At 46.6% G+C, this 57,671-nt stretch carries 61 protein-coding genes, 6 tRNA genes and 1 pseudogene (2 of these 68 only partly in view); 12 read left to right on the plus strand and 56 right to left on the minus strand.

Features of this window, described 5'->3' with window-relative positions:
* A protein-coding gene (locus tag NYE54_RS27700) for a helix-turn-helix domain-containing protein (protein ID WP_339267696.1) crosses the window boundary here: on the plus strand, positions 1-1,815 show its 3' portion. Its footprint begins 510 nt before the window's first position; 1,815 of the gene's 2,325 nt are visible here — the last part of the coding sequence; its start codon lies beyond the left edge, outside the window; the stop codon is at positions 1,813-1,815.
* Positions 1,816-2,076: 261 nt separating this feature from the next.
* Here the strand turns inward: NYE54_RS27700 and NYE54_RS27705 are convergent, their stop codons facing one another.
* The 4 genes from NYE54_RS27705 to NYE54_RS27720 form a co-directional block, all read right to left on the minus strand.
* Positions 2,077-2,262 (minus strand): hypothetical protein, encoded by a 186-nt coding sequence (locus tag NYE54_RS27705; protein WP_076324645.1) that lies wholly within the window; start codon positions 2,260-2,262, stop codon positions 2,077-2,079.
* Between the two features lie 269 nt (positions 2,263-2,531).
* Entirely contained in the window at positions 2,532-4,286 is a 1,755-nt protein-coding gene (locus tag NYE54_RS27710; protein WP_339267697.1) for a DUF6382 domain-containing protein, read from the minus strand.
* 707 nt (positions 4,287-4,993) lie between these two features.
* Positions 4,994-5,143: a hypothetical protein gene (locus tag NYE54_RS27715; RefSeq protein ID WP_339267699.1), complete on the minus strand. Its 150-nt coding sequence runs from the start codon at positions 5,141-5,143 to the stop codon at positions 4,994-4,996.
* Positions 5,144-5,252: 109 nt separating this feature from the next.
* Entirely contained in the window at positions 5,253-6,002 is a 750-nt protein-coding gene (locus NYE54_RS27720; RefSeq protein ID WP_339267701.1) for a hypothetical protein, read from the minus strand.
* A gap of 213 nt (positions 6,003-6,215) precedes the next feature.
* Here NYE54_RS27720 and NYE54_RS27725 point away from each other — a divergent pair, with 213 nt between their 5' ends.
* Positions 6,216-6,401: a helix-turn-helix transcriptional regulator gene (locus NYE54_RS27725; RefSeq protein WP_339273683.1), complete on the plus strand. Its 186-nt coding sequence runs from the start codon at positions 6,216-6,218 to the stop codon at positions 6,399-6,401.
* 92 nt (positions 6,402-6,493) lie between these two features.
* Here NYE54_RS27725 and NYE54_RS27730 read toward each other — a convergent pair whose 3' ends face one another.
* From NYE54_RS27730 to NYE54_RS27835, 22 genes are all read right to left on the minus strand, one after another.
* A complete protein-coding gene (locus tag NYE54_RS27730; protein WP_339267703.1) occupies positions 6,494-7,204 on the minus strand; it encodes a hypothetical protein in 711 nt (236 codons plus the stop codon).
* A gap of 44 nt (positions 7,205-7,248) precedes the next feature.
* Complete coding sequence (locus tag NYE54_RS27735) at positions 7,249-7,851, minus strand: hypothetical protein (protein ID WP_339267704.1); 603 nt, start codon at positions 7,849-7,851, stop codon at positions 7,249-7,251.
* Positions 7,852-7,899: 48 nt separating this feature from the next.
* Positions 7,900-8,406, minus strand: coding sequence for an HNH endonuclease signature motif containing protein (locus NYE54_RS27740; RefSeq protein WP_339267706.1), 507 nt, complete (start codon positions 8,404-8,406; stop codon positions 7,900-7,902).
* A 40-nt stretch (positions 8,407-8,446) separates the two neighbouring features.
* Positions 8,447-8,686, minus strand: a complete 240-nt coding sequence (locus tag NYE54_RS27745; protein WP_339267708.1) for a hypothetical protein — start codon at positions 8,684-8,686, stop codon at positions 8,447-8,449.
* Between the two features lie 346 nt (positions 8,687-9,032).
* Positions 9,033-9,611, minus strand: coding sequence for a DUF2971 domain-containing protein (locus NYE54_RS27750; protein WP_339267710.1), 579 nt, complete (start codon positions 9,609-9,611; stop codon positions 9,033-9,035).
* Between the two features lie 133 nt (positions 9,612-9,744).
* Positions 9,745-10,191, minus strand: coding sequence for a DUF2513 domain-containing protein (locus NYE54_RS27755; RefSeq protein ID WP_339267712.1), 447 nt, complete (start codon positions 10,189-10,191; stop codon positions 9,745-9,747).
* A gap of 496 nt (positions 10,192-10,687) precedes the next feature.
* The gene (locus tag NYE54_RS27760; RefSeq protein ID WP_339267714.1) at positions 10,688-11,161 is read right to left on the minus strand and encodes a hypothetical protein; all 474 of its coding nucleotides are present in this window, start codon (positions 11,159-11,161) and stop codon (positions 10,688-10,690) included.
* Between the two features lie 110 nt (positions 11,162-11,271).
* Complete coding sequence (locus tag NYE54_RS27765) at positions 11,272-11,994, minus strand: hypothetical protein (RefSeq protein ID WP_339267716.1); 723 nt, start codon at positions 11,992-11,994, stop codon at positions 11,272-11,274.
* Between the two features lie 32 nt (positions 11,995-12,026).
* Entirely contained in the window at positions 12,027-12,593 is a 567-nt protein-coding gene (locus NYE54_RS27770; protein ID WP_339267718.1) for a hypothetical protein, read from the minus strand.
* Between the two features lie 65 nt (positions 12,594-12,658).
* Positions 12,659-13,147: a hypothetical protein gene (locus NYE54_RS27775; RefSeq protein ID WP_339267720.1), complete on the minus strand. Its 489-nt coding sequence runs from the start codon at positions 13,145-13,147 to the stop codon at positions 12,659-12,661.
* 222 nt (positions 13,148-13,369) lie between these two features.
* Positions 13,370-13,960, minus strand: a complete 591-nt coding sequence (locus NYE54_RS27780) for a helix-turn-helix transcriptional regulator (protein ID WP_339267722.1) — start codon at positions 13,958-13,960, stop codon at positions 13,370-13,372.
* 230 nt (positions 13,961-14,190) lie between these two features.
* Positions 14,191-14,376, minus strand: a complete 186-nt coding sequence (locus NYE54_RS27785; RefSeq protein WP_076324645.1) for a hypothetical protein — start codon at positions 14,374-14,376, stop codon at positions 14,191-14,193.
* Between the two features lie 263 nt (positions 14,377-14,639).
* Entirely contained in the window at positions 14,640-16,502 is a 1,863-nt protein-coding gene (locus tag NYE54_RS27790; RefSeq protein WP_339267724.1) for a DUF6382 domain-containing protein, read from the minus strand.
* A 13-nt stretch (positions 16,503-16,515) separates the two neighbouring features.
* On the minus strand, positions 16,516-17,028 hold the full coding sequence (locus tag NYE54_RS27795) for an A24 family peptidase (protein ID WP_339267726.1): 513 nt from the start codon (positions 17,026-17,028) through the stop codon (positions 16,516-16,518).
* A 185-nt stretch (positions 17,029-17,213) separates the two neighbouring features.
* The gene (locus NYE54_RS27800) at positions 17,214-18,200 is read right to left on the minus strand and encodes a TadE family protein (protein ID WP_339267728.1); all 987 of its coding nucleotides are present in this window, start codon (positions 18,198-18,200) and stop codon (positions 17,214-17,216) included.
* A 17-nt stretch (positions 18,201-18,217) separates the two neighbouring features.
* Positions 18,218-20,449: a hypothetical protein gene (locus tag NYE54_RS27805; protein WP_339267730.1), complete on the minus strand. Its 2,232-nt coding sequence runs from the start codon at positions 20,447-20,449 to the stop codon at positions 18,218-18,220.
* Positions 20,450-20,451: 2 nt separating this feature from the next.
* Positions 20,452-21,126: a TadE family protein gene (locus NYE54_RS27810; protein WP_339267732.1), complete on the minus strand. Its 675-nt coding sequence runs from the start codon at positions 21,124-21,126 to the stop codon at positions 20,452-20,454.
* On the minus strand, positions 21,119-21,310 hold the full coding sequence (locus NYE54_RS27815) for a Flp1 family type IVb pilin (protein ID WP_076324651.1): 192 nt from the start codon (positions 21,308-21,310) through the stop codon (positions 21,119-21,121). Before NYE54_RS27815 ends, NYE54_RS27810 begins: the two co-directional genes overlap by 8 nt.
* 20 nt (positions 21,311-21,330) lie before the next feature.
* Positions 21,331-22,203 carry a type II secretion system F family protein gene (locus tag NYE54_RS27820; protein ID WP_076324652.1) on the minus strand — a complete coding sequence of 291 codons (873 nt, stop codon included), beginning with the start codon at positions 22,201-22,203 and terminating at the stop codon, positions 21,331-21,333.
* Between the two features lie 15 nt (positions 22,204-22,218).
* Positions 22,219-23,076, minus strand: a complete 858-nt coding sequence (locus tag NYE54_RS27825) for a type II secretion system F family protein (protein ID WP_339267735.1) — start codon at positions 23,074-23,076, stop codon at positions 22,219-22,221.
* Positions 23,073-24,323: an ATPase, T2SS/T4P/T4SS family gene (locus NYE54_RS27830; RefSeq protein ID WP_339267737.1), complete on the minus strand. Its 1,251-nt coding sequence runs from the start codon at positions 24,321-24,323 to the stop codon at positions 23,073-23,075. Before NYE54_RS27830 ends, NYE54_RS27825 begins: the two co-directional genes overlap by 4 nt.
* On the minus strand, positions 24,323-25,477 hold the full coding sequence (locus tag NYE54_RS27835; protein WP_339267739.1) for a hypothetical protein: 1,155 nt from the start codon (positions 25,475-25,477) through the stop codon (positions 24,323-24,325). The genes NYE54_RS27830 and NYE54_RS27835 overlap by 1 nt, the downstream gene beginning before the upstream one ends.
* A gap of 310 nt (positions 25,478-25,787) precedes the next feature.
* Here NYE54_RS27835 and NYE54_RS27840 point away from each other — a divergent pair, with 310 nt between their 5' ends.
* The 3 genes from NYE54_RS27840 to NYE54_RS27850 all read left to right on the plus strand — a co-directional run bounded on the left by NYE54_RS27840 (position 25,788) and on the right by NYE54_RS27850 (position 28,669).
* A complete protein-coding gene (locus NYE54_RS27840; RefSeq protein WP_339267740.1) occupies positions 25,788-26,654 on the plus strand; it encodes a thermonuclease family protein in 867 nt (288 codons plus the stop codon).
* Between the two features lie 78 nt (positions 26,655-26,732).
* The gene (locus NYE54_RS27845; protein ID WP_339267742.1) at positions 26,733-28,151 is read left to right on the plus strand and encodes a PepSY domain-containing protein; all 1,419 of its coding nucleotides are present in this window, start codon (positions 26,733-26,735) and stop codon (positions 28,149-28,151) included.
* 41 nt (positions 28,152-28,192) lie between these two features.
* A complete protein-coding gene (locus NYE54_RS27850; protein WP_339267744.1) occupies positions 28,193-28,669 on the plus strand; it encodes a FixH family protein in 477 nt (158 codons plus the stop codon).
* A gap of 12 nt (positions 28,670-28,681) precedes the next feature.
* Here the strand turns inward: NYE54_RS27850 and NYE54_RS27855 are convergent, their stop codons facing one another.
* The 6 genes from NYE54_RS27855 to NYE54_RS27880 all read right to left on the minus strand — a co-directional run bounded on the left by NYE54_RS27855 (position 28,682) and on the right by NYE54_RS27880 (position 31,098).
* Positions 28,682-29,107: a thiol-disulfide oxidoreductase DCC family protein gene (locus tag NYE54_RS27855; RefSeq protein WP_339267746.1), complete on the minus strand. Its 426-nt coding sequence runs from the start codon at positions 29,105-29,107 to the stop codon at positions 28,682-28,684.
* Positions 29,108-29,195: 88 nt separating this feature from the next.
* Positions 29,196-29,471, minus strand: a complete 276-nt coding sequence (locus tag NYE54_RS27860) for a hypothetical protein (RefSeq protein WP_076324660.1) — start codon at positions 29,469-29,471, stop codon at positions 29,196-29,198.
* Positions 29,472-29,560: 89 nt separating this feature from the next.
* Positions 29,561-29,803 carry a zinc ribbon domain-containing protein gene (locus NYE54_RS27865; protein ID WP_006212369.1) on the minus strand — a complete coding sequence of 81 codons (243 nt, stop codon included), beginning with the start codon at positions 29,801-29,803 and terminating at the stop codon, positions 29,561-29,563.
* A 139-nt stretch (positions 29,804-29,942) separates the two neighbouring features.
* Entirely contained in the window at positions 29,943-30,362 is a 420-nt protein-coding gene (locus NYE54_RS27870; RefSeq protein WP_076324661.1) for an Ohr family peroxiredoxin, read from the minus strand.
* A gap of 187 nt (positions 30,363-30,549) precedes the next feature.
* Positions 30,550-30,632: transfer RNA gene (locus NYE54_RS27875), tRNA-Leu, on the minus strand.
* A gap of 109 nt (positions 30,633-30,741) precedes the next feature.
* Positions 30,742-31,098, minus strand: a complete 357-nt coding sequence (locus NYE54_RS27880; protein ID WP_076324662.1) for a helix-turn-helix transcriptional regulator — start codon at positions 31,096-31,098, stop codon at positions 30,742-30,744.
* A gap of 176 nt (positions 31,099-31,274) precedes the next feature.
* Here NYE54_RS27880 and NYE54_RS27885 point away from each other — a divergent pair, with 176 nt between their 5' ends.
* Complete coding sequence (locus tag NYE54_RS27885) at positions 31,275-31,919, plus strand: PAS domain-containing protein (protein WP_076324663.1); 645 nt, start codon at positions 31,275-31,277, stop codon at positions 31,917-31,919.
* Positions 31,920-32,015: 96 nt separating this feature from the next.
* Here the strand turns inward: NYE54_RS27885 and NYE54_RS27890 are convergent, their stop codons facing one another.
* The 13 genes and pseudogenes from NYE54_RS27890 to NYE54_RS27950 all read right to left on the minus strand — a co-directional run bounded on the left by NYE54_RS27890 (position 32,016) and on the right by NYE54_RS27950 (position 41,703).
* Positions 32,016-33,659, minus strand: a complete 1,644-nt coding sequence (locus NYE54_RS27890; RefSeq protein ID WP_339267749.1) for an alpha/beta hydrolase-fold protein — start codon at positions 33,657-33,659, stop codon at positions 32,016-32,018.
* Between the two features lie 22 nt (positions 33,660-33,681).
* Positions 33,682-34,701, minus strand: a complete 1,020-nt coding sequence (locus NYE54_RS27895; protein WP_339267750.1) for an iron ABC transporter permease — start codon at positions 34,699-34,701, stop codon at positions 33,682-33,684.
* Positions 34,694-35,701, minus strand: coding sequence for an iron ABC transporter permease (locus NYE54_RS27900; protein ID WP_339267752.1), 1,008 nt, complete (start codon positions 35,699-35,701; stop codon positions 34,694-34,696). The genes NYE54_RS27895 and NYE54_RS27900 overlap by 8 nt, the downstream gene beginning before the upstream one ends.
* 40 nt (positions 35,702-35,741) lie before the next feature.
* Positions 35,742-36,764, minus strand: coding sequence for an ABC transporter substrate-binding protein (locus tag NYE54_RS27905; RefSeq protein WP_076324667.1), 1,023 nt, complete (start codon positions 36,762-36,764; stop codon positions 35,742-35,744).
* Positions 36,765-36,882: 118 nt separating this feature from the next.
* Positions 36,883-38,550 (minus strand): AraC family transcriptional regulator, encoded by a 1,668-nt coding sequence (locus tag NYE54_RS27910; protein WP_339267754.1) that lies wholly within the window; start codon positions 38,548-38,550, stop codon positions 36,883-36,885.
* Between the two features lie 262 nt (positions 38,551-38,812).
* Entirely contained in the window at positions 38,813-39,277 is a 465-nt protein-coding gene (locus NYE54_RS27915) for a general stress protein (RefSeq protein WP_076324669.1), read from the minus strand.
* Positions 39,278-39,590: 313 nt separating this feature from the next.
* Positions 39,591-39,673, minus strand: a tRNA-Leu gene (locus NYE54_RS27920).
* Between the two features lie 40 nt (positions 39,674-39,713).
* Positions 39,714-39,789 (minus strand) — tRNA-Lys (locus NYE54_RS27925).
* Between the two features lie 145 nt (positions 39,790-39,934).
* Positions 39,935-40,009, minus strand: a tRNA-Glu gene (locus tag NYE54_RS27930).
* Between the two features lie 116 nt (positions 40,010-40,125).
* A pseudogene (locus NYE54_RS27935) lies at positions 40,126-40,822 on the minus strand (peptidase E).
* A gap of 180 nt (positions 40,823-41,002) precedes the next feature.
* Positions 41,003-41,091 (minus strand) — tRNA-Ser (locus NYE54_RS27940).
* Between the two features lie 3 nt (positions 41,092-41,094).
* A tRNA-Asn gene (locus NYE54_RS27945) sits at positions 41,095-41,170 on the minus strand.
* Positions 41,171-41,196: 26 nt separating this feature from the next.
* On the minus strand, positions 41,197-41,703 hold the full coding sequence (locus NYE54_RS27950; protein WP_339267756.1) for a SprT family protein: 507 nt from the start codon (positions 41,701-41,703) through the stop codon (positions 41,197-41,199).
* Between the two features lie 97 nt (positions 41,704-41,800).
* Here NYE54_RS27950 and NYE54_RS27955 point away from each other — a divergent pair, with 97 nt between their 5' ends.
* Both NYE54_RS27955 and cmpA read left to right on the plus strand, forming a co-directional pair.
* Complete coding sequence (locus tag NYE54_RS27955) at positions 41,801-42,151, plus strand: hydrolase/acyltransferase (RefSeq protein ID WP_071222576.1); 351 nt, start codon at positions 41,801-41,803, stop codon at positions 42,149-42,151.
* A gap of 80 nt (positions 42,152-42,231) precedes the next feature.
* Positions 42,232-42,363 carry a cortex morphogenetic protein CmpA gene (cmpA, locus tag NYE54_RS27960; RefSeq protein WP_015737250.1) on the plus strand — a complete coding sequence of 44 codons (132 nt, stop codon included), beginning with the start codon at positions 42,232-42,234 and terminating at the stop codon, positions 42,361-42,363.
* Positions 42,364-42,461: 98 nt separating this feature from the next.
* Here the strand turns inward: cmpA and NYE54_RS27965 are convergent, their stop codons facing one another.
* Positions 42,462-42,932 (minus strand): DinB family protein, encoded by a 471-nt coding sequence (locus NYE54_RS27965; protein WP_339267758.1) that lies wholly within the window; start codon positions 42,930-42,932, stop codon positions 42,462-42,464.
* A gap of 146 nt (positions 42,933-43,078) precedes the next feature.
* On the opposite strand from NYE54_RS27965, the gene NYE54_RS27970 reads away from it, so the two are divergent.
* Positions 43,079-43,642, plus strand: a complete 564-nt coding sequence (locus NYE54_RS27970; protein ID WP_339267759.1) for a CGNR zinc finger domain-containing protein — start codon at positions 43,079-43,081, stop codon at positions 43,640-43,642.
* A gap of 66 nt (positions 43,643-43,708) precedes the next feature.
* The gene (locus NYE54_RS27975; RefSeq protein WP_339267761.1) at positions 43,709-44,152 is read left to right on the plus strand and encodes a GNAT family N-acetyltransferase; all 444 of its coding nucleotides are present in this window, start codon (positions 43,709-43,711) and stop codon (positions 44,150-44,152) included.
* A gap of 292 nt (positions 44,153-44,444) precedes the next feature.
* Here NYE54_RS27975 and NYE54_RS27980 read toward each other — a convergent pair whose 3' ends face one another.
* The 10 genes from NYE54_RS27980 to NYE54_RS28025 all read right to left on the minus strand — a co-directional run bounded on the left by NYE54_RS27980 (position 44,445) and on the right by NYE54_RS28025 (position 55,531).
* Positions 44,445-46,658 carry a Tex family protein gene (locus NYE54_RS27980; RefSeq protein WP_339267763.1) on the minus strand — a complete coding sequence of 738 codons (2,214 nt, stop codon included), beginning with the start codon at positions 46,656-46,658 and terminating at the stop codon, positions 44,445-44,447.
* Positions 46,659-47,099: 441 nt separating this feature from the next.
* Positions 47,100-47,450 (minus strand): type II toxin-antitoxin system PemK/MazF family toxin, encoded by a 351-nt coding sequence (locus NYE54_RS27985; RefSeq protein ID WP_006212388.1) that lies wholly within the window; start codon positions 47,448-47,450, stop codon positions 47,100-47,102.
* A 3-nt stretch (positions 47,451-47,453) separates the two neighbouring features.
* Complete coding sequence (locus NYE54_RS27990; RefSeq protein ID WP_028406492.1) at positions 47,454-47,735, minus strand: ribbon-helix-helix protein, CopG family; 282 nt, start codon at positions 47,733-47,735, stop codon at positions 47,454-47,456.
* Between the two features lie 225 nt (positions 47,736-47,960).
* A complete protein-coding gene (gene alr, locus NYE54_RS27995; protein WP_339267766.1) occupies positions 47,961-49,148 on the minus strand; it encodes an alanine racemase in 1,188 nt (395 codons plus the stop codon).
* Positions 49,149-49,419: 271 nt separating this feature from the next.
* Positions 49,420-50,532, minus strand: a complete 1,113-nt coding sequence (locus tag NYE54_RS28000; protein WP_339267768.1) for a DUF4367 domain-containing protein — start codon at positions 50,530-50,532, stop codon at positions 49,420-49,422.
* Between the two features lie 263 nt (positions 50,533-50,795).
* Complete coding sequence (locus NYE54_RS28005) at positions 50,796-52,124, minus strand: MFS transporter (protein WP_339267770.1); 1,329 nt, start codon at positions 52,122-52,124, stop codon at positions 50,796-50,798.
* 65 nt (positions 52,125-52,189) lie between these two features.
* Positions 52,190-52,687, minus strand: coding sequence for a winged helix-turn-helix domain-containing protein (locus NYE54_RS28010; RefSeq protein WP_076324677.1), 498 nt, complete (start codon positions 52,685-52,687; stop codon positions 52,190-52,192).
* 174 nt (positions 52,688-52,861) lie between these two features.
* Complete coding sequence (locus NYE54_RS28015) at positions 52,862-53,422, minus strand: GNAT family N-acetyltransferase (RefSeq protein ID WP_339267772.1); 561 nt, start codon at positions 53,420-53,422, stop codon at positions 52,862-52,864.
* A 41-nt stretch (positions 53,423-53,463) separates the two neighbouring features.
* Complete coding sequence (locus NYE54_RS28020) at positions 53,464-54,792, minus strand: alpha/beta hydrolase-fold protein (protein ID WP_339267774.1); 1,329 nt, start codon at positions 54,790-54,792, stop codon at positions 53,464-53,466.
* 169 nt (positions 54,793-54,961) lie between these two features.
* Entirely contained in the window at positions 54,962-55,531 is a 570-nt protein-coding gene (locus tag NYE54_RS28025) for a GbsR/MarR family transcriptional regulator (RefSeq protein ID WP_339267776.1), read from the minus strand.
* 373 nt (positions 55,532-55,904) lie between these two features.
* On the opposite strand from NYE54_RS28025, the gene NYE54_RS28030 reads away from it, so the two are divergent.
* Complete coding sequence (locus tag NYE54_RS28030; protein WP_076324681.1) at positions 55,905-57,107, plus strand: glycine betaine/L-proline ABC transporter ATP-binding protein; 1,203 nt, start codon at positions 55,905-55,907, stop codon at positions 57,105-57,107.
* Positions 57,100-57,671, plus strand: the 5' portion of a protein-coding gene (locus NYE54_RS28035) for a proline/glycine betaine ABC transporter permease (RefSeq protein WP_076324682.1). The gene runs 262 nt beyond the window's last position; only the first 572 of its 834 coding nucleotides appear in the window; it begins with the start codon at positions 57,100-57,102; the stop codon falls past the right edge of the window. Before NYE54_RS28030 ends, NYE54_RS28035 begins: the two co-directional genes overlap by 8 nt.

Raw genomic sequence — 57,671 nt, forward strand, 5'->3', positions numbered from 1 at the left:
TTTCTGCTGTACCCGGATTTTTCATTTAAGACCTCCGACAACCCGCTTATCTATATCAATGTGGAAGAAAAGTCGATTCTGACGACGATCCGCAAAATCAGCAAAACGGATTCCGCCAACAACGTTTTTGTCATCAACAAAGAGGGCAAAGTGCTCTCCCATACCGATTCAAGTTTATTTCTGAAAGATTGGTCCGAGGAACAGTATGTGCAGCAAATTCTAAATCAGGACAAGGAAGAGAACAGCTTCACAACAAATATTCTAAATAAAAAGCATCTGATCACCTATGTGAAGTCGGAAAAAATGGACTGGTATTTTGTAAGCGTTTCCCCCTACTCCGGACTCATCTCCAACATTGACCGTCTCCGCAACGTTACGCTGCTTGTGACAGCCGGAATTGTACTGACAGGTCTGCTGATCTCTATTTTTCTGACCAAGAGCATTTATAGACCGTTATCGACGCTGTTTGAAAGGATCATGCCGGACACGGATTCTCCAGTCTCCGATTCGCCGTTCATAGATGAATATAAGATGATGACCGAGGTTTTCCATTCGTTGGAGGAACGTGAAAAATCGATGCAATTCGTGATCAACCGCTCTTCCCGAACGATTCGTGAGCATTACTTACTTTCGTTACTCTGGGGTCATCCGCTGGAACATTCTGTTCCGAGCGAATTAATTCGGGATATCGACAAGAAAGTATCGGGGCCTTATTTTTGCGTGCTTGTATTCAAAATCAATGCGCTGGAACCGACAAGAGGGAGGATGGAGACGGAACAGCAGCCGCTGCTGCTCTTCGCTCTAGGCAATATTGCAAAAGAGATGCTGGAGCCTATCGGAGCATGTGATTACCTGTTTATGGGGGGAAATGAAGCCGTCGCAATCCTTCAGTGTACGAACAACCAACAGCCTGAGGAGCTCGAGGCTGCCTTGGGCAATATTCAGAGTTTTCTGAACCGTTACTTCAAGGTGACGGTATCCATTGGCATAGGGGATATAAGTTACGGCAGGAAAAATATTTCTTTCTCCTATACTTCGGCGCAGCAGTATGTTAAATACCGGCTAATCTACGGGAAGGAATCGATCCTGGATGCCGTAACAACACGGCCTCATATGATGACGGCCTTAAGTTATCCCAGCGCCTTCGAGAAGAAGCTAATCGATGCTGTGCAGTCCGGGAAGCCGGAAGCAATCCGGGATGCAATCGGACAATTCGTGGAACAGATCTCTAACGGTTCAATCAATCAGGTCATTACATACAGCACCCAGCTCATGCTATCCTTACTTAAACACTTTGACTATTTGCAACATGTGCCAGATTCCAATTTCAACGAGTATCTGGATGCGGTGACCGAAATTGAATCCGCCGAACATCTGACGGAAATCAAGGAAACTTTCAATCGCTATTGTTTTAATATCTGCACATTAATCGAAGAGAAGAATCTCTGGATGAATGCCCAGAAGCACAATGTTATCATTGAAAAAGTGCAGAATTACATCCAGGAACATTATGCCGAGCCAAACTTATCTCTGGAGCTGGTGTCCAACATTGCCGGCCTGTCGCCAAGCTATTTGGGTAAGCTCTTCAAAAAAGCAACCCGTCAATCGTTCAGTGAATACCTGAATCACACCAGGCTGGAGAAAGCTAGGGATTTGCTTGCTTCCACCCATGAGACTGCAGCCAAAATCAGTGAATCGGTCGGAATGTACAATATCACTTACTTCTCCACTCTATTCAAGAAAAAATACGGCCTAACTCCTTCCGTCTTCCGCGAGCAGGAGGCGATAAGAGGCAATGAAAGGGCTGGAGAATAAACAAATTAGAGCTTTCGGTTTGCGAGAAAAACTGGTGTTGTGGCTAAATTTCCAGCTCCAGCTATGACAGTGACCTCAATGAGTAGAGTGCTGTTCTCAAGGTACAATACAAAAAGAATTCATTTTTACCTATAGATGATTCTACACAAAAAAGCATCGACTACCCGCCATACCAGCATCGCTGGACGAGTTACTCTTGTTGAAGCTTATAAAGTCCCTTCCGGGATTGTCCGTCTGGGCTTCTGGCAGGGGCTATTTACCTTAGCCAGTTAAATTAAATAGATACACCATTATCCCTACAAGCAAAGGTCCTATCACTAAAAACCCGAATATCAGGGCAATAACTTTTAGAGTTCCTGATATTCCTTTTGACGAGTTCAAGGTGTCTAGTTTATTATTGATTTCTTTTAGCTCTTTCAATATTTCTCTATTTAGATCTTCAGACACATCAAAGTCCTCCTTATACACATGAATCAAAAAACACAAGATGTTTTTAATAAATCGTTAACATATACAAAGCTAGTCATGTATAGTAATCGGTACATTTTACCATAATCATCATACCAGATGTTTTTTATGGATCTAGTAAAAATAAAAAACCAAAGGCCCCTTTAAAAATTAGGGTACGCCTTTGGTTTTCTGCAATAATTCGAATTCTCTCTAAACTCATAGAATAATAGCTTCGCAAATCTTACTTCTACTATAATAATCCCGTATTAATATAACCCCCGACGTAGGGTGAAACTCCATCCGGCAATAATAAAGGCATCCCCCTCCATCAGGGGGTATTCTTTATAAGGCACCATGGATTCTCCCTTCAACATCGTACCGTTTCTGGAACCCAGATCCTTCAGGACGTATCCACCGCTTTCGCGCGAAAGCTCCACATGCGCCCGTGAAGTCCCCACACCCTGAGCGACGAATTGGGCTACATCGGGAGACCTGCCGATGATGAAATGGGGCTGATGCAGTTCAATCCGCTGCGGGACGGCTGCATTCGGTTCATTTAACTCAAGATAGTCCCTGGCTGAAAGTTGTCCGGCCGGACGAGCGGCAGTATCCGGACTTAACAGCACGGTAGCTCCCCCACCACCAGAGGACGAAAGCACCTCCGTCCGTTGGGACAGCTTGGCATAATAATCCCCTTCTTCCCCAAAAGAATCTCTTTCCCCGGCGTTAGGCGAACGCGAAAAAGCCTGGTCCCGCAAAGACTGTACGGTAGATCCCGCTGAAGGGTGATCCCGCTCAAGGTTAAATGGTGATTTAGGAACCTGCCATCTCCAATGCTCCTTCCCCTCACCAAGCTCTGCTTCTGCTGCTTTCCCTGAATCTGCTGCCTGATTTCCTGTAAGAAGACCGGATAAGGGATCTGCCTCAAAACGCGGGACGGACTTCCACTTGGCATGCTCCTGCGGACTCAGCTCTGTGGATTCAAACACGGGCAGTGAACCGGACCAATCCTCCGCTCTCCGTGAGAGCAGCCGGAGTTTGCCCGTGTAGCCGAGCCAAGCGATCACGGCAAGCAGAATCGTAATCCCTACCGATAGCCCCAGCATCAGCGGACCCGGTTGATTCATGTACAACATTCTCCAAGCTCCCGCTGCGGCGAGCAAACATCCTAGCAAAATATAGGTCCGAACCGGCGAAGATTTGCCATGCTCCGCTTCATCAAGACTTGAATCATCTGTGCCAGATGACCACGCGGGAAGACCTGATGGGATTCGACCGGCGTGAGAATTACCTTCTTCGTTTCGGCCGCTTTTCCCAAACATCTCGTTGGTACGTTCCGTCAGGCTTCGAATTAAACTCTGTTTATCCGTGTTGCCGTCATTCTCCGTCTGCAATGCCGCACTCCGGCTGTGAGCCGGCTCTGCAAATGAGAAGGCAGGCCTGGAGACGCTGCTGTTTGAGGGATTATCGGTATAGGGCAATCTTTCATTCACATGTGCAGCCACTGCCATCTTCGCTTGCGTTCCTGCTTGATCGCTTTCACCATCTTCTCCTGCAAGCAGTTCAATGACAAGCCGCTTAAGTCCCGGCAAACTGAAGCTCTGTTCACTGCAGAAGGTCATCAATGCTTGTATCCCCCCTCCTTTCAGCTCCGAGACCGATAAGAGAAGCCTTGTCATAAGCTCCTTAAGCGTTACAGGGAGACGGTTACTGCTTGTCTCATTAACGGCAAGGGGAACATTAGTTAAATATAATGTGCCAAGATGCAGGGAGCCTTCAACAAACAGAAAATCCTCATGAAGTATGTAATTCTCGGGTTGAAGCATATACAGCCTGCTGTCCTCCAATGCGGAAGCGATCTGCAGCAGCAGCCCATAGTACTCGGTCAACGTCATGCGCTCGCTCTTCAATGCCTGAGACAGCATCTTTTTGCCGGTGATATCATATTCCAACGTTACTTTGTAATCGACTTCTTTCATATGCAGCTTCAAAAAGTGCGGGATTCTCGAAGAACGGATCATGCCCAATGATTCCACCAGTCATCTTATTGTTCCTGGACTATTCATCTAATGGCTTTAACATTGCTATCAAGACACTAAGTGTACTAACGATTATCACATGTGTTTTTGGATTGATCCGGCATAGAGAATTGAAATAAGCGGTTCATATTCATATTGACTCACACAGGGCCCTAGGATGCTGCCTAAGGGCTTTATTTGTTTTCAACCGCCAACTTTGGCGGGTCATGTTAAAGGTCTCGTCGATTGGATGACAGCCCTACGAATGGAGTGATTACTAATCACGTCATATCTGGGTGTCACTTGGTGACATTCCATTAGACCTTCTGAATCAAAAGGTCAGGAATCTACAATAGTTCAGACATGGTGAATCGCCATATCCGAAAACTCTCAAGGAGATGTATTGAACACACACCCTTTCAGTAGCCCTCAAGTTGACGGTAACTGAAATTCAGATTTGGTATAATCCCAAAACCGAAATCAGTTTAACCATATACAAATTACGGACAGATGTACATCTCATGAGTATAATTTTGCACGACCATTGGTCGCCTTGAAAGATGTTGCAGAAGCAATCGGTGAATCCAAATTTGGATTTTCCAAAGTCACGATTCGTTACAATAGCGTTGGACACATCGTCCAACAACAAAAAAAGAACCAGGACTTTAAGTGTTGATCCTCTTCAATGTTACAACAGCAATGTAATACATTTAAGGAATTAGAAATTGAGTCAAGCCTATTAAAAATTGTACAAGCCATATGACAACGATGGTAATAAGGACAATTTTGATTATCCTCCATTTTTTTTCTTGGGAAGCCACTCGTTTCTCTAAATTACTTAATCGTTGTTCATGATCCATAATAGCATTCCTCCTTTGTTATACAATATTAAACTACCACCTAGATTATGCAAGGTGGCAGTTTAATATTTTTATAGAAAATAGAATCTCATAGAAAGCGTGAATTATCTTATGTCGTCCATCTCATAGAAAATGATTGAGGTCTTGAAATAATTTCTTCGCCAATGCCGCCTCCACCAATTATTGATAGAGTTCTAACTCCCTTGATAATTATTTGTGCTGTTCGTCCGTTAACATTGGCAGTTGCATTAGTCGCAGCCCGATCATGCTGCCAAGAGTTGCCAGGGTGGAAACCCAATAGTGAGCTTGAGCTGTCAGTAACACTGACTATGTTCCAGTTGCCAGCACTATCATGTCTGTTAAAACTCACAGTAGCTGAAATCCAAGAAAGGTTTGCACCCGCAGCCAGTCCATCTCCCCAAACTGTCTGTGTAACGCTATCAGTTACAATAGCCATAGGACTAATCTGATTAGATGATCCTTCAAAAGTTTGATTAGATGCAATAGTTTGATTATTGTTATCAGAATAATATGTCAGTAAAGCTGCATATTCATCTAAATCATTTACAATTATTGCTCCGTTATCATATTGCATAGTGCTGGCTCTTCCGGTTTTCACTGGTGTAAATCCTGTATCTTTCAAAATATCTTCTTTTGATTGATACTTCCCTTTTGCAGCTTCAAAATACTCAGCTGGTATAACATCACGAACAGAGATTGTGTCTACCTCAGCAGGAACAATTACATCATTGATACTGGTAGATGAAACTTGGCTAGGACTAGCACTAGCACTAGCAACACCTAAAGAAGTGAACAACATTGCACTGGATAACAATAAAACTGCACTTTTCTTTAGCATACAAAATCCTCCTAATTTGTTAATATAATGGATACAATTAAAACGTTACCATAAATAATGGAATATTGTCTATTATTCTAGCAATTTATGTAACAAAAACAAATAATAGCTGGTAAATATGTAATAAAATTATAATTACAAAAATAAGTAATATGACGATTACGGAAAGAGTTTAAAACAGATGGTTTAAATAATACTGTTAATGAACGGAAAATCACTCCTTACAAATTATCTAAAGATACAGGAGAACGAATAGGCACCATATACAAACTTGTAAATAATCAAGACTTGAACAGTGTACGGATACCAGCGTCATTAATTGTCAACTTATGTAGTTATCTTGATGTCACTCCAAACGATTTGTTCGAAGTCAGAGTTAATAGCAGTGACGATGTATAAGGTAGTCTTACACTGGAACGACGACTAAGTAAAAAAGACTCCCCAGTTGTGGAGAGTCTTTTTTACTTTACAACTTATTTCATATACGAAATCTACATTTCATCACTATTTAAAGCCTTGTTAAGCTTTATCTTTCTCCATGCATCCTCAACCGTGTTATTAATTAATCGAGAGTTAACATTAGACAAGTCAAAGTTACTTCCCGAGCGAAGCAAATCATAAACAAACCCTCTTCGAGAAGGGGAGTTTGTACATTTTTTAAAGTCATTGTTATCGATTAAAAAATCATAAAGTTTATTTAGTTTAACTTCAGAATCCGATTTTTTTCTATTGTAATTTTCTTCTTTTGCTTCCTCAATTTCCTCGTTGTGTTCTACAAACAGCATTTCCAGAAAATCATCCTTGTCTTCAAAAAGTAACATTGAATTTCTATGATGGTAAGTATAAATAATACCCTCGTTTTGAAAGTACAAACTTATAACCTGTTCTTTACCGACATGTTTCTCAAGTTGCTTTAAAGCGTTATTATAGTCTTTAATTTTTTCTTTGATTTGCTTATTGCTGTTAACGTACTCAAGATTATAGTTTAAATCCTCATCGGTGATTAAATTATTCTCGATTTCACTCTCATCCAATATATTCAGATCGTATAAAACTACATTGACTCCTAAATCATTCAATAATGCGCAAAAGGTGCCATAATCATAAATAACAACATCTTCTCGCTCACAATATACTTTGTAACTATTTATGCTATGTGATTCAAAAAATCCGGTTATATCTTTGAAAGACAAATAGTCCATTACAATCTCCCTTTTAATCAACCTTGCATTTCATTATAAATACACTACCAAAGTTCCATAACTTGTCCATACTCTTTAACTTCAGGATACATCTTGTCAATCGTAGATGCACCCAATACAGATTTTATTAAATGCTCTTCTGGCTTAAACTTAGGTGCGTCAACCGTTATCTGAGTTACCCTATGGTCCCCACTCATAATGCCAATCGTTACAGTCTTTGCTCCTTTTATATCATCCTGTTGAAGAAAATCATATGCCTGAGTAAATACATGTTGTGTCGCTAAACCTGGTTTTACAGAGTCTTTCATATGTACCACTAGATCAATATGCTCCGTTATATCTCTCGAATCGGTTACATCTACTTTCATAGCGTAAGCAAAAACAGAGGTATCTATTAAGGATTCATCTTCTTCACTATCTATAATGGTGAGTGCTTCTTCCTCCGTGCTTTCTTCGTCGTTTCGTATGCCTTCTTCTTGCTCATTGGATTTTGTCTCACTCTGATCGTCTTGAGACTCGACATTCGCAACAACTGTTTCATTAGTAGTTTCGCTCGGTGCTGCTGAAGGAGACGCCTCATTAGAACAAGCCTGTAAAACCAAAGTAAAAGCAAAAAGAGATGCAACTAAAGTAATCTTTGTTTTCATTATGGTACTTCCCCCATATGTTTCTTTCTAAGTAAAACATGCCTTTTATCAAAAAATCTTTATTCCTTCTAAAAGCTTTGTTTTTATTTCCTCTGAAACGAACGAAAATACAGAGGTATGTAATTCAGATGCTTGCTTTTGTATGTGTGCTTTTTGGTCATCACTGAGGCAATAATTATACTTTTTTATCAATCTTTCAATTTTAGATCTCCTTGCGATGAACTCCTCTTCCGATTGGCTTTTGATTTTAAGAAAGTCAACCCAATCTAGGCTTTGCCTTTGATTGTTACACTGCTTACATGATAATGCGATATTCCCCCAAGCATGCAATCCAGCATGGTCCTTGTTCATGGGAACCAAGTGATCTTTATCCCACTGTTTGTTGTTAAGATTCTCATTACAATAACAACATTTATATTCAAAAAACAGTATAAGATCAAATTTGCTTTTGTTATCACTAAAAGGCTTGAATCCCCTTGTTAAATCATACTGCTTCCCTATTTCTCTTAGCAACTTTCGCACTGCTTGACTTGCAGCTTGTGACGGGGATGACACTCTGTCTCACTTCCCTTTGAAGTAGCCATTTTAACTGAATTTATTTTCTGGTAATCCTATTTGCTCTTTTCTTCTTAACTTCTGTGCTAGTGCTAAATAAATAACTATCGCCTTCATGGGACCACGGCTTATCATTATCAATACTAAAATTAACAGTGTCCCAGCAACGTTCAGGGATTAATTCGGAACATCTTTCTTGAACATAGGCAGCCGCTTCTTTAATACTGGTAAATTCCTTAAAGAGGATTTTGTTTTTGTATAGTCTCACGTTGTAACCCATTAATTTCACTCCTAGGTAAAACAGTCATTTGATTAAGTTACTATCTTTTTGAAGTGAAAAGTCGTTTATGTTGCGTCGAATATAAGTGGTTTAGTCGAGAATTTTTTTTTATATATCTCGAAATAGTCTGTGTGACTTTAGAATGCAATTCCCCATCCGCTTCTAGGATAAAATAATCTTTATTTACTTCCAGCAATTTGATTTGAAATTTTTTATTGGTGTAACGTTTTATCGCCTCTTCAATTTCGTTCTTATCGTCTTCAGTAAAGCTCAGTGTAGGATTAAAAATATATAACTTATAACTCTGAATCATTCTCTATCCCACCTTATAAAAATAGTTATTTGATCAACTGAGTACTGGATCTAAAACTACAATACCATCAATCTCCTCAAGAAGTTGCGAATTTGCATTTTTCATAAATCGTTTATATGATGTTCCTTTACTTAATAAGACAACAACATCAGAAAGTTTAAATGTCATATCTCCCTTCACTCTCCACTCTCTTTCATGTGTCCAATCTGTTATATTCTCTGCATTTCCAAGATGAAAATCAACAATACGCCACCATTCTTCTTCAGGAAGGAACTTCTTAGCTTTTATCGAAGATTCATATATGACAGGTCTGCCGCCCTTATGGAAAATTGTTTTCTTTTTAAATCCAATTCCGACAGGTTGGTAACGAATTTTCCCACCAAGATCTTCCCTATAGTTTTGCTCATAGAGAGTATTTTGACAGAGAGCATGCACAGGCACATCCTGAAAGCATACTGCTGGACTGTCACCAACAATAAATCCCGAATCGGTAGTACTTCCAATAAGCTTCTTGTCATTCAAAATTTTAAGTAGTACTTCACTTGCTGACATTGTTTTTGTTTTCTTCGTTAGATGAAAGACATAAGTGCTCATATCTGAACGATGTCGCATCCTATGTCTCCACTGATCTATTGAATAACCCACTTTTTTATCACTCTTTTCTTATGAAATAAACCTTTCATAATGATGAGTACCTGTTACTGGTCATTTTCATCTCCTGATCAAATGTACGTTTTATCATCTTTTATTCGAATAAAGCTTTCTTTGTGACTTCCACCAATAAAGCCTTTGCCATTTCAAAAGGTAAACTTAGAAAGTCCATTCCTTTCTTCTTAGCTATTTCTTTCGCCTTATTGACAACAACCTCATTTCTAGCTGCATCAAGGAAATCGTGGCCTTTCCAAGTCATATTTTTAACATAGATTACATACGGATTGAGGGTTCCTTTAGCTTCAACGTAACCAGCATCTTTTAAAATTTTCACTTGGTATTGTACCATCTCTCGTTCTTCTTCTGTTTCGTACCCCTCAATTTCTACCACAATGTTGTTAGTTGCCGTATTATGTTCTTCAATATACTTTAAGACCTTGATAATTAAGTCCATATCGCGCTTCATTTGAACACCCCTTTCTTTTAAAATATTTGTTTTATTTTCTTTTGAATAAAACAATTGATGAGTTTTTGTTCTCATTCTTTAAATACTCCCCATTGTATCGATAAGTGTACACATACATCTTCCCATCTACAAATGTGCATTTATGAGGATTACCTCTATCAGTGATCTTAATCTGGTCTTCTCTTGGATAAACATTTACTTCATTAAGCATCTTAAACAAAAAAGGCTTTATTTCAGTCAGTAGGTCCATGAATTTTTACCTTCCGTTAAAAGATTCGTTTTATCGCTTTCTAGGATTATCATTATTGATTAGTTCCTCTACAGTCCATCTCTCATGCGGGTTGTAAGTTCGCCCTGGTTTAATACATACTTGCTCAATTAAGTCCGTTAATTGGAATCCATGTCTAAGCTTATGCAGCCCTAACTGCCTCCTACATTCAGCTATCCCGCCTCTTCTCATGCCTTTAATTACATGAATAAAGTCACCGTCAGCCAAAATGTAGTCCCCTGAATTGCGTTCTCCAGTGATTGTAGGTATATTCATAAAAAACACCATCCTTAATTAGGGCAACTACATCAACCCAAATCCTTCTACAATTTTTGATAATTCTTTCGGACATTCAATTTGAATAATTTTCTCAGAATTGACCCATAATCGAATAACTCCTAATTTATCTAGAGATAGAGATACGTCGTTGATTATTTTTCGTATTCTAGAAATATCGGGATTAGCTAGTGCCAAAAAGGTCGTATCAGACTTAGAATCGAGCTGCTTCATAAGATAATATATCTGAGCACTCGCATGTACTTTTAACTGTCCACTATGGAACACATTCTCTGTTTGATTGTTTCTTCTAGATCCTTTTGACTCAATAATTAATGAGTAGCCATTCAATTCAGCATGTACATCAAATCCCTGTTCTTTGTCTATGGCTATTCTTAATATGTTGGCTCCTCTTTTTTTAAGGTACTCAGCAACTGCTAGGTTTACTTCATTCTCGGTCATTGAGAAGGTGTCCGGACTTTTACTTATCGGGATAGGCATACAACTCAACTCCAAGGATTTATTTCTTATGAAAGGCTAATTTTATCTGTTGTTCGATTGTTCATAATCATTAATTCTTGTAATAATATAATCAAAAAGCATGATACATCTTATTGAATTGACTTTATAGCCATATGTTTATCTGCTCCATGCAGAATTGCATGCCGACTCAGTGGATATTCTATATCTTTGCCATGTTCAAATGAACTAAGAACGTGGGACAAATAAAACAATAGAATATGTTCATCAAAACTAAGAATGCTGGTTTCGTTTAGTAGAGTTTTTGCAGTTTCTTTGATTTTATTTTGAGATATATAATCACTACCATCGCACCTCTCAGCAATTATTCCTTCAAGTTGAGGTAGTAATGTAGAAATAGCAGCATAATATCTTGAATCATTATGGGACAGTATAGCTTCTTCGAGAATTGGCATTCGATCAGAGAGCCAATTCATCTTCCTCCAGTCAGTTTTCATTTCTTGAATTACTTCACAAGTGAAAAAATCCTCAACAAATTCAGTAATTAGGGCAGATGTTTCTTGAAGAGTATGATTCTTCGCATGAAGTCCAATTTCTTTCATTTTTCTAGTGTCAATATAATCATGCGGTGGAAAGCCGCTATCATACATTGCCTTCTTAAAACTAGCAATACCCTTCTCAGTTTCTTCATTAAAAATGTAAGACTGAGGCTTAACCAAGGTAGCTTCTTCAATGGCCTTCTGTAGACGATGATATGTACCTGTGTAGTCTGTTGTGTTTTTGATTGTGATTATTGCATCTTGTATGTAGTCAAACGGTTTAAAATTTTGGAAGGTTTCATTATTTTCTTTCATTTGTATTCCTCCTAATGTTCTTTATAAAAGACTCATTTTAAAGCATTAAGCTTTTCAATTGCATATTGATCGGCTATCACTTCGAAGGGATGTTCGCGATATTTTTTATGAAACAGGGTTAAATTGTTAAAAAATTCATCCGACCCCTGCTCAGACATTTTAATTAGTTTCTCTAACTCACCCAATTCTAGTTTTGACATTTCAGCATTGTAGTCTGAATTAAATTCATTTCCACTTAAACCTCTCGATGCATATCTTGTCTGAAAATCAAACCAATGACCTAATTCATGTAAAATGGAAAAAACGGCATATAATTCAGGATCAATAGGTTCATTATTGGCGAGAAGATGGTTTCTCCGCAATAAATTTTCAACTCCAGAAAGTATGCATGGATCATCTGGTATAGCTTGATGCAAAACCGTAATTGAGTCTTCTACTGCAATTTCCGGAATAACGATGCCAGCTTTATAGTTTCCTTTTCCTTCAGGCCAGAAAGCAGGAGTTGGTTGCCTTTTTGCGTTTATTAAAGTGGAGACTGGGATTTCTTGATAGAAGATGCCATCGGGTATTATCAATCTTGCAATATCTATTAACATCATATGTTTAACGCTCCCATTCTTGATGAAAGAATTGTTTTATTACCATCTATGTAATGTCGTTATTTTCACGACAACACTTCGTTGATACGCCGCTCGGAAAATATCCACTCCGGTGGAATCAAGTCATCAGGGTATTGTGCCTTAGTCCACACCTTGTTTTCCCTTAGCACGGTATCTCCAGTGCCATTGCGCGCTTTTTTCATTAAATCAGCTACTTCAGACGGTGTTGCTATATAAACTCTGGGCATCTCATTAATTTGGACACCTTTGAATTGAACAAGGCTAAATATAGTTTTCTTAGAGTGCTTGAGTAGCCATGAATCAATTGCCTCATGATAACTAACACTTTCACTCTTGTATCCTTGAGTTAGTCCCCAACCACCATCTCTACTTCCTTTTACCGATACTTTTATAATGCTTTCTCCTTTTGATACCATTAAGTCATACTCTGGTTGGTTTGCTCCATACTGAACAGAGACATCAAATCCAATTCTTGCAAATAAAAAAGCCGTAATGGACTCGGCTGCAACTGATACATGCCATGAATTAACCAATATTGCTGTCACTCTCCTTTTGATAAAAGTATTATTTCACAGCACGTGTAGCTTCCCATATCTTTTTCACGGCTCCTTATTTTTCTGGACAAGTTGACAATAGGTCAGAGATCCAAGCATAGGTCTCAGATCCATTTTATATCCTATTTATCCCTAATAGGTCATCTACAGACATATTGTGTAGTTTTGAAAGTGAAATTATTGCTTCAAAATTAGGCTCTCTTAATCCAGTCTCATAGTCATCCTGCTGACATTAAGGTATTCAGCAACCTGCTCACCCGTTAAGCCTTTCTTCTTTCGATAGTAACGAAGTTTAACACCAATTTTTTGGGCATTGGTCATTTCTTTAGGTTGCTCACTTGCATCTATCTTCATTTCCATTGGTTCGATATCATCATTAGACGTATCAAGTGTAGCGCCTTTGGCTTTTTCTGCAATAATTCTGAATTTTTCTCTAAACCCATTAAAAATGATTTCTGTTTCTTCTTTGGATGCTCCCCAAAGATCCCAATATTGCAATGCAAATTCTTTAAATAAAACCGCTTCATTAATTGTCGCTACTCCAAGTATTTCTGCCATAAGGGCAGGTGACTTTATTTGTTTCATTATATCCTTATAAATTTCACTAAGTCTTTCAACAGCAAATTCTCCTTTAAGCTCTTGGGAATAACTCATATCCGGTATAACTGCCATTATTTCAAATCTATTAGCTTCCTTATTATTAGATACAATCTTATTATCTTCTAAAAACATAATTTGAATCATTTCTATACCAGTAAGTATTTCCCCTTGAATATTGGCTTCGGTAGCCAAGTCTTCTCCTACTATTTAATCCCATATAAATATAAACCCCTGCGCAGGATAAACGACCATCCGGCATTAATAAAGATCTCCCCCATCGTAGGGTATTCTTTATAAGGGACCATGGACTCCCCTTTAACACCGTACCGTTTCTCGAACCCAGATCCTTCAGGACGTACCACCGTTTACACTACGAAAGCTCGAGCCGGTAAAGTCCCTACGCCCTGAATATAGAGGAGATCTTAGCCAGTTAAATTAAATAGATACACCATTATCCCTACAAGCAAAGGTCCTATCACTAAAAACCCGAATATCAGGGCAATAACTTTTAGAGTTCCTGATATTCCTTTTGACGAGTTCAAGGTGTCTAGTTTATTATTGATTTCTTTTAGCTCTTTCAATATTTCTCTATTTAGATCTTCAGACACATCAAAGTCCTCCTTATACATATGAACAAAAAACAAGATGTTTTTTCAATTAATCGTTAACATATACAAAGTTATTAGTTAATCGGTACATTTTACCATAATCATCATACCAGATGTTTCTATATATCTAGTAAAAATAAAAAAACCAAAAGCCCCTCAAAAAATTAGGGTACACCTTTGGTTCTCTGCAATAATCCGAATTTTCTCTAAGCTTCATAGAATAATAGCTTCGCAAATCCTACTTCTACAATAATAACCCCGTATTAATATAAACCCCTGCGCAAGGTAAACTCCCATCCCGCAATAATAAAGACATCCCCCTCCATCAGAGGGTATTCTTTATAAGGCACCATGGACTCCCCCTTCAACATCGTGCCATTTCTCGAACCCAGATCCTTCAGTACGTAACCTCCGCCTTCACGCGAAAGTTCGACATGTGCCCGTGAAGTCCCCACTCCCTGTGCGACGAATTGGGCTACGTCAGGGGACCGGCCGATAATGAAATGGGGCTGATGCAGTTCAATCCGCTGGGGGGTAACTGCATTCGGTTCGTTTAGCTCGAGGTAAGCACCTGCTGAATGTTGCACGCCTGGACGGGCTGCGGCATCCGGACTTAGCAGCACGGTAGCCCCCCCGCCTCCAGGGACCGAAAGCACCTCCGTCCGTTGGGCCAACTGGGCATAATAATCCCCCTCCTCCCCATATGGATCCGCAGTCGCAGCTGCTGCCTCAGATGAACGCGAATAAGCATGGCCCTGCGGAGACTGTGCAGGATATCCCGCTGAATGGTGATCTCTCTCGGAGTTAACTGGAGATTTAGGGACCCGCCATCTCCAATTCTCTTTTCCCTCCTCAAGCTCTGCTTCTGCTTTTCCGGCGTCTGTTTCCGAGTTATCCCCAAGAAGCCCCGATAAAGGATCCGCCTGAAAACGTGGGACGGACTTCCACTTGGAATGCTCCTGCGGGCTAAGCTCTGTTGACTCGAACATGGGCAGGGAACCGGACCAATCGCCGGATCTCCGTGATAGCAGCTGAAGTTTACCTGTCCAGCCAAGCCAGGTTACTGCAGCAAGCAGAATCGTAATCCCAACCGACAACCCCAACATCAGTGAAGTAGGCTGATTCATGTAAAGTAATCTCCAAGCTCCCGCTGCGGCGAGCAAACATCCTAATAAAATATAGGTGCGAAGAGGCGAAGTCTTGTCATTGTCCGAAGCTTCTGAATTTGTATCATCCGTATCAGGCAGCCACGAGGGAGTGGAACCCAAAGGGCTTCGACCCACATGAGAATTCGTTTCCTCGCTCTTGCCCCTCTTCCCAAACATCTCATTGGTACGCTCAGTCAGACCTCGGATTAAACTCTGTTTATCCGTGTTGATGTCACTCTCCGTCTGCGGCACTGCAGTCCGCCCGCGAGCCGGTTCTGTAAATGCGAATGCAGGCTTGGAGCCCATGTTGCTTGATTGACTACCGGTATAGAGCGATCCTTGATTCAAACCTGAAGACACTGCTGCATTTGCTTGAGTTACAGCACGATGGTCTTCACCCTCTCCTGCTAACAGGTCGACCACAAGCTTCTTAAGTCCCGGCAGATTGAAGCTCTGTTCACTGCAAAACGACATCAGTGCCTGTATCCCTCCCCCTTTTAGCTCCGTCACCGATGCGAGCAACCTTGTCATTAGCTCTTTGAGCATAACTGGAAGACGTGTGCCGCCTGCTTCGGTAGCTGCAACGGGAACATACGTTAAATATAAAGTGCCAAGATCCAGGGAACCTTCAATAAACAGATAATCCTCATGAAGTATGTAATTCTCCGGCTGAAGCATATACAGCTTGCTGTCCTCCAGAGCGGTGACGATTTGCAGCAGCAATCCAAAATATTCGGTCAGCGTCATTCGCTCGCTCTTTAACGCTTGAGACAGCATTTTTTTGCCGGTGATATCATACTCCAGCGTTACCTTATAATCGACTTCTTTCATATGCAGCTTCAAGAAATGAGGGATTCTCGAAGAACGGATCATTCCCAGCTGTACATGATTAAGTTCTGATGATTGGATTCCTTCAGCCCGGTCCAGCACCATAATGGTTCCACCATTCTGCATAAAATCCGCCTTTAATCCGAGCATAAGCTCCCCCCTCCTACAAGTGCAGTACCACATACGTGCTGATTACACCAGGAAGGACAGCAATCATAAAGGGGAATCGCAAGTGTTCCTCCTGGCTATTGCGCCATGGTAACCAGCTCTTCATAACAAAAACGCCGGCGATACTGCCAACGACATTGCGTATTCGCTTCATCGTTTCCCGCCGCCAGAGCAGGATGAGCAAACCGATGACACCGGCAAAAATTACAGAATACATGATGCCCTGCAAGGTAAACCATAAACCGGTCCAGGCACCAATCCCCCCAAACAGCTTAACGTCACCCGCTCCCACAGCCCCTATAAAATACATGATCAACAAGATAAGAAACCCTGCTCCAAGACCCTGCAAAGAAAAGAACAGCCCCTCCCACCCGTCCAGAACGCCATAATAGACAGGACCGGACAGCATAGCAGAAACGGTTAAAACATTCGGTATTTTCATGGAACGAAGATCTGTAATGAATGCCGCGATCAGATAAACGGCACAAACAACAAAAGCAACGGCCATACTACATCAAAACTCCCTGCTTAAACTATTCACTGGAATAGCCTTGATAAGATTTTAACTATGGATGAACAACGAATGCTTCTTTAGAATGACTCTCTTAAAAACTTATTTGAAAAACTTATTTGAAACACTTCTCTGAAACGCTTCTTAGGGAACACTTCATTTCGGACTCTTGCTATCAAGCCTCAAGAACCTGACCGCGCCACCACCGTAAACGGAACCTCAATTCGCTGTCCGTCTGCTGTCTCAACGACAAACAGCCACGTTCCAGGCGTTGTATTAAAGCCTACGTTCCATTCCCACTCGATATAGCCGTTACCGTCGGCGGTCTCCCAGCCCAAATATTTAGCCGTGCTCTGACCACTCTTATAATAGACTGACAGTTGGGCACTGCTTCCCGGCTCCACTTTCACTTTTACCTTAGCCTGCTTGCTAGCAACGGCCGGATTCGGCTTCTCCAACAGCTCAATAGCCCCGTTAGTCCCCGAGCCATTCCCTGAACCCGTCCCTCCTTCGCCGGTGTCACCGATCCATAATCTCTCCTGAGCTTTTGCCTGCAGCACGATGCGTTTGTTCAAGAAAGGAACCCGGATCGGAAGCGCGTAATTCACCTCAATGCCGAAATAGGGACTCGCCCCGCTCTTCAAATTCGGAATGTGAACATTGGACACATGGATTCGATCATAGTCCAGAAGATTATCAGGCATAAATGGCTTCAGCATCGGCTTGACCACGGGATCGAGTACGGCTTCCACGGTTTGGTTCTTAAGCTGCTGCAGCGGCTCCTCGCCTGACGCTACGGCTTGCGTTATCCATTCATTAACAGGAGAAGGAAGAGAGTCGCTGTAATTCGAAACCCAATCAGAAAGTGACAATTTGGGAATCTCCCAATGGGATGTGCTTGGTGAACCTTCTCCTGTTCCACTACCATCGGCATTGGCCTGCACGGCTAGCGAGACGGGATACATATGAGCCGCTACGGTTTTGACCGTATCCGAAACGGTACTCTGGAGCGCTGTCGATATCAACGTCATTTGCACGATATAAATGAGAAAAATGACAAAAAACATAAACATCGGCAGCACAAGTGCAGCTTCCACCACCATGCTTCCTTGTTCCGATGACGCTTTACCTTTATGGAGAGGTTTCTGTATTACCGATAATCGTTTCATTCAAAGTACCCCTAATCCTAATAGGAAAAATCCGCCTTGCGCTTTACCATGTAACGATTTCCCTGAACTTCGTCCCCATCGCTTCCAAATACAACGCCGATTGCTTTCGTCACCCCTGGAAGAAACCATAAACGCATGGCCGTCTTGACCTCTCCTGAAGCGTAGGTAAATCGCTCCGCAGGATTGATGCCGGTGTTCAATCGAATCAACGCCAACATACGCGACAGCTTCTTCTCGTTATTGCTGTGAATAAACAGAAATATTCGCAAATGATCCCTGTAAGTCAGCTCAACGGGGACATACTTGGATAGCCGAACGCTCCCCTTCTGACACAACTGGATCATATCCTCAATGGCCTTCTCAATCCCATACAGAATCGCTGCCGCCAAAATCGCCAACGGATTTCCCAATTTACTATTCACAATGAATCCTTCCATCGTCCGGATCGCGAGTCTGGAACCAAAGATCTCTGCATAGGCCGCCGAGATATTCCCGGCGGGGTTATGAAATCCGTATAGAATGTACTCCACTTCCTGGTTCCCAATGGCGAATTCCTGGATGACATCCCCGCCCGTGTTGGAACCATCAACCATTCCGGTTAATTTCCCAATATCAAAATGCTGATAATAATGAACGGCGTACTCATTTTGAAACAGTTCATCCCTGACACCGCCCAGCACGTTCCCCATAAATCCAAACATACCGTCCATATTATCCATTGCTTGTTTACCGGCATCATACGGATCATCGTCCATAGGCTTTCCCTTATTCATGTTGTCCGCTTCAGCATTAAATTGAAGGCTTTCGTCATAGTACTGCTGGAGTTCACGGAACTCATCCATAATCGCCTGATGTTGTCCATTCAACCCGTTAATCGCCTCAATGACTTTGGATGCCTGCTTCAGCTTCTGACTAGCCTGCTTCTCCATCGCCTTCCGTTCCTTATCGGATGTGCGGAACTGTTCCAATGACGCCTGCTGCCGATCTATAATATTTCCACTGCCTGATACTCCATAATTAGACACAAAACTTTGTAATGTGCGACTGGCTTCAAGCACCGTCCCCTTCATTCCCTCTCCCCCCAGCGAAGACTGAAGAGTGGTGACCGCTCGGGCAACCTGTTGGTATCGACTCTCCTGGCTATCAATCTCTTGCCGGAAGCCGTTCAAGAACTCATCGCTGTGAATTAATTTGTCAGCTTGCTTCCGTATGGATTGAATCATCTCCGCTTCTGCCCCGGATGAATCGCTAGACCCTGGTGTTACATCATTCGTGACCTGATCATATCCCCTATTAGATGAACGGTTCTCGGAATCCTTGATGACCTGCTTCATCTCTTCATTCAGATTCCTTGCTTCCTCCCATAATTGATGCGCATCCGAGAGCAGCTTGTCATTCTCCTTCTGAACTCGGCTGGCCTCCCTCGAAATCTGTGAGCCAATGGAAGAAATTCCGCTCCGGTAAGCCATGAGCAGCAGCGTATACTGTTGTTCCTTAGGAGGCCTGTCCACATCTTCCTGTTGTTTAGCCTTATAATCCTCGTATTGCGATGCCACATCAGCGGCGGTATACATACTGCCCCCCAGCGAAGTGTCGGAGATCGATTGTCCCGGCGGATCCATAACAAGCTTCGAAAGCCGGATTGCATGCTCCCCTGCTTTTCGCTGCTTTGCCAGCATTTCATCCAGCGCCGCTTCCCGCTTGTCATACAATTTGCGAAGCTTCTTAAGGACATCTACCGTATTGGAAGCTTCCTTCATGGACTGCGATAACGGTTTGAACTTGCCCACTAATTCCAAAGTGAAATCAATCGGCGCTTTATACTTCATATCCTCGATAATCTGCCGGTTGAATATGTCATAAGTCCCCAGCGGACGCTGCAGCTCAAGACCCGAACTATCGAGCTCCATTGCCATTAACCGGAATGCATCGCTACGTTCTCCCGGATTCATGCTGTCATTCAGCACATTGCCCATAATGAGATCGCCGCTGGTGTCCCCAAGGGCATATAATCCATATTCCTTCTGCAGCTGCGGATCATAGGAGGACATCACGGAGCGTACGGCTGCTCTTGTCAGCCTCTCACTTTGCACCTTCATGGCCGCGATACGCGAGAAATCAATGAATATGGCTACAAACATAAATACGGCTGCCAGGGCGATAATCAAAAAAACAGATACAGATCCATCGGACGATCGGCCCACCTCTCTCCTTTTCCGACTAGACCGCGCTTTCCCATGCTTCGTCATGACTATCGCGAACCTCCGAACTTTTGTAGAACTTCTCCTGCGGCAGCCTTATCCGTTCCATTTCTCCCGCCTTGAAACTTCGATCCGTAATATCGCATTAGATCCACCGTGCGAATAAATTCAACAGGATCCACCACGATCGATTGTGCGCTGACCTTGATCTGACCTCCATCGTCCAATATTCGACTCAATGGCGTCAGAGATACCTGCTCATTTAACGAAGTCGTCACCTTTCGAATGAGCAGCTGATTCGAATAACGCATCTCTCCCGCCATGCTAGCGGGCACAGCCGTACCGCCCTTGGACATTTTGAGTTCCGGCAGCTTCCCACTGCCTTCTTCGCCGTGCGGCAATTGTATCGACTTCGTGCCGTCTCCACCGGCCAAACCAAATAGACTTCCTAGAACATGATCATCCGTTAACCGCCAATATAACGAATCATATTGTCCCTGCCCTACGGATCCCGTAGCTGCGAACTTGTGGCTGTTGTCCCAGCTATACGCGGTCCTTTCGGAAGCCGCGGCCGATGCCTGAACCAGCATCGACTTCTGGTAGATATACAAGCATAGGAACAGAAGCAATACCGTCACCATCAGTACGATGGGAAGAACCAGGGAAGCTTCCACCGTGAAGCTCCCTGTCTCGTCCTTCCATCTTCTCGGCAGCCGTTTATTCAAGGAACTCTTTACTCTTGTTATTCACGTTTTTAAACAAGTTGTTCACCAAGGCCGTAATCTGATCTTTAAATATAAGCGCGATAATCAAAATAACGACTAGGATCAGGATCATCTCCAGCGTTCCTATCCCTTTCTCATCCTTCCAAAAAGCTTTCATCCCGTTCTTTGCCATGCTTAACATCATATTTCATACACCGGTCCCTTCTACATGTTCATCATCATAAATGCAGGCGCTCCGAGCAAAACAATCACGATCATGAAAATGACCACCATTGGCAGCACCAGCTTTGAGGAGGCCTGCTCGCCCCTTGTTCTTGCAATGGCCTTGCGCTTCTCCCACAGCACGCGGGACAAATCCCGCAGTGCCAGGACAAAGTCATTCCCGCCACGCCTAAAATTAAGCAGGACGGTTGTTGTAAATATCGATACCTCCTGAACGCCGCACCGTTTATTGAACTGCTCGAAGGCTTGCTGGAACGGATGGCCTCCCTCCCATTCAAGCACCATTCTCTTCAGCTCAGCATACAGGGGATGGTTCGCGTCCTTGTTCCGTTCCACGCAATGAATGATCGCCCGCTGCACCGTCTCGCCGGCGCCAACAAGCAGCACAATCTTGTTCAGAAGCTCCGGCAGCTCCATCACGATATCCTGCTCACGCAGCGTGACCTTTTTATGGAGGTCCTTTACCAAAGCGACGGGCAGCAATGCACCCAATCCCAATCCGGCCAGAAGTCCGATGACATCCCCCAACAGCAATGTCCACAGGCAGCCACCGATCAAAATAAGCCATGTATACGCAAGTGCCTCGGCCATAAACAATAATGTCATTTCTGTGCTGTGCCGCAAGCCATGGATCTTCTGAACGGAGCCCTGCATTCGATAAAATATAATCGGCAGGCGCATTGGAACCTTCCCTCGCTCGAGCAGAAACAACAGAGGCGGTGCTAACCGCTGCAGCCTAAGACCTTCCATTGGCACTTTGCCAAGACGATGGTACCGTTCGCCGCACGTTTGATTCAGCACCACCCAACCACCCACAAGCAGAACCATCAGCGCGCCGGATATCCATGTCAGCATGCCCGCCTCACCTCCTTACACCTTGATATTCATCATTTTGGTGATCCATAAGAAACAGCCTCCTAGAGCCGCCAGTGCAAAAGTAGAGATTATGATCCCCGATCCGCTATACATGGACTCCATATAATCGGGAGATGTCATATTCATGAACAGCAGCAGGAGGAAAGGAGCCGCAAGAAGCGCCTTGGATTCAAACCGCTTCTGGGCGATCATGACGGATATCTCCTGCTGAATATCCAGCTTTTCTCCGATGACAGAAGAGGTTCTGCGCACGACTTCAACCAGATCACCGCCTGTTCGTTTGCAAGTCGAGAAGACATCGGCAAAGTTCGTTAGATCCTCCATCCCCGCCCTACGTGCAAAATCCTGCAAAGCTGTTTCAATAGGCTCGCCGTACTCCAAACGGGACACAATGACTTTGAGTTCAAAGATCAGATCGCTGTTGCCCCCGGGATCCAGCAGCAGCAAGTCCTGAACGGCGTCCCTGAACCCATTCTCTACGGAGCGGCCAGCCGACAGAGATGAGGACAAGGAATACAGAGCTTGCTTGAAGTGAAGATTCAGCGTCTTGCGCCTGATTTCCAACATAAACCGTCGCCAAAATTTAGGGACCGTCAGACCTCCCGTTCCAAGCAGCAGCGACAAAATCAGATTGTGATAAAACAGATAACCGATGAAGAAAAACAAAAGGCCGCCAAGGATGACACATCCTGTTCTCTGTCTAAGCGAGAGATGATAGACGCCGTAATCCGGGAGAGTGTTGGTTCGAGTAGGCGCAGCATGCTCACGCTTTCCAGCCCCCTTACTCCTCTTGATCACCCTCTCACCTTGACCCTCTTCCGGAGTCAATACCGAACCGCCAGATTGCTTCATGACGTCACCTCCATCATCTTCTGCAGCGGCCAAGCCGTAATCCCGGCCATATGAAGCTTGTCCGCCGATTGAAGCGGGTTACCGCAAGGTTCAAGACACCCAATCACCCGGCCGCCTGATTCGCCCGTCTCGCGGAACCGGTACAGTGGATTCAGCAGCACCTCGCCGCCGCTCATTCCGATCACTTCGCTAATCTCCGTTACGCGCCGCGATCGATCTCTAAGCCGGGATAAATGAACGAAAATATCAATCGCCGAGCTAATCTGCTGACGGACTACGCTGATCGGAAGATCCGCACCGCTCAGCACCATCGTTTCCAAACGGCTGATCATGTCCTGCGTGCTGTTGGCGTGCCCCGTCGACAGACTTCCGTCATGCCCAGTATTCATCGCCTGCAGCATATCCAGCGCCTCGCTTCCCCGTACCTCGCCCACCACGATCCGATCGGGGCGCATCCGTAGCGAGGAACGAATCAGATCGCGTATCGCGATTTCCCCCCGGCCTTCCGTGTTGGCATTCCGGGTCTCCAGCGACACGAGATTCGGAACCGTCACGATCTTCAATTCCGCCGAATCCTCGATCGTGATGACACGCTCATCAGGCGGAATATACTGCGATAATGCATTCAGGAAAGTCGTCTTCCCCGAACCTGTCCCTCCGCCTATAAAAATATTGTATTTACCCTTGACCAATATCCGAAGCTGCTCCGCTGCCTCCTCTGTTAGCGCGCCCCTTCCAACCAGGTCATCCATCGTCATCGGCGATTCCGGAAACTTACGGATCGTCATGGTCGGCCCTTTCAGCGCTATTGGAGGCAGTACGATATTTACCCGCGAGCCATCCTTCAATCTGGCGTCAACGATGGGCGTTGATTCATTCACTACCCGGTTTACCGTACCGACAATGCTCTGAATGATATCCTCCAGGCGGCTCTGCGATTCGAATTGGAGCGGCAGCTTCTTCACCTCGCCATCCTGCTCTATGAATATGTCCTGGTGACTGTTAATCATAATTTCCGTAATTCGAGGATTATCCACTAATGGTTGAAGCACATCCAACCCGCGAAAAGAATCAAATACTCTCCGCACCAGCCTCCGCTTCTCGGCGGCTGTCAGCTCCATAAGCTCGCGTCTTCTCCATACCAGTTCCTCGATGCGGGCCATCAATTCCGAATTGTTAATGCTCGCACTCATATCAAGCTCGGAACGAACCTGGTCACGAACCGACTTGAACGGATCCTCCATCATCACTGCTCACCACCCGCTTGCACTGGTGTGATACTTGAGCCCTCCAGCAGCTGCTGGCAGAGCTTCAATACCTCTCTCTGATAGATGGGTGAGGACAACAGCAGTTCTTCCCGATGGAGCTGTTTCCATGAAGGAATATAAGGCAGTACGCTGTCTATGCTGATATCCTTGCGGGGGAATCCGTTAACAAGTTGTCCTGTGTATCGATTGACAATGAATCGGCTCCGCTTCTTCAAGTTTCCGAAAAGCACGGAATCCTTGAGCTCCAGTTGATCCATCCATACACCGCTCTTATACATACTCATTAAATCATCCAGTAAAACCCAGAATAGTACTCCGGCCTGTTCAAGAACCGCCTGCATTCGTTCCTCCATGTATCCCTCGGTATCCACGACAATGGCATCATATTGATTACACGATACGAGGGAAGCCAGCAGCAAAGCAGTGTCCTCCATGGTCATCTCCGTGATTTCCTTTACATTGAAGCTGGGCTCAAAAGAATCGCACTTCAGGCCATGATGTCGGATGATATAAGGGGTTATCGACAACTCGGTCCCCGAAGCCGATTCTTGTGAGGCCTTAATGTCATACAACAATCTTGAAAAGCTGCCCTCCATGCCCACCGAACCGGAAGGAAATAATGCACTGCTGTTCACCGTCTCCAAATTGAGATAGAACACCTTCAATCCCAGCACGCCCAACTGCTTCGCCATGTTCATGGCTATCGTTGACTTTCCGCTCCCGCTCAAGGGAGATACGATGCCAATCACCGAGGTTGTTCCGACATTCAGTTTCTCCAGCGCCCCACCGCTTCCCTTACAGTGGGTGATGATGACTTCCATCAACTGAGGCAGCGGTTGATACTTGAATGTACTGTTGCCCCCCTCTACGAGAGAAGATGATGAATGGCCTTCACTTAGAAGCAGCCAAGGAACCGAAGTCTCCCCCCGGCTGAGCCAACTCTCCAGCATTTCCGTATCCCCCGCGACCAGATTCGGCACTTCCCCCACTTCCATATAATGTAGAAATGAATCGGTGCGGGTAAATGCGATCACCTGAAGAACCGATCCGTAAGAACTTCCATGCAAATAACTCAGCAGCGGTTCAACATACCGGGAATCCTGCACTGCCAGCACAAGTCGGGCCGGTATCATAAAGCCAATCCCTCTTTTCTGTAACAACGCCAAAAAAGCACCGTCAAAGGCCGCAATATGCGGTCAATGAACGGTGCTTCCGTTGTCTGTTATAATTTGACATTAGAATATCACAGTTGCAGCAGAACGGCAAGATTTTATTTTTGATATACAGATAGCCCTTAATCACTATTGTCAAAACAAGGATAAATGTCCTACTATATAGGCTTAGAACGAGTGTTCTCTATATAGAAACTTCTTATATAGAATTAACATATATAAACTCCTAAACCATCTAAACCAATACTTCCAAGTCTGGAGAGTGACACCCATGAACAAACGTATATTAGCCGCGTTTCTAACCGCCCTGCTGTTATTATCCGGCTGCAGCCAGCCGCTGATGTCCCCTGCGACATCAAACAATGAAACCGCAACAACCGTTAAATCCGAAGCCAAGTCAAACACCAGCACGACGAATTCCAAACAAACGACCTATCCAACCGATGATCTGAATCTTCCACGGGTAGCCGTGGAACTGGTTAAAGCCGTTGACGGAGACACCATCAGCGTAATGTTCGAAGGCAAAAAGGAGAACGTTCGGATGCTCCTGGTCGACACGCCTGAGACGAGTCATCCGAAGCTGGGCGTACAACCATTCGGGCCCGAGGCCAAGGCTTTTACGAAGGATCTGGTGGAACAAGCCGATCAACTTGAATTGGAATTTGATATCGGTCCGAACCGCGATAAATACTCCAGGCTTCTTGCGTATGTATATGCCGACGGAAAGATGGTCCAGGAATCGCTGCTTGAAGAAGGACTCGCCCGCGTGGCCTATATCTACCCGCCCAACACCCGCTATGTAGACAAATTTGATGACTTGCAGCGGATCAGCCGGGACAAGGCGCTTGGCATATGGAGCGTAGAGAACTATGCCCAGGAAGACGGCTTCCATCCGGAGGAGCAGGACGACGCCAACAACAAGAACAACAGCAGCGTAAATGGCACAGCAGCAACCCAAGCCCCGAAAGAGAACAGCCAAAAGTCAAAGCAAGGCTGCGACATCAAAGGCAACATCAACTCGAAGGGTGAAAAAATCTACCACACACCGGAATCTCCATACTATGAGCGCACGAAGCAGGAGCAGTGGTTCTGCAGCGAGGCAGAAGCCGTCCAGGCCGGTTTCCGGGCCCCGAAGTAAAATCATCTGATATATGAAATGAACGCTCATGTTCATCTTATATAAATTTTAGCCGTAAATGAAAAGGAGCCACCAGCCATGGGGAAAAAGAAACCTCCAGCAAGCAAACCAAATGAAAGTCAACCGCCAAATCCAAGCTCTGCCGCATGGTACAAAATCGTATGGAGATGGCACTTCTATGCCGGCATCATCTTCGCTCCCTTTCTGATCATCCTGGCTATCACCGGCTCCGTTTACTTATTTAAGCCTCAGATTGAACAAGCGCTATATCGGGACTACTACACGGTAACCCCTCAGGTTGAACGGGTAACGCCCAGCAAGCTGGTCGGACAAGTTAAAGAGCTCTACCCTGACGCTACGATCACGAAATACCGCCCAGGCGAGTCGGACTCCCGCTCTACAGAGATTAGTTTGACCTCAGGGGGCGAATCCATGACCGTCTTCATGGACCCCTATACGGGAGAAAAGATTGGCGAGCTGAAAGACAAAGACCGCATCATGGACAAAATCGAGGAGTTCCACGGCGAGCTGATGGTCGGGACCGTGGGGGACCGGATCGTGGAGCTTGCCGCCTGCTGGGCGATCGTGCTGATCATGACCGGGGTGTATTTGTGGTTTCCGAAAAATAAAAATAAAAACAAAGGCAAAAAGAAAAGAAGCCTCGCGGGCATCCTGTACCCGCGTCTGGGCAAGGGCAAGCAGATTCTTCGTAGAGACCTGCACGCCGTTCCTGCATTCTGGATTGCCGCAGGCATGTTGTTTCTTATTATGACCGGGTTGCCCTGGTCAGGCCTGTGGGGCAGCAATTTTCAAACCATGGCGACTAATACCGGTGCCGGTTATCCGCCGTCCATCTGGTCGGGCAGTGCGCCATCCTCTCATGTCATGCAGACCAAGGAAGTGGCCGAAGTACCTTGGGCCGCCGAGAATCTGGAAGTTCCCAATTCGACCATCTCCGACTTTACCCCGCTTCCCATCGAAGATGTGATGTATGTGGCCCGAAGTGAGGGGATCCATCCAAGCTACACCATCAGCATCCCGCAGCAAGCGGACGGGGTGTACACATTGTCTGCCTATCCGCCCAAAGCACAAGACGAGGCTACCATGCATATCGACCAGTACAGCGGCGCGGTCTTGGCGGATTATCGCTATGATCATTACGGAATCGTCGGCAAAGCCGTTGCCCTTGGCATTACGCTGCATAAAGGAACGCAGCTGGGCATCGTCAACCAAATCTTCAGTTTGCTTATATGCATAGGAATCATTTTTATTGCGGTAAGCGGTTTGTACTTGTGGTGGAAGCGAAAACCGGAGCATGGACTGGGGGCACCAAAAGCGCCCGAGGTAGATGCCAAAAAAATGAGGCTGTTTCTTCTGCTGCTCATCGCTTTGGGGATCCTATTCCCGCTTGTGGGCTTGTCGCTCATCATCGTGTGGATCATCGATTATGTCATCGTTCGGAGGGTACCGGCGATCAAGACATTTCTGAATGCCTGATTCGGTTATATACTCAAACTACAATAAGGGGTGGCGGTTTCATGATCATGAAAAGCCGTTTTATATTATCCGTTCTGCTATCGGTCCTGCTGCTGAGCGCTTGCTCGGCCAGTCCCGATGCAGCCAACCGGTATGAAAAAGAAATCCCGCTGATCGCCGAGGTGAACATTCCGGATGCATTATCCGTACATCAACCGGAGACCATCGAGATTATCCTTACCCAGGATGGCAAAAGAGTACCCGGTGCGGATTTTGTCCACTATGAGCTGTGGAGCCATGACGGCTCCCTGCGGGATCCCATGACGGATGCGGTAGAGGTCGGTGACGGCATATATACGGTAACCAAAACCTTCGATAAAGAGGGGCTGTATTTTTTCAAGCTGCACAGCGGCAACAACGGTTCCATCATCATTCCCCAGAAACCGTTCGCCGTCGGCAAACTGTCCGAGGAAGAGCTTGCCTATCTGCAAGCGGGTACCCCCACATTTCAAGAAGGTACGACAGAACATCATCATTAATACAAGATCGCATTAGGACAAAAACCGGCGCCGAATCTCCGGCGTCGGAACCATGCATTCAGTGGATTGTCCGAACCACCGGTAACGGTTCTTCGCCACCCAGCGGTACACCAGGTTCCGTAAAAAAGGGGGAATCAGAATCAGAATGTACGACAGCGGCCAAGGAAAACGAAGACGTCGTGCAATCCGAAGAGCGGCCGTCGACCTTGTGTAATACTTCCCCTGTTCAATCAGAACCATCGTTTCCGTAGTATCTCCACTAAGCCCTCCCTGCCTCAACAGCTCCTGCCCAATCTCGGATTGTAGCGAAGCAAAGCGAAAGGCACCCCCAGGATCTCTCTTGATAATGAACTGCGTCAGACCCTGGCACAAATGGCACACACCATCAATCAGCACAATGGCATATTCCTCATGATTTTCCGTTGCACGATCCTTCATATACTCCTTCGCTCCCTTCCCATACCCATAAACAAGAAAAAACGCAGGAGCCCTCTCCTACGCTTGATCAAGTACGCTTATTGGTTTATTACTCAGCAGCTTTGTTCAGCCACTCGCCGTCTTTCATCTGCTGGTCGAATTCGTTTGAGAATTTCTCCATGCATTTGCATATGAAATCCTTACGACAAACCGGGCAAGGTACTTTCCCAAGTCGGCTAAGCGCAGTCAGTTTCCATTCCGGGAAGCGGTTATAGAATACGCGAATATCCGTTCCGTCAGCCGTGTGGATAATGAATTCGTAAAGCCCTTCTTTTTCATTGCTTCCAGCTGTGGTCACATTTGCAATCTGCGGTCTGTATGGCATGTTCATCACCCGTTTATTTTATTTAAATTCCCTATGACTGGTTTGTACTTTCTGGTACTTAGTCATATTAAAGAATTTTAGGGGTGATGTCAACCGAAGAACACATCCAGGATCGAGCCAAGCTGCCCCCTCTTTTTACCTTCTAATATATCCGGGTTGAACACTTCCACATATCCGCAGTTCGTGCAGGAAACAAATAGGAAATGATTGTGCTGAATATCAAACATCTTACTCAGCCCGGCCCCTGACATCGAGACCTCTTTCGTCTGGCAGTGATTTCCTCCACATTTGCTGCATACAAACCGTTCCTCTATCATTTGTTCAATACGCATCTTAAGCGCCCCTTTCCATTTCATAGCTTTAACTGAAATACGGCGTATCATGTAAAAAGTTTCATATTCAGCATCATAAGTCGACAAAAAAAGATGACCCTCCATTGTCAGAGAGCCACCCGAATTCCTTCCTTTATGGTCAGCTTACGCTTAACTCCACGTCGATGTTGCCTCGGGTTGCTTTGGAATACGGACAAAACGCGTGCGCTTTCTTCGCGAGATCCTCCGCCTGGCTTCGTTCGATACCCGGCATTTCGATCTTTAGCTTCACTGCAAGCTTAAAGCCGTCAGCGCCTTCGTCCTTTCCGATCATAACCTGGGAGTGTATCACAACGTCTTTGAGCTCGACGCCCTCTTTACGGGCGATATTAGCCAGAGCGCTTTCGTAACAGGCGCCATAGCCGGCCGCAAACAGCTGCTCGGGATTGGTTCCGTTACCGCCCGGTCCTCCAAGCTCCTTCGGCATGCTTAATTTGTGATTAAGAACCCCATCCGTAGATTCAACAGAGCCTTCACGCCCTCCAATGACTTTTACATCTGCTGTGTATAATGGTTTCATGCTCGTTCATCTCCTTCATGCCCTATTATGGTCTCTACATGTATTCTTTAAACTTGCAGCACAAATTGAAACGATAAATAGGGCAACTCGCAAAAGAAACAGCATATTCCCAGCTCGGGAAAGGCAAACAAAAAAGCTGTTTATCAAAGGAAGAGTTCCTCTTGATAAACAGCTTCTTCATAAAGTATGCGGTAGAGAGGACTCGAACCTCCACGGGTATACACCCACTACCCCCTCAAGATAGCGTGTCTGCCATTCCACCACTACCGCATGTTATAAGGGATGTTCTGTAGCGAACATTCCCTATTATACTGTTCCATCATACAAAAGTAAAGAGCCAAATTATGGGTCGTTGGCTTAGGCGCAAGAGCAGCTAGTTCTAGTCGTTTCGCTTTTCCTTCCGGTAGGCTGAAAACTCAATATATTCACGGATAAACTCCTTCTCATTCTCTGCCAATCCGGACATTAAGGGAAGATCGGAAGATTCCGAGTCCACTCCATACTCCCCACGCGCTTCCCTGACTCGGGTAGGGTTGCCCTTGCCAATAATCAACCAATCCAAGCTTACGGAAAAGAATGCTGCTATCTCAATTAATTTATTCGTGCTCGGCGTTGTTTTCCCCCTCTTCCAATCACCAAAATTCCCTGTGCTGATCCCGAGGGTTTCACAAAACGCCTTCTTGGTCATGCCTCGGCTTTCTATGAGATGTTCGATTCGTTGGTAAATAGACTGCATCAAACAACCGCCTTCCTAATTCTCTTTGAAAGAAAATTACTTATGTACGTATTTTTCTCTTGCAAAACAACTTAATTAAGTGTATAATCAACATATATTGCCTAAATTATACCATAGTACTCATGGAACGTTGTATCTTTTAGTCATGAGTCTATTTAGTATGAGGAGCGAGTCATTTGCCCTACGATACCATGATCACATCCTGGAATAATGCGGTTCATTCCTTGAATAAAGGACTGATGATCCTTACCCCGGATGGCATCATAGACAAAATAAACGATCCACTTATTACCATGGCCGAAAGATATGGTGTTTCCGCTGAGTTTGGGTGGGAGGGGGCATCTTTTTTTAATATCGCTTCCCAGCCCTTGAGTTTGGCTTCATTTGATCATTTTTTCCATGAGTTGGATGTGCCCTCCGTAAGAGATGTTATGCTGGGTAAGCTGTCTGATTACTCCTTTGAATATGCGGTGCAATGGAACGGCCAAGAGATTTGGGTTTTATGTGAGGTACTGCCGCTGCTTATCAACAAGAACAGCCGTATTCACGGAGCTATGATATTATTTACGGATATTACGAAGTTCAAACGCAAGGAACTGCTGCTGGAACAAGCGCTGGCTCACAGCTTTCCCCTTCCCGGGCATATTCCGATCTGCGCCGTATGCAAATACGTTCACCACGGGCAAGAGTGGGAACCTGTGGAGAGCTATTTGGAGAGCCGCCTCCCTATTGAATTCACCCACGATATCTGTCCGGGTTGCATTCGCAGATTATACCCGAAGTACTCTTCCATCCTTGATGATCCGGAATTACTGGATTAACTCTCTGCCTACATGCAACAACACTGAATAAGCAGCTTCATTATCCGGCTTTAGGATATGAAGCTGCTTATTTATGCTTAAGGCATCATTCTCATATTACGCGTTTACAAAACGAAGCAGAGGGCTTATCAGAGCTGGCAGCACCGAGACGTGGCCTTCTCCCTCAATTTCATGAAACGTAGTCTCCAGCACCTCATTATGCCCTTTGAGGAATGCATAGAGTTCCCTGGCGTCTTGCACCATGGACGGCTTCTCCTCGGCTCCCACGTACAGACGCAACTCTTTGCGCTGTCCACTCTGCTGTAAACGGATTTTCCCCTCTTCCCATCGCTTGTACAATACGTAGTTCTTCCACCACACCGAGGGACAGGCCGCAATATACCGCGAAAAGGCTTCCGGTCTGGTGAATAAGGTATACAAGGTGAAAAAACCACCGAGCGAGTGCCCGAACAACGCCTGCTTCGAACGGTTCACCGCGTATTGCCGCTCTACGGCCGGCTTCAGCTGAAACTCGATAAACGTAAGGAATGCTTCAACGCCGCCTGTTTTCGGCCAATCCAATCCGTTAGGACGGACCGGCAGTTCATGGTCTTCAGCATATTCAGTAAAGTTATAAAAACGCTCGCTGCTCACAATGGGACTGTCGCTGTCAAAGCCGATCCCAACAATAAGCGCCGAGGGAATGCCACGGGGCGTCCGGGATTGCACTCGGATTGCCTCCGCAAGCGATCCAAAGGTCGCATTGGCATCCAGCGAATATAACACAGGATAACCTCCTTCGGGTGGCGGTCCCATCGGTTCGGCAATAAAAATACGGTATTCACGGCCTGTGACGTCGGATTGCATGGACCATGTCACCGTTCCCGGTATGCAAAACAAAGAATCCTTTTCGGGGTTATTGTTATGGTCATCGCGGTTATCGCGCTCTTCATCCTTTTCGTGTTTTTCGTGATGATCCTTACCTTCATGCTGAGAACGCGCCATCTCGGATTCTTGGTCATCTTCTTCCTTGACGAACAACCACCGCAGCGCATCCGGAAATCTTCTAGCCATAAAAATGGGATCATGGGTTCCATCAGGATCTACCGCCAGTTGGATCCGCTCGGGGTTCACCCCTTGTTCGATCCAGAACCGATGGGCCTCGACGTTATTCGAAAACATATGTTTCTGCGCATTTTCCTTGTGCGCACCTTCCAACTGTCCAACAGACATATACACCCTCAGTCCGGCAGGCAATTCTCCCTGCTGTCTGATGTAATCCATAACCCCCCCATACCATAACGAAGCCGACAGCATCCCGATCCGTCCAAAGGTCTCGGCACGCCAATATCCCGCGAACATCGAGATCAAACCGCCAAATGAACCGCCAATGATTGCGGTATGCTCGGGTGCTGCGAGCGTACGATACTGTCTGTCTATGTATGCCTTGATGACATCCGCAACCTCATCGACATAAGCTCTGCCCTCCCCGCCGAAAGGCGGATTGCCCTCCAGCAGCGGCTCAGCCGGCCAAGGCGTATACTCACGATTCCGGTTCGTAGACGATATGCCGACCAGGATGACCTCGACCAGTTGGCCTGCTGCAAACAGATGATTCAGATAGTTGAGGCAGTCCGTAAACATATCTCCTTGATCCTGTACATAGGCAACAGGATAGGAACGGTCCGACTCATGATAAGAAGGAGGTAAATACAGTGTGAGTTCCCTGTCCTCAACCACCAGCTGTTGATAACGATTCATGTGATCCTCCCAAAAGCTGCTTTTATTTTCTCATGCGAATTAATAGATAGACAAAATACGGAACCCCGATGACGGACACCACAATGCCTGCAGCCAGCTCGGCCGGAGCGAATATCGTTCTGCCGATGAAATCGCCTATGACCACAATCGCCATACCTGCTATACCGCTGATCGGGATGATATGCCTGTGCCGCAGCCCAACCAGCTGCCTCGCCAGATGCGGAGCGATTAGACCGACAAACCCAATGCTGCCGGATACGGCAACGCTCGCACTGACCAAACCGATGCTGCATAGAAGCAATACCTTTTTCTCACGCTCGACGGATACCCCGACACTCTTCACGCTTTCCTCGCTCAGCTGGAATAAGTCGAGCACTTGAGAGCGGAGCCAAATGATAGGCGGCAGCATAATGAGCCAAGGAAGCATCGTGACCACGAACTTCCAGTTGGCGCTGTGAAGGCTGCCGGCCAGCCAAGCTACGGCCATCTCATAGTCCGATGGATTCATTTTCAGCGAGAGGAACATCGTAATAGCACCGAAGCCCGAGGCAATCGCAATCCCCACAAGAATGAGCCGCTGCGGATCCAGCTTTCCGTTTTCTCTCGCGAACATAAATATGGCCGTAGTCGCCGCCAAACCGCCAGCGATACCGAACATCGGCATCATCATAACCCCGAGCCAGCCGGTCATCGTGATCTGCCCTTGCAGCAGGAACATAAACAACACAACCGCCATGCCTGCACCTGCATTGATGCCGAGTATGCCCGGATCCGCGAGTCCGTTGCGGGTAACCCCCTGGATAACGGCACCGGCCATACCCAGCGCAAACCCGACGAGAGCGCCAAGCACAATACGCGGCAACCTGAATTCAAACACGACGAGATCAAAATCGGAATTGGGACTCATCCGAAGCAGTGTCTGAAATACTTCCTTGATGGACATATCAAACGTCCCGTTGGTCAGACTGAAATATACGGCAGTCAATACAACCAAGATTCCTCCAGTCAGAACAATCGGGAATCGATAGTAGGTGTTACGCACGCTGAGCCCCTCCCCTCGTCTTGATCAAATAGAGGAAGAAAGGAACGCCGATCAACGAAGTAATAACACCCACCGGCGTCTCAAACGGATCATTCACAAACCGTGCGAGAATATCGCATAATGCCAGAAACATGCCGCCAAGCACGCCCGACACCGGTACGATCCATCGATAATCCGAGCCGGACAGGAAACGGGCAATATGAGGAATAATCAAGCCTACAAAGGCAACCTTACCCGCCAGCGCCACAGATACGCCGGTCAGAATGACAACAGCCAGCATCGCAAGTGCTTTGATCAGCCATGTATTCACACCGAGTCCCTTGGCCGTCTCGTCCCCGAGCGACAGCAGCGTGATCGATTTGGACAAAACGACGGCAAGGCATAAACCAACGATAGCAAACGGAATGCTCAGTTTGATCAGTTCCGGGTCCATTGCGTGCAATCGGGCATTGTACCAGAAGCTGATATTTTGCGATATTTGAAAATAGGCCGCCAATGCCTCTGCGGTACCGCTAAGAAACGTCCCGATTACGGTTCCGAGTATAGCCAGTCGAACCGGACTGAGTCCGCCAGGAATAAGCCATGCCAAGCCGAACACGACGGCTGCTCCGATGGCGGAGCCAATCAACGAACTGACAATGTACATATTGGAGCTGGCGTTCGGGATAAATACCATGAACAGTGTCACCGCGAACACCGAACCGTCGGATACCCCCATGATGGATGGGGACGCCAAATAGTTCCTTGTCATTCCTTGCATTAACGCACCTGATACCGCGAGAAAAGCGCCGATGAGCATTGCGCCGACGACTCTCGGCAATCGAGAACTCACAATGATCTGATGATCGATGTTCTCCGAATCAAAAGCAAAGATGGAATCCCAAACGGTATCCATCGTAATATTCTTGGCTCCATACAGGATGGAGGCCGCTATGAGCAATAAACAGACTGCCGGGGCCATCACAAGGATGACAGCCGGCAGTGATTTTTTGAACCTCATGAACAACACGCCTTATAGGTTTATACTGAAATGTTTGATGTTACTTTGTCAGGCTTTCGACCGCAGCTTTCAGAAACTCGATTTTGCTGTACGCAGTTCCGCCTTGAGCGAGTGGATCCACCACGTTGACAAAAGCGGTGCCGTTCTTGAATGCATTCAAGTTCTTCATGATTGGATCATTCTGCAGTTCTTCCAAAGCATTCGGCGTATCTTTATTCTCATCTGGGGAGAATTGGACAAATACGTAATCCGGATTCATCTCTGCAATCTTCTCTTTCGAGATCAGTTCCTGTGCTTTGGCTGCGGCTACTTCAGCCGGTACTTCAATCCCCAAATCCTCGTACAATACCGGGTTAAAGAACACCCCTGCCGGATAGATGTACATCTCACCTGCACGAATCCGAAGCGCCAGAACTTTCTTGTCCTTCAGGCTATCTCCAATCGTCGCTTTGACTTTTTCCAAGTCCTCTTTATATTTCGCGATTTCCTGTTCCGCTTGTTCCTGTTTACCGCTTAACTCGCCGAGCAATTTCAGGTTGCTTTCCCAGTTGGTCGAGATATGGGAGTACGGAATCGTGGGAGCAATTTTGTTCAACTGTTCAATGACTTCAGGCTTGGCTTTGGACGATGCCAAAATCACATCCGGCTTCAAAGACAGGATCGTTTCGAAATTCGGCTCCATTTTCTCACCAACCGACTGGGCGTCCTTCGTGATCGACTCAAACATCGGCGGGAATTTACCCGAGAAGGTGATCGCTCCAACCGGGTTCACTTCCAACACAATGGCATCCTCCATTGCTTCAACGGCACCCGTAATGACGATGCGCTCCGTTTTGGCCGGAAGCGTATATTCCTGATCGAGGTATTTTACAACTTTAGTATCGGACGATGTGGGGGTCGCTTCTTCCTTTGCTGCGTTATCCTCCCCGGCTGTATTCGTGCTTTCTGCTGCATTATTCGTACTTGCTCCGTCTGTATCTTTAGCCTCGTTACCTCCACCGCAAGCGGACAGTACCAACGCAAATGCCAGCAATAACCCCAAAACCCATTTCATTCGTTTCATCTCTCTTCTAATACCCCTTCCATGATCTATGATCACTCGAATAATTGATAATGATTATCATTATTGATCATAGTATAGGATTTGCTCTCTTAGTTCCATGGACAAATAACCGGATTCCTCATGGACAATTTCCGGAAAACAACCGGAAGGCCTCTTCCGCCATCTGCTCCATCGCAATGGGAGAGTATTCGCGCCAAGGGTAAGAGGATAATGGATGGAACGTTCCTTCTCGCACCGCGGGAATGGTCATCCACTCCGGCGTTGCCTGCAATTTCCTCCAATTCGCCAGCGTTTCCGAATCCTGACGGATCAAGAGCAGGATATGGTCTGCGCGGCTCTCCTTGATCTGCTCAATCGTTAAACATCCTTCATCCTCCCAATCCATAGGCATAGCCGGCTGAAAATTGAAATAATCAAATAATAGTTCCTTCATGCCCGGATGGTTGTAAGCTATCAGTTCATCCTGATGCAGGCGTGCGGTCAAAAGCGTGCGTGCATCCATCATTTCAGTGGGGAGCTTCTCACGGTAAGTCGATATTTTATGATGAAACGTTTCAATCCATCGCTCTGCTTCAGGCAGCTTGTTCAGCAATTTAGCGAGACCTAGCAGATTAAACTGCCACCCTTCCTGCTCTGCCGGCATTTCGTAGAGGGGGGCAATCAGCCGAAGCTGTTCCTTCTCCCAATCCTCCACCCCCTGTGCGCAGACGATGAGCTCCGGACGTGCCGAGGCCAGCTTCTCCAGATTGGCATATTTGTTATGATTCTGGCGGTATGCATCCAGATGGACCGGGATATCCGGCCCAAGAATGTTATAGTAATGCTGTGACCACTTCGGATGAAGCGGAGCCGCATACGGCGTGAAATCCAGCGGCATGGCGTAACCCAGGAGGGCTGTGGAGCCGTACATCGCCAGTTTATTTTTCCTTGTCTTCATATACACCGAGGGAGAGATCCCGAATGCCTTCTTGAACTTGCGGCTAAAATAAAATTCATCCTTATACCCCACCATATGCGCCACTTCACGCAGCAAAGAATCGGAGCCCAGCATCAGCTGCTTCGCCTTGTTCATACGGACATGGGCCAAATAATCCATTGCGCTGCACCCATACGTCTTCTTATATACTTCTACAAAATATTTAGGACTTAACTCGGAGAGGTTCGCCAATTGTTCAATCGTTAAATCTTCATCATAATGTTCCTCGATATATTCCTTCACCCGCTCCAGCGCTTGCCGCTTATCATTCTTGGAGTATGGGCTGCATTCGGCAATCATCGTATATAACAGCTCTTGAAAATCCAACTGAACCCTCCACTGCTTCATGGGCTCCTTGCTATGAAAATCCTTATACATCGACCGACAGACGAGATTCAAGCGGTCCGGAGAGCTAATGACAAAGATGCCATCATAGGGCATGAGAGTGGCGCCGTCCACCTCATGCAATCGACCGCTGCCTGAGACACCTTCCATGAAACTAAAATGAAGTATTGCAACCGAAACTTGCTCGTGTTCCTCGGAACTCTTGAGATCGGCACTCGTAATTCCGAAAGTAGACCCTGCTGCACAAAAATAAACACATCCCTTATTCATACGGGTGATTTGCTCTGCCTGTTGTAAACAGGTTTCTCCGCTCAGCGGGATGATCAGGGCTGGCTGCACTGCCAACTGCTGCTCCAAGGAGAGCTCAGGCCCATGAACAATATCCATATTCCATAAACCGGCCATAAGCCCGCTGTATTCACGTGAATCTTTTTTGCTACTGCTATTCGTCGATAGGTTTACCATATGTACAGACCCCAACCTTAAATGAGAATGGTTATCATTATCATATAATTATCACACACCGTCCCAAAAGTCCAGCACGATCTTCTCTTCTCCACCTTATCGCATGACGATGTAAGGCAAAAAGAAAGCAGCCACGCGCTCCCTGTCAGGGAGTCGTAGCTGCTGCTTTTCAAATGGTGTGGATGAGGCGGATCTTTCTCATGTGAGCAATTCAGTCCCCTTCAAGGGAGGGAAACTTTATCTCAAATCCACCGGATTGTCATTAGTTCCCCCGCTGGCGCTGCCTAGCTCTCGCCTCGCCGCCTTTGCGGCCCGCTTCTTCGCGGCTCATCTTGCCATCCCCGTTGCTGTCGCTGCCGCTTCTGGCTTCGCCGCCCTGCTGCCCAATCTCTTGATAGAACTCACGTCCGTGGGAATCCGAGGTAGCCTCGCCGCCTTTACGTCCGATGTCCTCATAGAATTCTCTGCCATGAGAGTCGGAAGTCGCTTCCCCGCCCTTCTGGCCGATTTCCTGATAAAATTCCTTATCATGGGAGTTTGACGTGGATTCTCCGCCTTTTTTACCGATATCCTGATAAAAGTCTTTGTCATGGGAACGGGAAGTTGCTTCGCCGCCCTTCCGTCCGATTTCTTGGTAGAATTCTTTGTCATGTTTGTTCGCAGTTGCTTCTCCACCTAAACGTCCTGCTTCTTCACGGCTCATCTTTCCATTGTTGTTATTAGCCATTCTGAATCACTCCTTATAGGTAATTTGAAGTTGTTGCTCGTCCACGTTATGATATTAAACTTCTGACCAGAGATGAAACACCCGTTTTGCATAAACGCGCACTGAAAATCGATGAAAACCGTGATGAATCCTATGTAAACCTTGATATAAGAAAAACGTCTATCGACGTACATTCTAGAGAAGACAGACCGCGTTTAGATGTTGTTTTTCTTTCGATATCAGGTAGGCCATGCTTCGAAGTTTATACTTTCTGATATCTTAAACGCAAAAAAAAGCCCCGCACAAAGTGCGGAGCCTTTTCTTAATGTTCGTATGCGGTAGAGAGGACTCGAACCTCCACGGGTATACACCCACTACCCCCTCAAGATAGCGTGTCTGCCATTCCACCACTACCGCATAATATAAGGGATACATCATTTCGTTACTTCATAAAAAATGGTGAGCCATGAAGGGCTCGAACCTTCGACACCCTGATTAAAAGTCAGGTGCTCTACCAACTGAGCTAATGGCTCTCGATGACAATCGTGCGGCTGCCATATAAGAAAGTGGTGACCCGTAGGGGATACTCTCTCTTCGTTCGAGACTGCGAAGCTTATCCTAACGAAGATTATGCTCCGACGAACCGACGGGGTTCTCATCCCGAGGCTATATAGAAAGTGGTGACCCGTAGGGGATTCGAACCCCTGTTACCTCCGTGAAAGGGAGGTGTCTTAACCCCTTGACCAACGGGCCACTTTAACCACGTCGCCGTGACGACAAGATTGAGTATAGCATAATTTCAAAAATGCTGGCAAGCTTTTTTTTCGTAAATTTTAATATTTATTTTCGGAGCTTTTTCGGCTTATAAATCAGCCTAAAAAATCCGGTGTTAACTTCTCTTCTTGAACGCGATTTCCTTCGAGTCCCACATGATATGCATGTGCATTTTTCCTTGAGCTTACGATCCTATGCAGCCGTCCGTCCATAAAATGCAAAGCAACCCCATCATCAGCTGCATATCCTGCTTGTGCTTCACCTTGAAGCACAAGTTTATGATAGGCAGGTCTTCTTTTGCTCTCACCATCAAAATGCGGGCAATGACTGCCTTGTAATATACCCAAACCCTCAAGCTTGTACAAAGGCGCGTTCAACGGGTCCGTCACCCCTTGCTCAAACCAGCAAATGGAACCAGCGCTTAGCCCAGTTAAGATGACACCCTGTTCATACGCCTCCTGGAGTATCTGACCCAGGCCCCATTCCTTCCACAAGACCAGCATATTGCGGGTATTGCCCCCGCCAACATAGATGATATCCTTCTCGAGTACAAAAGACCGAAGATCGGCAAAGTTCGGCTGGAACAGCGACAGATGAATGGGAGTACACGGCAGTGTCCGGAAAGCATGATAGAAACGTTCAATATAACCATCCGCATCCCCGCTTGCTGTCGGAACAAAACACACCTTAGGCATTTCTTTCGGTACTTGTGCCAAAATATAGCGATCAAGTAGCAGATTATCCGGTTCCATCGAGAAACCAACCGCCACCCATGGCAATTATCTGTTTCATTGTTCTCTGCCCCCATTTACGCTAGGCCAAAGAGAGAGGGATACTCTCTCTTTGGTCGAGACTGCGAAGTATTCCTAATGCCGCTTATGCTCCGACGAACCCTATCCAGGGTTCTCATCCCTATGCAAAAAAAGCCCCCGATCACTTGGTGATGGGAGCTTTCTTTGATGTAACGCTCAACGGAGAGAGAGGGATTCGAACCCTCGCACCGCTTACGCAGTCTAACCCCTTAGCAGAGGGTCCCCTTATAGCCACTTGGGTATCTCTCCATATGGCTCCCCGAACAGGACTCGAACCTGTGACAACTCGATTAACAGTCGAGTGCTCTACCAACTGAGCTATCAGGGAACATTAAGTTGGATATTAATAATTTATCATGACTTCATAGGGGAGTCAAGTTTCAGAAGCGTAAGGCGTCCGGCGCACTTTCCGCACCGATAACGAGCCGGATTCATCTTCCGTTTACGGAGGTATTCCGTTCCGCAGGCACTGCAGCGAAGTTTATATCGATAAGGTTCCGGCTCCCGACGGCCCGCAGCCTTGCCCTTCGGCAAGGACTTGCAGAAACGGCTCCCTCCAACGGCTTGCAGCAGGTTTTTAAAATCAGCGTCCCGATGCCGATATCCCCTGCCCGCAATATGCAGATGATAATGGCACAGCTCATGCTTGATGATCTTCTCCACCTCTTCCCTGCCGTGCGTAGCCAGTTGATGCGGATTGATCTCGATATGATGGCTTTTCATGAAATAGCGGCCGCCTGTTGAGGACAATCGCCGGTTAAACGTCGCCTTGTGCCTGAACGGAACCCGAAAGCTCTCCAGCGAGACTTTCTCAACCCATGCCTGCAGTTCTTCATTGCTCATCTCGTTCATCGTCACCATGTCTTTCCTTCCTTTTGCCTTATAAATGCTACTTGAATTTTAACTTCTCTCTGGGCTACACTGTCAAGTAGAAAGTATGGAGGGAGAACCTGCAATCATGCCAAACATGCGCTACGTTATTTTAAAAGGACAGGACGAGCTGTTATTTGTCGAAATGCCCAGTGACTATGCTTACCAGCTCAGTGCTTTAAATTTACGCCTCAATAAGGAAATCGATAAACTCACCGCCGCAGGCAAACCTCAGCTGCCACTTGCTGTAGCCGAATGCGACAATCTGGATTTGCTGCAGGAATCGCTGAGCATTCAAGGTGGTCTGGAATACATAAATGAGCTTGAGCAAGCCTTTGCTTCCCTTAAGGAAACGGAATATCCACTCATCTCGCTGCTTACCGAAATTCGGGCTCTCCAAGCGCAGCTTGAGCAATGGTACGAGGAAGAAGCGTTATAATCGAGGTAGACCTGCACGCTTTGGGCTTTTTCCCCATATGCTATCCATACAGATGGAATTAGCAAGAGGAGGAGATACCCTTGCCGCAATGGCTCTGCAATCAATTGACACGCGCTTTTCGCAAAAAGGACAGACGTCAGATCAAGCTGCTGAACGAATGCTGGTACTTTTACCGAAATTCCCCGGGCGAAGAAAATTCGAATGCCCGTTAGGGCAATGCAACCGATCCATAGGTATGACAATAAGCCGGACATCCTGTCCGGCTTATTTTTGCATTGTATTATGATGGCTGAATGGTGGGATTTTGCACTTATAGATCGCTGCGTTTAGCTGGCCAGGACCCCTGCAGCTTCCGGAGAAAAACAATTTGCCCCGTATGATATGCATCATGCATGATTAAGCTAAGTATTCGCTGCGGCGATTCGATGACCTCCGCCTCCGGCATCTCCTCAATCTTCTGTCTTAACGCAGCATGAACTTCCTGAAGCTGCTCCCGAGCCGTATTCCATGCGTCCTCACTTGTTTCGTGAATGAGAAACGTCTCGTCGTTACCAATCCCTTCATTATGGAGCGGTGTCCCTTCCAATCTTCCGAGCAGACGCTGTTTGTAATACCGCAAATGCTGCACGTTCTCCCATATGGAATTCGCCGCCTGCCCTTCCGGTTTCCACAAAGCCTGCTCAACCGTAACATCCTTCAAGGCAGGAAGAATCGGCGGATACCAATCCTCTTGCCCCATCGCATAATCCCAGTTTTGGAGCAGCAATTCCTTCATGTTCATAACCATCGCCTCCGTCTCATAATTGTAACCACCATAAATAAAATAGAACGTTACATAAAAATTAACACACTTCAGACCCCATTACAAGTAACTAGCAACATGAATATTAACTTGTTACAATAATGAGACGAGAAAGGATGAGCTTCATGTTATGGGATGATTTTATAAACAGCGAATGGCATGACTGGAGAGGCAGCGGCCGATCCGAGGATCGGCTTGCCCGTGAGGATTGGCTCACCGATTTTATAGACGAGTACAATCTCCCAATCTCCGTTCCGCTGACTCCGGATGAACTGGGGCTGCTGAGGCAGCTTCGTTCCTTCCTATTGACGTGTATTCAACACATCGTCGCGGGAGAGTCTCCTTCCCCCATGGAGATAGAGGAATTAAACCGCTGGATGGCTGCCGGACCTGTTATTCGCCAGCTCAAGATAGATGAGGATCAAAAATTTGTACTGGCTTATATCCTGCAAAACCCTGGCCTGCAAGAAGCGGCTGCCGAGATTGCCGGCTCCTTTGCGCAAGCCATCGAGCAAGGCGAGTTATCCCGGTTTCGCATCTGTACGAATCCCGATTGTCTCTGGGTATATTACGACGACACGCGAAACCGTTCCAAACGATATTGCGATGATAAAATGTGCGGCAATCTGATGAAGGTCAGACGGTTTCGGGCGAAGAAAAAGCAGCCATCTTCGGGCAGCGAGAGTTAAGCTGGGTGTTTATGCTGGGCGCAGTCTAACACAATATACATTTCGAACTAACTGAGGTGAGTAGTCATGAGCATCAAAAGGGTAACTCAAGCAGAATTGACTTGGGTCAATCAACAATACGAACACATCGGCTTTCAGCCAAGTTCACTGGACAATGAAATTATTGCCATCGTCATGTCGCAAGACGACTACGCAGGGATCGGCCGATTGGTTAAACTTAATGACCACGAGGCGGAGCTCGGCGGTATTTATATTCTGGACAAGTTTAGAGGACAGTCCCTGGCACACGAAATCGTCACGTTTCTTGTAGAGGAATCAAAAAGATTGGGCCTAGATACGGTATACTGCATTCCGTTTGAAGAGCTGCAGCATTTCTATAAGAAGTTGTTCAAAAAGTCCGCTTTTGATCACGAAGTAAATCAAGAAGTAACTCGGCATCGAATCTTGAATTCACCCGGGACTTCCGGTGCTCACGTACCTAAAACGTACGCTCCGCTCCTCAGTCCCTAGCTTCATCCAACCTTCTCGGTGCTGAAAACCGACCTTTTTGAACACGCACTATAAGAAGTTTGGTTTTCATGAATTCGATGTATCTGCTCCCACAGTCGAACCCAAAATTCTAACAAAATATCACTGGTGTCTCGAAAGTTACGATAAAAACGTCCTGCTGCTAAAGCTGAACCATCGCTAAACCCATCGCCAGGACATATCCCCATTAGCTATTAGTACAGGGCAGTTATGCAAAAAAGAGCCGTTTCTCCCCAAAGGAGATACGGCTCTTTTATTACGCCTGCAGTACCTATCACTGATCTTTCGGCTTGCGCATCGTCAATCCGACGCGGCCTTTTTTCAAATCTACATTCAGCACCCACACGGTAACGTTATCCCCCACAGAGACAACATCCATCGGGTGTTTGACAAATCCATCGCTCAGCTGGGAAATATGCACCAGGCCATCGCTCTTGATGCCGATATCCACAAAGGCGCCAAAATCGATGACATTGCGTACCGTTCCCTGCAGCTCCATTCCCGGCATAAGATCCTCGATCTTCAGCACGTCCTGGCGGAAAATCGGCAGCGGCAGCTCCTCCCGCGGATCGCGTCCCGGACGCTGCAAGCTGTCCAGAATATCGCGCAGGGTCGGTACACCAACCTCCAGCTTCACGGCAAGGTTCTCCGGCTGCTGGGCATCCAGCAGTTCAGCGAGCTCCTTGCTGCCGAGCTTGTCCAGACTTACCTGAAGCTCCTGGAACAAACGGTCAACCACCGCATAGGATTCCGGGTGAATCGGGGTGCGATCCAGTATGTTCTCGCCTTCCGATATCCGCATAAAGCCCACGCACTGTTCATAGGTCTTGGCACCGAGACGCGGAACCTTCTGCAGCTGCTTCCGGCTGACAAACTTCCCGTTCTCTTCCCGGTATTTCACGATATTTTTGGCAATGGTGGCATTGATGCCAGCCACATAGGAGAGTAGTGACGGCGATGCCGTATTCACATCCACCCCGACATGGTTAACCGCAGACTCTACGACGGCTTTCAGGCTCTCCTCCAGATGCTTCTGGGTGACGTCATGCTGATATTGGCCCACACCGATCGATTTCGGATCGATCTTCACCAGCTCGGCCAGCGGATCCTGCACACGGCGTGCGATCGAGGCTGCGCTGCGCTCGGCAACATCCAGATCAGGGAACTCTTCCTGAGCCAGCTTCGAGGCCGAGTACACGCTTGCTCCCGCTTCATTGACGATGAGGTAAGCCAGCTCAGGGTCAGCAAGTTCCGCAATGACTTCTTCGGCTACGAATTGCTCCGTTTCACGGGATGCCGTACCGTTTCCAATGACAATAAGCTTGATGCCGTATTTTGCAATCAGCTCTTTAATCTTCGCGGCCGCCTCCTGCTTCTTGTTGGCCGGCGGCGTCGGATAGGTTACAGCTACCTCAAGCAGCTTGCCTGTATCATCGACCACCGCAAGCTTACAACCGGTACGGTAAGCCGGGTCAACGCCCAGCACACAGCGACCTTTCACCGGCGGCTGCAGCAGCAGGCTGCGCAGGTTCCCCGCAAAGATGGAGATTGCCTGGTTCTCCCCTTTTTCCGTCAGCTCACCCCGCACTTCCCGTTCAATCGATGGGGCAATAAGACGCTTGTATGAATCCTCGATCACCGCCGTAAGAATATCCGTGACGGCAGATGGACCTTTAAGCACCTGCTTGCCGATATACGCGTGAATGGAATCGGAAGGAACATCAAGCCCCACCTTCAGAATATTCTCGCGCTCTCCCCGGTTAATGGCCAAAATCCGGTGCGGCGGCATTTTCTTCGCCAATTCCCGATAATTGTAATAGTTCTCGTATACGGATTCCACTTCGGTATCCTTCGCCTCTGAGGTCAATATGCCGTGGTCCAGGCTGTATCTGCGTACCCAGGAACGAACGGTTGCGTCATCGGCAATGTTTTCGGCCAATATATCCATCGCGCCTTGCACAGCCTCTTCTGCCGAAGCCACACCCTTCTCCTCATCAACATACTTGGCTGCCTCAACCATCACATCAGCCTGCTTCGGCTGCGACCATATCCACTCCGACAGCGGCTCAAGTCCTTTTTCCTTGGCGACGCTGGCCCGGGTTTTACGTTTCTGCTTATACGGACGGTATAGATCCTCTACCTCCTGCAGCTTAACGGCGGCCGTAATCGACGCCTTCAGATCTTCTGTTAGCTTGCCTTGCTCCTCTATGATGCGAATGACTTCCCGCTTACGGACCTCCAAATTGCGCAAATAACCTGTCCGCTCTTCAATATCACGTAATTGGTTCTCATCCAGTTCGCCTGTCATTTCCTTACGGTAACGCGCAATAAACGGTATGGTATTGCCCTCATCCAGAAGTTCAACGGTCGTACGCACCTGTTTTTCGGACAATTGAAGCTCCTTTGCGATCTGCTTCACGATCCGTTTCGATTCTTCCTTGCGAATCTGTTCCTCATTTACTTCCACAACAGCTTCTAATTCAGACAATGATATCCCTCTTTCTTCAATGAAACTATATTTGCTATTATCCCAAACTTAAGCGCTCATTTCCACTACATCGCTCACTTCGTAAGGCTTTAAGCTGCTTTTAATGTCAATTTCATCTAATTTTAAGATTTAATTTATATTCTTATTGTACGAACATGCCGCTGCCGGATATCCACACCTCATTAAAATCAGGGGGGTCACCTTAAATGAATGACAAACATGCGATTGCCTGGTCCGTTGTCTGCCTGTTGTTTATCGCAGCGGCGGTCACTACGGCCTACATCCTCATACCTACAAACATGTAATCCACCAATCTCCAGTCCCATGCAGCAATTGCCGAGCCTTCAAACATACCATCCATATAAAAACCCTCAAGGAATTACTCCTTGAGGGTTTTTAGTCATAACATTCTATGTGGAAAACGTTAGTGCTTGAATGGAATCAAAAATCAATCAAGCCCAGACTTATTTGCAGGGAATCATCCACCTTACTCATCATTTCATCATCAAGATGGGTGATTTTGTCCGTTAGCCGCTGCTTATCAATCGTCCGGATCTGCTCTAGCAAAATGACGGAATCCCGGTCAAATCCATGCGACGCCGCGTCGATTTCGACGTGAGTCGGCAGCTTGGCTTTTTGAATCTGTGCCGTAATGGCTGCAACAATCACAGTCGGACTAAACCGGTTGCCGATATCATTCTGAATGACAAGGACCGGCCTTACGCCGCCCTGCTCAGAACCGACAACAGGTGATAAATCCGCAAAAAATACGTCGCCCCGTTTAACGATCACTGTCTACACCCCGCTTACTAAGCGGTCTAGAGTGTTGTCTGCATCTTCCTCCGCGTGAAACGCCTCAGAAGCCATGGTCAGGTTAATTTTGGCCATTTCCATATAACCCCGCTGCATGGATTCACGAATGTAACGTTTCTTCCGTTCATTCAGGTACAACTTCATGGCTTGCCTAATAAGCTCACTGCGGTTGGAATTTTCCAGCTGAGCGATCCCGTCCACTTCCTGCAAAAGATGATCCGGTAAACTGATCATGATTCGTTTGGTGTTCTGCATATTGGCCACCCTCTATTACACCCCCACAACCTTCTCGCCTGTGCACCAGTATTACATTATTCAAGGAAAATTATACAAAAGAATATATATGCCGAAGGTATATCAAGTATGCTGCATATCATTATAAACTACAATCGACACTTTCGTACAGACTTAAACGACATATTCCTAATTCGGGAAGGTCTGTACTTATTCCTTCTTTCCTGAATAAATTACTTAGGGTGACATGACTTGTTAAAGGTTGCTCCAGAGTGCGTTTACGGTCTTCACGGGTATATCATCACGTATATACTGACGTGGTACCCGGTGGGCAATCATGCAGACGACCTCGTAGTGGATCGTCCCCAGCTTGGACGCCAGCTCATCTGCCGTAATGCATTCGCCAGACTGCTGACCGATGAGTACAACCTCTTCACCAGCTTTAATTTGTTCCGCCTCATCGGCGAAAGGTTTGAGCGATACCATACATTGGTCCATACAGATAGTTCCGACTACAGGGACGCGGCGGCCGCGTATCAGTACTTCCACTTTACCGCTCAGCATACGAGAGAAGCCATCGGCGTAACCGATGGGAAGGGTTCCAATTTGCTCTTCCTCCCCCGTTACATACTTCGTCCCGTAGCTGATACCGGAATGCGGAGGTAAATTTTTGACGTAGACAAGCTTTGTCTTTAACGTCATGACAGGGCGAAGGCTCACTGTCTTTCGATTCACCTCATCCGAAGGATACAGTCCGTACAAGCCGATGCCGACACGAACCATATCATAGGATAATTCAGGTGTATCAATCGCAGCAGCACTGTTGCCCGTATGTATGATGGGGATATGGTAGTCCTTATCCCGAAGAGCGTCCGCTACGCCCTGAAAACGGCGGTACTGTCCCAACGTATAGTCTTTGTTCTCTTCATCCGCTCTTGCAAAATGGGTAAACATTCCTTCGACAACAACCTGCGGCAGCGAAAATACTTCTTCTATAAAAGAAATTGCATCTTCGCCTGGAAGCAGGCCCAAACGACCCATTCCGCTGTCAATCTTGATGTGTACCTTGAGTGGCTTCTCCGGCTGGACCGGCAGTGCCTTTATCGCTTGGAGCACTTCCGAACTGAACAGGGTTACGGTCACATCATGCTCATAAGCGATCTCTACAGCCTCCGGTGGTGTATAACCGAGCACCAGGATTGGGCAAGAGATGCCTCCTTGCCGAAGCTCGAGCGCTTCATCCAGGAAAGCTACGCTTAAGTAAGGCGCCCCCAGTTGCTGAAGTTCGCGAGCCACTTCTACAGCTCCGTGACCATAGGCGTTAGCCTTCACACAAGCAAGCAATTTCATGTGGCTTGGCAGCGCCTCACGAAAAGCGTTATAGTTGGCGCGCAGATGGTCTAGGTTGATCTCCGCCAGGGTAGGTCGATATATCGCTTGCAATTCCAGTCACCTTCTTACCATTTTGAAAAAAGCATTATGCTTTGCAATAGATTAATGGTAATGTTCCGGGGGGCAACTGTCAATTGAGACAAACTGCTTATTTATGAGGCTCGTGGTCCCCCCGGGGTGGCGAAACTTGGTGAAACATCGGAATATCTGCAAGAAATAGCGATAGGCCTACGGACGGGGTTCCTTTATTTGGAAAAGAGGCGAATGGCCTCATTGTCGGAATGTTGCCCTCCTTCAATGCTCGGTATCCGCCTACTTCGTATTATTTACCCGATTCTCCCTGCATGGAAGCAGCGACTTTCTTCATTTCTTCGACAGGCAGATTGGCGCTCGTAATTCGGTATTCCACGCCTTCCGAATTCCAGGTCAGCGTTCTTTGCTGATCGCCGGTGAGCAGACCTACCGTTGTAAAATCAATATATACCGCCTCGCCCGGTACGAGGGAGACCGCACGATCCACCGGTCTGGATTCCATAATCGTATATTGGTACACACCGTCATACTTCAGAATAACCGCATGATCCTTGTTCTCCGGAACTTCCATCGTGTCTTTGTTCGTGACCCCTGCAGGCACATATTCCGGATAGATAATGCCGAAGGATCCCATATCGCGACCGGAAGCTGTTTCTGTCAAACCTTCGGTTCCCTGAGTGCCGTTACCTTCCGTACCGGAAGCCACCGGTACCCCGTTCTCGTCCACTTCCGCCATGGTCCCCTTAGCATCGTTCATCGCACTTAGATTCTTGTTGGTATCAAACGAATCCTTCGACAGGTTCGTATCGAAGGTAAAGGTGTTGAATTTCACTTCAACAACCACATTCGCTTCGGAGTCCGACACTTGTACCTGTTTCGGTGTGTAGTTGTCCTTGGCGAGCCAAATCTTTTGACGAATCAACGAATGGCTGTGGTAATTAGCAGCCACATCAAACACGTAACTATCCTTATCCTCAGCAAACTGACGGGTGTTGTCGCTCAGAATGCTGCTGAGTAGCGTTTGGTACAGATATACCTGTCCCTGATTATCCGGCCAGTCGCTTTTGAAGCGGAAGCTCTTGTTCAAGCTAGGCGTCAGAACGAACACGCCGTCATCGTTGCGAAGCACGATTTGCGTAATATCCTTTTGCCCATTGGTTAAACTGATCCGGTAGTAAGATGGAGACTGGTACCATACCTCAACCTGATACTCCTGCGGCGCCGAACCGGTATGTATGGTCATAACGCCCGCTCCCTGGTAAGCCCCCTTGGCACTTTCCAGCTTATCAGCCACCTTGCCCAGATCCTTCACAACGCTGTCTGCATTTTTCTTCCCGCATCCCGCCAGTATTGTTGTTAAGCATAATACTACCGCGAGCAGCACCCATGAAATCCGGCGCATGTCATCATCCCCTTCAACACTTGTTTTGACTTGATTGATACATGTCTATGAGGGACTTGGTCACATTATGCAGACTAGCCTGACAAGCACCGCTGCGGTGGGACGCGGCAGGCGTTTACACTTCGTCTAAGTGAAAAAAAGAACCGTGATGAATCCGTCGATCGCTGATTCATCCTCGGCTCGGTTATTTGAGAAATTTCCAGTACGGGCGATCTTCTTCAGCCCTCTGTATAAGCATGGAAGCTAATCGACGTTAGCCATCTCTAAGGGGCTGTATTCATAGAAATGGATTTCTCAGGTGTTGCATTCGTATAAGGCGCAAACCATTTCTCATCCACATTGTCAGGTGATGGAAGACTGCGGGTGGTCGAGTCAAAAATCCAGAAGATTCCTACGCAGAATACGGCGATTCCGCATCCTGCGATAACGGACGAGCTTGCTGCAACAACGCCAAGAGCACCTCCAATTAGGCTGCCAAGCGGCATGGCAATTCCGCTGAGTCCGCTAGCTGCCGCGAACACCGTGCCCAATCTTTTCTCGGGTATCGCTTTCTGAATGACCGAATTGATGATAACGTTCGTAATGCCTCCGGGAAACCATGCCAAGCCGTATACCAGGACGACAAGCCATGTCCATGGGGTAAATACGCTGAGACACCAGGCAGCGCCAGATAAACAAAATGCTCCGGCAAAAAGATATCCAAGCGGCAGGCGCTCCAACTTCAAATACGGAGCCAGGATCGCGCCCAACAAACTTCCGCAAGCCTGGGCCATCAGCAATATACCGTAGACACCGGCTCCGCCGAGGCTGTCGGCAAACGCAGGCATAACCGTAAAGGTAGCGCCGCCCGCTGCATTAATGACGATAATCCCCATCTGTACCCGTGCAAGCGGGGTTGCCAGGATGTAGCGAAGCCCCTCTTTCATGTCCGCCCAATAATTTTTAAGGGCATTTCGCATAGATTTTGAATTTGCGGTGTTATTCGTTGATGTTTTAATTACGTTGTTATCAGAAGTTTTGGTAGACTTTTTGATTTTCAATTGCGAGAATAACAGCGCTCCGATGAAAAATCCGATCGAATTCCATAAGTAAAGGGATACTGCGCCCAGCACAATAATCAATACGCCGGATATTGCGTTGCAAGCGACATCGATGCCTTGATAGGCTAAGGAGAACAGCGAGTTTCCTTGCGTCAGCTGCTTCTTATCGAGAATTTTAGGAAGGGCCGACATTTGGGCCGGATATACCCACATATTCAGCGTGGATAGAACTGGTGTAATCGCCAGCACAACGCCTACTGTCAGAAAGTCGAAATAAAATGCAAGCGGAACGATCAACAGTAGAACCGCCTGAAATAACTGGGTGTATACCAGAAGCCCCCGTAAAGGAACGCGGTCAATCATCGGACCGGATAACAGTTGAATGATTCGGGGGAGAATCGAGAGGAATCCGGCAAGTCCCGTATACAGCGTCGAGCCTCCCAGATCGTACACCAGCCACATGGCAGCTACCGCGTACAAGCTATCGCCGATATTCGTAAGGATTCGGCCAACGAACAACAGCAGGAAATTGCGATTCTTTAATATTTCCACGAAAGAAACACTCCTTGATTTAAAGTTTAGTAGTTTTGGAGAGAAGGGGCTAAAGAAGCCCCTTCCTATTCGGACGTTTCCGTCGAAACCACGTTGATCCCTACCGCATATTCCTTGCTGTCGTCCCCTTTTGTCGCAAGGGTCTTGGTCACCCATTTTTCGAGCAGTTCTCTGAATTCCTTCGTCATTTCTTCGTATTGCTCGGCGTTCAGCTGCATTCTCAGGCTTATCCTTGTGCGGCTGGCCGCTGCATAATCTTCGGCAAGAACCGGGTCTACCATTTGCGTTCCCTTGGTGTTAAACCACTTCGCTTTGGATTTATAATATTTCTCTACGATGCCGCCGACGGTCCGGGTCTCCACCAAATCTATTAATCCACCATCATATAACTTCTGAATATGATAGTGAATGCTTCCCGGCGAATCTCCCAATTCATCTGCTACTTGTTTGGCAGTTTTGGCCATATCCAGCATGGTTCCGAGAATCTTCACCCGCTGAGCGCTGCCGAGCAGCTTCGCTTGTTCCACCGATATTTCGATACTCTGATTATGATCTTGATCCATGACGCAAACACTCCATTCTAAATTAAAATAGACATTCTAATTGTGTAATTCATACGGTTATTTTCGTTCATTCCAATTTAATTTATCATTCTAATTTTCTAGATCGGTATGACACAATAATAAACCACCTATTACCATTTGTAAATAGGCGGCTTATAAATTGTTTATTTTTTTCTAAACCGGTTTGACCATATGATAATAAACATGCCCGTTAATCAAGATGTCCTTATCTGTTTGATAACCTCTTCTTTCGTACAAAGAATGAGCGCGATGATTGTCCGTCACCACGGCAAGAGCAATTTTACGATACATCAGCTCCTTTGCCCGATTCTCCGCGTGATGTATAAGGGCCGAACCAATCCCCTTACCTCCAAACTGCGGAGAAACCGATAACGTATCGATATAGTACTCATCCTCGTCCGCTTCTTTATCCAGCGCTACGGAAGGGTCATTCTTGAGCTTACGCAAACGATCCAGAATCGGACGATCCAATTCGGCCGCTTGATCACCGCCGTAAGCAACGATAATACCAGCCACCTCGCCGTCGATCTCTTTCACGGCAGCCTGTCGGTAACTGAGCCTGCCCTCGTCCGCCCGGAAATATTGCTCCAGCACTTCAAGCACTTTCTCTTCACTGTTTTCCCCTGTTAATTGATGCGCTACGTCGTGCAGTGCATCGTACAACAGTCTTATCGCTGCAGCTGCATCTTGTGGTTTTGCTGATCTGATGGTCATGCCTATTCATCCTCCATTACAATTCAATGCAATTTAGTAATTCAAGTATCCCAGTCCTCAACCTCATACAACAGCTCCATCTCGGACGATGCTGTAAAAGAACGCCGTTTAACTTTAGGATCCCCGATCTTTTCGTGCAGTCCAAACCCTCTTGATACCTTGAACGTAAAAGACAAACCATGAGGTACCATCGCACTTCCCCTATATAGGCCATCTCCGCAGTATGGAATCTCAAATCCGGCATAGATTGTGGGGGAAACCGGTGTGGAAGGCGGTACCTTCACTTGAATCGCGATTTTCACAAGCTCAGGCAGCTCTTCCACGATCGTAATCTCTTTATCTGCACTCAAGCCTCCCATTTGCAGCGTAACCCGGGTGCTGCCAGGAATTCTAGGCTTCAGCGTTCCGTTCGGCAGCAGCGTTAGCCATTCCGGCTCCTCAACATGATAAGTTCCGTTCATCAACGTTTGTACAAATCCGCTGTCGTATGTAATGACCGGATTCAATTGTTTGACAGGCCCTTTCACCCCTACGACTCCATCACCATGCAGCTTAATCGAGGTTGGTTCTCCAATGTCGCCGAAAAAATACAGCAGCGGCGCTTGCGCTCTGCCTGCCCAGTCGCTTTGACTGTGAGCCGCTCCCGGATCAAGAAACAGCATGAGATCTTCTCCCGGCACAAAGCCGTCTTGGATCAAGCGTGCTGCTTCCTCCCGTGCGTATTTTTCCATGAAGACCCCTTCCGCGCCGCCCATATCAAGCCATACCTTAAGATTCGGATGCGTACCGTATCTTTCATAAAAAGGATATTCCTTTAGCTCTCCTTGAGCATCAAAATAGGCTTTGACGAAATAAGGCGACATGACCGCAATGCTTCCGAACACATCCGGCCTTCTAAAGCCGATATTGTAGGTGACAATCCCGCCCGCAGACGAACCCATCATGGCCGTGTGCTCCGGACCCTTCAACGTGCGAAAGTTCTCATTGATATATGGTAAAACCTCTTCGATAATAAATAACTCATACCGTTCGCCGGCAAACGGGGGATCGAACACCTGATGCATCCTTGGATTGTCATGGAAATATTCATTCAGTCTTTGATGAGGAACCGTTGCGATGCCAACGATGATAATCTCCTGCATCCGTCCTTCGGACACCAGCCGATCTGCGGTGACATGCATATCCCACGAGCCGCCTCGCTCATCCGCTGAAAATACATGCTGCCCGTCATGCATATAGAGTACGGCATAATGCTTCTCCGTATTCTCATGATAACTGGGTGGAAGGTATACATACAAACTTCGGGTATTGCTTAAGTTAACCGATGGAAAATCTGCAATTTCTACCATTCTTGAGGACATATTGACCATTCTAACCCCTCCTGACTATTTTTGCACCCTATGCACTTGCATTCGATGATTCACCCTTAGGCGATGCCAGATAACAAAAAAAGGCACAACCCGATAAAATCAGGTTGTACCTCTTAGGTAAGCATTGCCTTACTCCACATTATACTGGGGAATTCCCCCATTTTCAATATCAGGATTTGTCCTCTGGCGGCTCTTTTGGCACATAATTAAAGATATCGCCATCCACAAAAGTATCAATCAATCGTTCCAGCCATTTATAGTAAGCAACGGCCTCGCGCATCTTCGCCTGATCCTCTTGCAGCACCGCTGCCAGCTCTTCGTCATCTTCATGCGCTTTACGGAGCTTCTCCGTTTCGTCGAGCGCTTTGCGCAGGACCAAAATGTTGCTCTCCACCGATTTACGCCATTTAATATCGAAGAAATCCAAGAAGGTCTGGTACCAGTCATACTCCACTTCATACAAATCCTTGCGGGAACCCTTCTCCCACACCTTGTTTACCATTTTATAATCGAGCAGCGTCCGCACGCCTGTACTCATGCTGGTCTTGCTCATCTTCATTTCCTGTCCCATTTCATCGAGGTTCATCGGTTTATCCGCAAAATAAAGCAATCCGTATAAATGTCCCGTTGAGAGTGGAATGCCGTACAAATCCATATTCCGTCCAATATTTTCAATGACACGCTTACGAATCTTATGCACGGCTGCCTGCCGTTCATCATCTAAATGGTACAAGCCCATGCTTGCAGCCTCCTCTATCTGTAACCATCCAAGAAGTCATGTCAATATAACAAAACTAGGTGGACTCGAAGTGTAGTGTGAACGATCTCCATGAAATTTAAACAAGCCCTGATCCACACACATTCTCTGATCTATTGTAGGGAAAGCTATTTTAAAAGTAAAGAAGATCACTCTAGAGGATATCGGAGCATATGGGAGCATTTCAAAGGATAACTTTGTACAGTTTTTACTGTACGTACTTTACGTACGGATATAACGTTTGATACTTTACGTATCGGTTGTTACAATGGGTGACATGGGTTTACGAGACGACAGGAATAAGAAGACTCGGTCAAATGGACGCGTCTCTATACAATAAAAAGGAGGAGTACTTTTGGCTATTCTGCAAGTTAACAAAGTCAGCAAATTGTTCGGCGCGAATCCGGAACAAGGGATTCAATTGCTGGAGCAAGGCTGGAGTAAAGCGCGAATTGCGAAAGAAAAAAATATAACGGTTGGCGTTAACCGTGTCAGCTTCGATATCCACGAGGGCGAGATTTTTGTCATCATGGGGTTGTCAGGCAGCGGTAAATCTACGTTGGTCCGTTTGCTAAATCGGTTGATTGAACCAACATCGGGCGAAATATTGATTCACGGCAAGGATCTCCGAAAAATGAACAAGGAACAGCTGCGTGATGTACGTCGCAAAAAAATCAGCATGGTGTTCCAGAAATTCGCCTTATTCCCTCATCGCTCGGTTGTAGAGAATGTGGAATACGGATTGGAAATTCAAAAGATAGACAAAAGCAAGCGGCACGAAGCGGCCATGAAGTCGCTCGAGCTTGTAGGTTTGAAAGGCTGGGAGGAAAAAATGCCCGATCAGCTTAGCGGCGGCATGCAGCAGCGTGTCGGGCTTGCCCGTGCACTCGCCAATGATCCGGAGATTCTGCTGATGGATGAGGCTTTCAGCGCATTGGATCCGCTCATCCGCAGAGACATGCAGGACGAATTGATCGAACTTCAGGACAAAATGAAAAAAACCATCGTGTTCATTACTCATGACCTGGACGAAGCTCTTCGGATCGGCGACCGCATTGCCTTGATGAAGGACGGTTCGATTGTACAGATCGGAACGCCGGAAGAAATCTTGACCCAGCCTGCCAACGATTATGTTGAGCGGTTCGTGGAAGATGTGGATCTGTCCAAGGTGCTTACCGCATCACGGGTTATGCGCCGTCCGGAGACCATTACGATGGATCGTGGACCTCGCGTGGCGCTTGAGCTGATGCGTGAACGGGGGATTTCGAACCTGTTCGTCATTGACCGTTCCAAGAAGCTGCTTGGCGTCATTACGGCCGAAGATGCATCCGATGCCATGAAGAATAACCGCAAGCTTGAGGATATTCTCATCACAGACGGTCCGAGTGTTGGACCCGATACATTGCTGAATGAATTGTTTGAAATTACGAGTATGGCTAAAGTGCCATTGGCCGTTGTGGATGAGACCGGCAGGTTGATGGGCGTTATCGTCCGCGGTGCTGTTCTTGGTGCCCTGGCCGGAGAAAGCAAGAGCGAGGAGGTGACGCAAGATGCCTAAGATCCCTCTCGCAAGCTGGGTTGATTCCTTGGTCGAATGGATGGGAGACGTCTTCTCCGGTTTCTTTGACGCCATCTCCTTCATTATCAAAAACGTTGTGCAGCTGTTTACGGATTTGTTCATGCTCCCTCATCCGTACCTGTTCATTGTCATCCTGGCTGTCATTGCCTATCTATTAGGCCGTCTGCCGTTGACATTGTTTACAGCCATCGGTTTTCTGCTCATCGATAACTTGGGCTATTGGTCACAGACCATGAGCACGCTCAGTCTGGTTATCACGGCAGCCTTGATCTCCGTTATACTGGGTGTTCCTCTGGGTATATGGGCGGCCTACAGCAAGTCGGCATCCCGCGTGATCATACCGGTTCTCGACTTTATGCAAACCATGCCGGCGTTTGTATACTTGCTCCCTGCCGTCACATTCTTCAGCTTGGGCGTAGTTCCAGGGGTTATCGCTTCGGTTATCTTCGCCATTCCGCCAACGATTCGCCTGACCCGCCTTGGCATTATGCAAGTATCAGGTGAACTGACGGAGGCTGCAGATGCATTCGGTTCGACTTCCGG

Origin of the sequence: Paenibacillus sp. FSL K6-1330 (genome assembly GCF_037976825.1) — a bacterium.
Taxonomy (GTDB): domain Bacteria; phylum Bacillota; class Bacilli; order Paenibacillales; family Paenibacillaceae; genus Paenibacillus_AQ.

Bases quoted from the DNA above. Each gene is read 5' to 3' on its own strand.
- NYE54_RS27710 (WP_339267697.1), bottom strand. From the start codon at position 4,286: ATGATCCGTTCTTCGAGAATCCCGCACTTTTTGAAGCTGCATATGAAA.
- NYE54_RS27715 (WP_339267699.1), bottom strand. From the start codon at position 5,143: ATGGATCATGAACAACGATTAAGTAATTTAGAGAAACGAGTGGCTTCC.
- NYE54_RS27720 (WP_339267701.1), bottom strand. From the start codon at position 6,002: ATGCTAAAGAAAAGTGCAGTTTTATTGTTATCCAGTGCAATGTTGTTC.
- NYE54_RS27730 (WP_339267703.1), bottom strand. From the start codon at position 7,204: ATGGACTATTTGTCTTTCAAAGATATAACCGGATTTTTTGAATCACAT.
- NYE54_RS27735 (WP_339267704.1), bottom strand. From the start codon at position 7,851: ATGAAAACAAAGATTACTTTAGTTGCATCTCTTTTTGCTTTTACTTTG.
- NYE54_RS27745 (WP_339267708.1), bottom strand. From the start codon at position 8,686: ATGGGTTACAACGTGAGACTATACAAAAACAAAATCCTCTTTAAGGAA.
- NYE54_RS27750 (WP_339267710.1), bottom strand. From the start codon at position 9,611: ATGCGACATCGTTCAGATATGAGCACTTATGTCTTTCATCTAACGAAG.
- NYE54_RS27755 (WP_339267712.1), bottom strand. From the start codon at position 10,191: ATGAGAACAAAAACTCATCAATTGTTTTATTCAAAAGAAAATAAAACA.
- NYE54_RS27760 (WP_339267714.1), bottom strand. From the start codon at position 11,161: ATGCCTATCCCGATAAGTAAAAGTCCGGACACCTTCTCAATGACCGAG.
- NYE54_RS27765 (WP_339267716.1), bottom strand. From the start codon at position 11,994: ATGAAAGAAAATAATGAAACCTTCCAAAATTTTAAACCGTTTGACTAC.
- NYE54_RS27770 (WP_339267718.1), bottom strand. From the start codon at position 12,593: ATGATGTTAATAGATATTGCAAGATTGATAATACCCGATGGCATCTTC.
- NYE54_RS27790 (WP_339267724.1), bottom strand. From the start codon at position 16,502: ATGCTCGGATTAAAGGCGGATTTTATGCAGAATGGTGGAACCATTATG.
- NYE54_RS27795 (WP_339267726.1), bottom strand. From the start codon at position 17,028: ATGGCCGTTGCTTTTGTTGTTTGTGCCGTTTATCTGATCGCGGCATTC.
- NYE54_RS27800 (WP_339267728.1), bottom strand. From the start codon at position 18,200: ATGAAACGATTATCGGTAATACAGAAACCTCTCCATAAAGGTAAAGCG.
- NYE54_RS27805 (WP_339267730.1), bottom strand. From the start codon at position 20,449: ATGACGAAGCATGGGAAAGCGCGGTCTAGTCGGAAAAGGAGAGAGGTG.
- NYE54_RS27815 (WP_076324651.1), bottom strand. From the start codon at position 21,310: ATGATGTTAAGCATGGCAAAGAACGGGATGAAAGCTTTTTGGAAGGAT.
- NYE54_RS27820 (WP_076324652.1), bottom strand. From the start codon at position 22,203: ATGCTGACATGGATATCCGGCGCGCTGATGGTTCTGCTTGTGGGTGGT.
- NYE54_RS27825 (WP_339267735.1), bottom strand. From the start codon at position 23,076: ATGAAGCAATCTGGCGGTTCGGTATTGACTCCGGAAGAGGGTCAAGGT.
- NYE54_RS27830 (WP_339267737.1), bottom strand. From the start codon at position 24,323: ATGATGGAGGATCCGTTCAAGTCGGTTCGTGACCAGGTTCGTTCCGAG.
- NYE54_RS27835 (WP_339267739.1), bottom strand. From the start codon at position 25,477: ATGATACCGGCCCGACTTGTGCTGGCAGTGCAGGATTCCCGGTATGTT.
- NYE54_RS27840 (WP_339267740.1), top strand. From the start codon at position 25,788: ATGAACAAACGTATATTAGCCGCGTTTCTAACCGCCCTGCTGTTATTA.
- NYE54_RS27845 (WP_339267742.1), top strand. From the start codon at position 26,733: ATGGGGAAAAAGAAACCTCCAGCAAGCAAACCAAATGAAAGTCAACCG.
- NYE54_RS27850 (WP_339267744.1), top strand. From the start codon at position 28,193: ATGATCATGAAAAGCCGTTTTATATTATCCGTTCTGCTATCGGTCCTG.
- NYE54_RS27855 (WP_339267746.1), bottom strand. From the start codon at position 29,107: ATGAAGGATCGTGCAACGGAAAATCATGAGGAATATGCCATTGTGCTG.
- NYE54_RS27860 (WP_076324660.1), bottom strand. From the start codon at position 29,471: ATGCCATACAGACCGCAGATTGCAAATGTGACCACAGCTGGAAGCAAT.
- NYE54_RS27865 (WP_006212369.1), bottom strand. From the start codon at position 29,803: ATGCGTATTGAACAAATGATAGAGGAACGGTTTGTATGCAGCAAATGT.
- NYE54_RS27870 (WP_076324661.1), bottom strand. From the start codon at position 30,362: ATGAAACCATTATACACAGCAGATGTAAAAGTCATTGGAGGGCGTGAA.
- NYE54_RS27880 (WP_076324662.1), bottom strand. From the start codon at position 31,098: ATGCAGTCTATTTACCAACGAATCGAACATCTCATAGAAAGCCGAGGC.
- NYE54_RS27890 (WP_339267749.1), bottom strand. From the start codon at position 33,659: ATGAATCGTTATCAACAGCTGGTGGTTGAGGACAGGGAACTCACACTG.
- NYE54_RS27900 (WP_339267752.1), bottom strand. From the start codon at position 35,701: ATGAGGTTCAAAAAATCACTGCCGGCTGTCATCCTTGTGATGGCCCCG.
- NYE54_RS27905 (WP_076324667.1), bottom strand. From the start codon at position 36,764: ATGAAACGAATGAAATGGGTTTTGGGGTTATTGCTGGCATTTGCGTTG.
- NYE54_RS27910 (WP_339267754.1), bottom strand. From the start codon at position 38,550: ATGGTAAACCTATCGACGAATAGCAGTAGCAAAAAAGATTCACGTGAA.
- NYE54_RS27915 (WP_076324669.1), bottom strand. From the start codon at position 39,277: ATGGCTAATAACAACAATGGAAAGATGAGCCGTGAAGAAGCAGGACGT.
- NYE54_RS27950 (WP_339267756.1), bottom strand. From the start codon at position 41,703: ATGGTGACGATGAACGAGATGAGCAATGAAGAACTGCAGGCATGGGTT.
- NYE54_RS27955 (WP_071222576.1), top strand. From the start codon at position 41,801: ATGCCAAACATGCGCTACGTTATTTTAAAAGGACAGGACGAGCTGTTA.
- NYE54_RS27965 (WP_339267758.1), bottom strand. From the start codon at position 42,932: ATGAACATGAAGGAATTGCTGCTCCAAAACTGGGATTATGCGATGGGG.
- NYE54_RS27970 (WP_339267759.1), top strand. From the start codon at position 43,079: ATGTTATGGGATGATTTTATAAACAGCGAATGGCATGACTGGAGAGGC.
- NYE54_RS27975 (WP_339267761.1), top strand. From the start codon at position 43,709: ATGAGCATCAAAAGGGTAACTCAAGCAGAATTGACTTGGGTCAATCAA.
- NYE54_RS28000 (WP_339267768.1), bottom strand. From the start codon at position 50,532: ATGCGCCGGATTTCATGGGTGCTGCTCGCGGTAGTATTATGCTTAACA.
- NYE54_RS28010 (WP_076324677.1), bottom strand. From the start codon at position 52,687: ATGGATCAAGATCATAATCAGAGTATCGAAATATCGGTGGAACAAGCG.
- NYE54_RS28015 (WP_339267772.1), bottom strand. From the start codon at position 53,422: ATGACCATCAGATCAGCAAAACCACAAGATGCAGCTGCAGCGATAAGA.
- NYE54_RS28020 (WP_339267774.1), bottom strand. From the start codon at position 54,792: ATGGTCAATATGTCCTCAAGAATGGTAGAAATTGCAGATTTTCCATCG.
- NYE54_RS28025 (WP_339267776.1), bottom strand. From the start codon at position 55,531: ATGGGCTTGTACCATTTAGATGATGAACGGCAGGCAGCCGTGCATAAG.